The organism is Okeania sp. SIO2B3, from assembly GCF_010672525.1.
In the GTDB taxonomy this organism is placed as follows: domain Bacteria; phylum Cyanobacteriota; class Cyanobacteriia; order Cyanobacteriales; family Microcoleaceae; genus Okeania.
In genome coordinates this window covers 442445-500115 of the sequence record NZ_JAAHGH010000008.1, presented here as the reverse complement: position 1 = coordinate 500115, position 57671 = coordinate 442445, and the positions used below count along the sequence as shown (strand labels likewise).

The window sequence follows — 57671 nt, the reverse complement described above, 5'->3', positions numbered from 1 at the left end:
ACTCCGTTCCGCTGTCGCGTTTCGCGTCAGCGTTGCGAAGCAAACGACCGCTTTTTTCTCCTTTAAAGGAGAGGCTTTCAACCTTAATTATTCGGTAAATGAGGAATAAGATCTCTTGACTTCATACAAATAATTGCTAAAAAAATTAATGATCATTGTTCATTACTTAATAACTGAAGTGTTCAATAAAAATAGCATTATTTTTAGGAATTGGTATTAAACCCGTAAAGAAAAAGATAAATTTAGATACCAATCAGCCAATTTTTAAAATTACTGAATAACTAGGATTTTTTAGTAGTGCTAAACAAGTAATAATTTTTATTGTCTACCTTCTTATAATTAATAGGGATGTAGCAAATAATACCCTTAAATCTTTAGGACTACCAATTTTTTAGCCTTTGATTTGACTGTAACTATATTTCAACCAACTTCACCAGGCTCAATAATACGTTGAAATAAATAACCAGTACCCCGCGCAGTTAAAATCAATTCTGGATTACTTGGATCTTCTTCTAACTTAGCCCTCAGCCTAGAAATATGAACATCCACTACCCGCGTATCTACATGGCGCTCTGGAGTATAACCCCAAACTTCCTGCAAAATCTCAGACCGAGAAAAAGGTTCTCCAGAACGACTTACCAACAACTCCAACAAACTAAACTCCATACCAGTTAGTCTAATTCTTTCATCACCCTTGTAAACCTGACGTTTATTAGTATCAATTCTAATAGTGCTAACTTGGATAACACCAGAACTAGGAATACCATTAGCCTCATTTTTCTCTACTCGACGTAATACAGAACGAATTCTTGCTTCTAATTCTTTTGGAGAAAAAGGCTTCACTACATAATCATCAGCACCTAACTCTAAACCTGTAATTCTATCTGCAACATCTCCCAAAGCAGTTAACATAATTATAGGAATATCTGACTCTTTCCGTAACTCTTGACATACACCATAACCATCTAATTTTGGCATCATCACATCTAATACCACCAAATCTGGGTCTGCATTGCGAAAAGTATCCAAAGCTTCTTCCCCGTCAGCAGCAGTAACAACATCATAGCCAATCATTGACAGTCGAGTTTCTAAAATACGACGGATACTTGCCTCATCATCAACAACCAATATTTTTTCTTTATGATTTTCCACTTTTCCTAACACTCCTTCATTTAGATTTTTGACACTCTCACCGTTAAATCTGGTGATTATAAAGGGAGATTCTTGTCTGGCAGATTCGTAAGCTTGGCAACAAATCAAATAAACTGAGTTGCACCCCTGTCAGACCATCTCCACAAGCTTTCTCTTTAACGGTATGTATACCGCTATTAATCCTCACCCACCCCTCTTGCTCCCCTCCCGGGAGGGGATGGGGGTGGGTGCAGCAGCTATATCACGATTTATTTCATAACCGCAGTTGCTACAATTATGCTTTCTATCAGAGAGTTTTTTCTTTTCAATCTGCCCACATTTAGGGCATTCTTGAGAAGAATAATCCTTGTCAACTTTTCCATAATACTTGCCTCTTTTCCAGCATATATAAGGAAGTATTTCATTGATCAATTGACCGATGCCACTGTCATTAGATTGTTTTCTAACAATACCTCTAGACCAAGACTTAAAGTTAATATCTTCAACGAAAATATTGTCTGTATTATCACAAAGTTCATGAGCTAATTTGAAATTCCAGTCCCGTCTAGTATTGGTTATTTTCTCATGTAGTTTAGCTATCTTGTTCTGAAGTTTTAACCAATTATTTGACCCCTTCTTTTTTTTCTTAAGTCTTCTTTGCAGTAAGCTCGCACGTTCCCTCTCTTGGTCAGCATTCCCTTGGGCCTGGAGGCGACGCGGGGTCTGACCGCTTGCGCCTGGAGGCGGCGCGGGGTAGCTCGCCAATTTAAGCTCGCGTAGTTGGCTGAATAAAAACTTAGGAGATTTGATTAACTTTCCAGTTGAAGTCGCTACAAAACTTTCTATACCTGCATCTATTCCTAATGACTTTTTACCTACTGGATTATCTGGCACTAACTCAGATGAAGTAAAAGTAATCATCAAATAATAACCAGTTGCTTTTTTGACTATCCTAGCTTGTTTAGCTTGAAAACCATCTGGATATGGCCTACTTTGTTTAATCTTAATCCAACCTAGCTGAGGCAGTTTAACTCTATTATTGCCTAAGGAATTTTTCAGCATGGCAGGAAAAACAAAACTTCTCAGCTTTTTCTTAAATCTTGGAAAACCTTTACCCTGAGATTTCAGACCACAAAAAGCTCTATCTAGAGTCTTTAAAGTTTGTTGTAAAACTTGAGCATTAACTGACTTTAATCTAGGATGAGTTTTTTTAGCTATTGTGAGGTTTTTGGCTTGATGATTGTAACTAGGATAAGGTGTCTCAGTAGGAATAATATATTCAGAAACAATTGAACAGCTATTAATTGGTGATTGTCTCGCACTTGACCAGTCTTTTCGCTCTCTCAAAGCATAATTGTACACGCTCTTACAAACATCAAGAATATGATTAATCTCTATTTCTTGTTGCTGAGTTGGGTTGAGCTTGTACTGGTAAGCTAAAGTAATCAAAGGTTGAAAAATCAAATGTTAATAACTATATTATAACTGATACTGGATTGATTCGCGCTCCGCTCAATTATTATATAGATATGTTGAAATTCATTAGGGGCTGTCTGCGTGGGTTTCCCGCGCAGTTTATACGCCCCATCTCACTGCTAAATTAGAAATTATAGTGGCTCGAGCTCTTTCAAGATTCTTTGATATTAATTTTCTTAACTCTATCATCAAACAGGACAAAAGAAATTACCATTATGGATTACTCCTTAGCTTAGGATGAGTCAAACTTGAGGCTTTTTTATATTTACGAGTGAATATTAAATTATTTTAAGAAATGCCAAAACAGAAAATAAAGTATGTTTGTGGAGTATGTGCCAAGGAGTACCCTAAATTCCAAGGCAAATGTACAAACTGTAACAGTTGGGATTCAATACAGGAAGTAATAGAAGAACCAACGACAAACCCTCTACAAAGATTGGGACTGACTGATATTGGCATTGGCACTCAAGCATCTGAATCGGATCAGTCTTCTGGTCAACCAAGGGCATCTTTTCTATTATCCCAGATTTCTGACCAAAGTTTGTCCAGAATGCCTTCTGGGTTTGAAGAGTTAGACCGAGTGCTTGGTGGTGGAATTGTTCCTGGTTCCTTGGTTTTGATTGGTGGAGAACCTGGTATTGGTAAATCTACTCTTTTATTACAGGTGGCTAATCAGTTGTCTAGTAGATGTCGGGTTTTATATGTATCGGCAGAAGAGTCTGGACAACAGGTTAAATTACGTTCGCAACGTTTAATTGTTAATCTCAATGAAGTAGAAGTAGAGAAAGAGGATAAGGATAATGTTTCAAATGTTGAGATGGATGAAGATTTATCCTCCAACGAAAGTCAAGAAAACAATGACAATGCTGAAAATATAAAAGATTCCACTACAGATTCTCAGGAAAATTTATTTTTATTGCCAGAAACAGATTTAGAAGTAATTTTAAGAGAGTTGGAATCTCTCAAACCATATCTTGCTGTGATTGACAGTATTCAAACAATTTATTTTGCTTCCCTGACTTCTGCTCCTGGTTCGGTTGCTCAGGTGAGGGAATGTACTTCGGCCTTGATGCAGGTAGCAAAGCGGGAAAATATTACTTTATTAATAGTCGGTCATGTAACTAAAGATGGTGCTTTGGCAGGTCCCCGTGTTTTGGAACATTTGGTAGATACAGTTTTGTATTTTGAGGGCGATCGCTTTGCCTCCCATCGTCTGTTGCGCTCTATGAAAAATCGTTTCGGCGCTACTCACGAAATTGGAGTCTTTGAAATGGTGGCGAATGGTTTAAAAGAGATATTAAATCCCTCAGAGTTATTTTTAGGAAGTAGGGATGAGTATTCGTCGGGAACTTCTACAGTTGTTTCTATGGAGGGTACTCGCCCAATAGTTGTAGAGATTCAGGCATTGGTTAGCCCAGCGAGTCATGGTGCACCTCGACGTTCTACTACTGGAATTGATAGTGGTAGGTTGCAACAGATTTTGGCAGTGTTGGAAAAACGGGTCGGCATTCCTTTATCTAAATTAGATACTTATGTGGCGACAGTGGGTGGGTTGACTGTAGAAGAACCCGCAGCAGACTTGGGAGTTGCTATTGCAGTAGTGGCTAGTTTTCGCGACCGGGTAGTTGACCCCAGAATTATTTTGCTGGGAGAGGTTGGTTTAGGAGGCCAGGTGCGACCTGTATCTCAGTTGGAATTAAGGTTGAGAGAGGCTGCGAAGTTAGGTTTTAAGAGGGCAATTATTCCGAAAGGTCAACAAACGCCGGATTTAGGTATGCATATTTTGCCTATTGCTAAGGTGATTGATGCGATTATTGCTGCGATTCCAGCGCAACCTCCAACTATGGAGAGTTGATATTTTTTTCTTAAACTTCCAATCAAGAAAGTTTGTAAATTCCACTGCAAATCTGAAAAAAATGAGTATTTAGAACTTGCTGATTAACTAGATTTGCTGAAAAAGTATGAGTGGTAAGGATAGGAGTCAGAATCCTGCAATCCTGCAATTCAGAAGGAATGGGAATTATAGAGGAGTTAGTCAGAATAATCGTCCCTTGATTTTCTGCCCAACTATGAGCCCAAAATGCGCTCCTTTTTGATGATGAAGAGCTGAAAACCAGGTACTTTTTCCAGACATAAAAAGATAGACTAGGAAAATTTTTTATCCGAAGCACCTGAGATGTATGATTTTGTAACTTTTGTATTATTTAGTATTATTCCGCTATACGCAATAGTTAAATATTATGTTTGTTGGAACTACTGAAGCAGCTTCTCTATTAAGTATTTCTGCTCAACGAGTCAGAGTTTTAATCAAGGAAGGTCGGATTCAAGGGGCTCGGAAAATTAATGGTCGAATTTGGGTGATACCTCTGTATAAAGGTATGCCCAGAGTCTCTGGGAGAAAACGTGGCCCCAAACCCAATTGGTCTCCTCATCGCCACTGCGGTAAAAATACAATTCATTTCAATCGACCTAATATAGAGAAAAATCGAAAGCTCAAAAAGGTCGATCCTCAAGCAAAATGTGAATATGTACTTTCTGCTCAACGTGGCTCTGAGATTTTAAGCAAGGGTCACGAAGTTGAGATTCACGGTCCTTGTCGGATTGTTTATCGACCAGATAAGCCTCATACTTGTGGAGCTACTGTTTGGATTGAGACTTTGGCAACGGCGACAGTGTTTAATCTTGATGGTACAGTGGAGCGGGTAGATAGTAGATGGATTTGGGAAGAAGAGGAAATGTGGAAAATTAACAAGAAAAATATTGAGGAATTAATTAGGGCTTGCTGATTAACACTCAAACTATTTACAGATAAATGCTCAAATTCAGTTCCTCAAATTCTGGCCGACTTAGGCGATAGAACTCCGTTCCGCTGTCGCGATCGCCATTTTCCAAAGTAGGTTTTAGTTGTTCAGGAATAGACTTTGCTTGACTCATAATAATGACTTTCCTATAGCAATTTTTTATTTTGTAAATTTAGAGCAATACAGTATTTCTTTGATTAGCTGAATAATACGATACTCAGTTAAATTGCTTTTATTTAATCCTGTAATTCCAAGTTTTGATAGCCAAATCAATATACCAACGTGACTTACCTACACAGACACATCCGCTTTCTGTGTTGGCTTCTGATGTCTTTTAAAGACGGTCAGAACTTCCGAGCGAAACAGAAGCAGTTTTTGACAAGCGCAATAACTACTTTGTTTTTACGGCGGTTTATCGTCGGGAACAAGTCCAGCCCGACTCGTTTCAAATTGATAGCAGCGTTAATATCTCTATCAATTTTCAACTGTAATTCCTCATCAAAATATTCCCTGAGACTGCAATTTGTAAACACAATTTCATCTCTATAAGAAAGTAATTGAGATGTATAATTTGGTTTACACTCTATAACTCTAGCGTTTGCTTTTTCGGCTACCTGACCTAGTATATTAAAGAATTGACTAAATGCAGCATAAGCACCAAGATTTATTTAACCCAGACTTTGAGGATTGACCATTAGGTAAATATTTCCCATCTTCATCTTGTTTAGCTTTTATTCTGCGAGTTAAACCTGTGAGATTTAATTTTTCATGGAAAAATACTTTTTTGCCTGTCCGAGTTAGCTTATAAGCTGTTTTATAATGAAAATCTTTACGGCTTCTAGCTATTTTTTGATGAATTTTACCTTCGCGTTTTGCGTGCTTTACGCCTAGCTTTACTACCGTGTCTACGTTTGTTCTTGCGTTGGGAGACTTTCGCTAGCTTGTCTTGGTTTGTTCTTAAAGGTTTGATAGAAGGTAATTTATTTCCTTCTGATGTAGCTAGATAAACATCTTTGTCTAGGACAGCATCTAAACCTATGGAGTTTTCCCAAGTAGGTTGAATATTATCCACTTTAAACTCAGGAATTGACGTATCGTCTAAGCTTAAATTTATCGACCAACCATCGGCTTTTTTTATGATTGAAACTTGTTTTATTTTGCCTCCATTAGGTATTGGTCTATGGGTTCTGATTTGAAGTAATCCTATTTTAGGAATTGAAATATACAACCATTTGCTATTAATTGATGAAAATTTTAACCAGGAATCATCAGCACTCTTGAAAATTTAATGAACGATATCTAGATTGACTTTTAAATCTCGGTTTACCGCTACGATTGCCTTTACTATCACCTGTGACAAACCTAGAAAATGTTGTTTCTACTCTTCGACAAACATCCTGTAATACTGTTGAGTAAACCTGAGAAAAATCAAGATATTCACCTGAATGTTTGACTTCTACTAAATCCCTTTTCAGCTCTGGTAATTGCTTTTTCTGGTTATAGTAATTTGGCCTGTCTTTTAATTCAGGCAAATAACAAACCAGAGGACAAGCATTTACAGGACATCTGTTTTGCTCCCACCAGTTAAAACGTTCACCTAGCATTCTGTTGTACCAATACCGACACATCCTAAGCCAGTTGTTTAGTATCAACTTCTGGCTAGCTTCTGGATATATACGATATTGGTAGGTATATTTCATTTGCGATAAATATTTAAAATATGCTGAATTATAGCAAAATATTTTATAATGTCCACTTTATTATTAATTCCTAAAATTAAAATGCAATTCCAAATTGGTGATATTTAGTCAGTTCAGCTTTTTGCGCATACTCGCCATTTTTTCGTTTACTTTGGTAATAAAGAAACTATTGAATGGAGGCCTTGGGATGGAACATCTTGGATGGGTGGGAAAGGGCATATTTTCAGAAAAAAACTTTTTCAAGTAGGTTCCGAGTATAAGTGGCTAGGGAATAGTGGTGAGTTGAAAGAGATAACTTTAGAAAAGCGTACTGGAGTAACTAAGGAATTAATAGAAAAACGAATTAAGCTAGTTACAACTGGAATTGATTACCATTTAGGTCATCGTAATTGTGAACATTTTGCATATTTTGTTACAGGAAATATGCCACGTTCTGACCAAAGTATTTGGCATATGTTTACAGATCACGATCCATTTAATATCCAACCTATGATTAATAATTTTGACCAACTGCGTGAGGCATTACTCAGAAGTAAACACTGTGGTCCTGTGGGTCTATCCAGAGGAGATTTCGAGAATGCAGTTTTTGTTAGTCAATTAGACGATGGTTATTACACCTACCACCTAAGTCATCCTTTAGGAGGTCAACATTTATATATTACTACTGTTGAAAAAGCTAAAAATTTTGAATCAAGCTACAACTCAATTGTTTTGGCATATTTTGGCGCATTCTTTGGTAGAGGTGAAATTTTCAGCATTGTTCGCCAGTTGCGGGGGTGTTAATTTCTTTTATTTATTTGTGGGTACTGGTGATAAGGTAATTAATCTTGATTATTATGAAACTTATAACTATAGTTTTTTCTTAGATATTATAGACATTTCAAATCACAGAATTACCAATTCACCAACACCCAAAAATTCCAATTAAACAACTTTCCCAGAACTAATTTCTTGTTCTAAATTAAACAAAAGTTGTAAAGTCTGCATCGCATGACGCCTCGCCTCAATATCCTGTTGTGCCCGTAACTGAACCATTGGGTCATGCAAAATCTTATTCACAATACCCCTAGTCAAAGCCTCAATTACCTCTTGATGTTTTTCCGCAAATTCTGAGCCTAAACGAGATAAAGCCTTTTCTAATTCCTGCTCCCGAATAGTCTCTATTTTTTGTCGTAAAGAATTAATAGTCGGAACCGTCTCTAAACTTCTCCACCAAACATCAAAAGCTTCTACCTCTTCCTCCAATAAAACCTCAGCCTCCATCGCCATCTGCCGACGACTTTCTTGATTTTGAGCAACAACCGCCTTTAAATCATCCACATTAAAGCAACGAACATTTGGCAATTCATTCACATCAGTAGCAATATTACGAGGTACAGAAATATCCACCAACATCAAAGGTTGATTAAGGTCTAAAATTGCTTCTAATTTAGCTTTATCTAAAATTGGTTGAGTTGCGCCAGTGCTAGTAAATACTAAGTCAGAATTAGCAATAATCCGATCCATTTCTGACATAGAATCAACATTTATATCTGCATCTTTAAAACTATTTGCTAAATCCTGAGCGCGTCCGATAGAACGATTAATAATTGATATATTAGTTGCACCTTTAGCTAATAAATGTTGCACCAATAATTTTGACATTTTACCAGCACCAACAATAGCCACTCGGTAATTAGATAAATCCTCTAATTTCATCTGAGCTAACTCTACTGCTGCAGAACTAATAGAAACAGCACCAGTACCAATACTTGTTTCTGTCCGAACCCTTTTTCCAGCAGTTACAGCTTGCTTAAATAAACGATTAAGAATACGCCCAATACCTTTATATTGTTGTCCGAGTTTATGAGTTTGTTTAACCTGAGCTAAAATCTGTCCTTCACCTAATACCAGACTATCTAATCCAGCAGCAACTCGCATTAAGTGCATAATAGAATCTTCATGGAGCAACATAAATAGGTGAGGACGGAGTAAATTTAAAGGTATTTTACTAGAGTCAGAAAGAAACTGAATTACTTCCCGAATACCAGGCTGCATTTCATTAGTAACTACATAAATTTCTAAACGATTACAGGTACTAAGAATGCCAACTTCTTGGGTATAAGTTCCACCACATAATTGAGTAATGGCATTTTCTATTTGTGTTTCTGGAATACTTAATTTTTCTCGAACTTCAACCGGTGCTGTTTTGTGACTAAGTCCTACAACTGCGATATTCATATAATTTTTTTTGTTATTTTGTCGTTATTTGTAAACAGAATTTAGTATTGATAATTTTTCCATAATTATAGGAAAATAACTATCAATAATTGATGATTTGAAAAGAGACTTTAATCCCTCCAAAATTATACATTTTGACATAATATAGGGATTTTTTATCTAATGGTTAAATACTCAGAAAAGTAATACTTTTAAGCTCAGAGATGATAGCTGGTTAATGACAATGGATAATTGACAATTGATAATTAATCCATTCGGTTTAAACCCTCTCCTTTTAAGGAGAAAAAGCGGTCAAGGAATGGTGTTAGCGGAACGGGTCTCCTCGCCATATCCAATTGACCAAGAGAAGAAATCTGATTTCCTTATATTTAATCAAGAGCGGTTTTAACCAGAGGTAATTATCCATTATTCATTATCCATTGATAAAAGCAGATTCCATGTAAATGTGCCACTCTAGTTTAGATTCCAAATAACGAAAGCCTCAAAATACTAAGGATTGAAAAAACTATATTTTTTCTTACTCCCTGCTGTACTTCATAAACCACCGAATACGCTGTAAATTAAAAAGATGAGGTAGAGAGGAGAAATTTATCTTATTTCCACATCTAATCAAAAATTATTCAAAAAAAGGAGGCAGGTTTAATAAATGACTAAAATTTTTCCATCTAAAAATATTTAATTAAAAACCTACCCCAAAAAATTGAAATAGCACATTAGTAGTCAGGAAGCAATTCTCAAGGCGTATAGTATTTAGATAGCAACTAACTAATGTTGATAGCCGAAAACTCAAACCTAGTTAATTCTAAACTCCCACACTACAAATCTTTTTTGATCAGGGTGGAGTAGTTTGACCCTTTTAGCCGATAAACGTTTTCAGAGTATGACCTAGGAAATGCTAATAGCTCATAATAATAGCTAGTTAATCATTCCCAAGCCATTCCTATTGAGAGCAGGAAATTAATTATGACCACTGGATATTAATTTTTTGCAGGTCATTTTTTAACTTGAATATTTCCTAAATTTCCCATTTACCCAATACTATTTCTATTTAAGTTGTAGTGATTTAGATTCTCCGAACATATGCACAGTATCTACGAACCGAGCAGTTTTTGACTGAGAAGAAATAACTAAACTTTGGGTACGAGCACCATGAGGGAAGAAGCGGACTCCCTCCATTAGAGTACCAGGAGTAATACCACAAGCTGCAAATAGCACTGTTTCCCCAGAAGCTAACTCTTCAGCATTATAAACTTTGTCTGGATCTTCGACACCCATATCTTTGAGTCGAGCCATGTTATCTTCTTTGCTTTCTCCAATTAAACCAGTTTTGACAATAGCTGGGTCATAAATCAGTTGTCCTTGGAAATGGCCTCCTAAAGCACGCATAGCTGCTGCTGAAATTACTCCTTCTGGCGCTGCACCAATACCCATCAAAGCATGGATATTTGTACCTGCAAATGCACAAGAAATAGCTGCTGAGACATCACCATCGCTAATCAGACGGACTCTGGCACCAGCTTGACGAATTTCATTGATTAGCTCTTTGTGACGGGGGCGATCCATCACTACCACTACTAACTCTTCAACACTACGTTCCATGCAGTCTGAAATAATCTTGAGATTGTCAGTGGCAGATTTATTAATATCTACATGATTTTTCGCTACTGCTGGTGCAGCTAGTTTTTTCATATAGACATCTGGTGCTGCCAATAGACCTCCTTTCTCAGAAATGGCTAATACTGCCATGGAACCATTTTGACCATAGGCCACTAGATTTGTACCTTCGCAAGGGTCAACTGCTATATCAATCTCGACTAGCTGTTCTATGTCACAGACATCTTTAGCATTGGGCTGAGTACAAATTCCTACTTCTTCGCCAATGTAGAGCATAGGAGCTTCATCTCGCTCTCCTTCTCCAATAACGATGCGACCCCGCATATGAATTTTGTTCATCCGCTCCCGCATAGCTTCTACAGCTACTTCGTCTGCGGTATTTTTCTCACCTTTTCCCATCCAACGAGCAGAGGCGATCGCTGCTTGCTCTACTACTTCGATAATTTCTAAACCAATTACGTTATCCACGATTTTTTTATCCTCCCAACTGCTGAGGAAAACTTTTTTATTTAGTTCTCCCAGTGTTAAAGTCTATCAGAGCCAGGGATCAGCTTAGGACTTTGTGCGGAATGTAGGGTGTAAAGTTTTATTACAGACATTTAATTGTCATAAGTCTAAAATATAAAGCCATAAGTTTAATAAAAAGATTAATATAAGGAAAACGACGGTTTGGGAAATTTACTTGCTTCAGTTATCTTATGTATTTAGGGTTTGCGCTTCACTAGTCTTATGGGTAAGGGTAGGAGACAGCTATACTGGAGACAACCCACCCGCGGGTTCCGACCGTGGAGGGGAAGATAGGAGGAACGGGGAATTATAGAGGAGGTAGGAGGAAGAGTAATCAAGGGATTATTCTGCGCAACTATGAGCCTAAAATGCGCTCTTTTTTGAACCATTACGACCATTAAGCTTGGACTTTTTTCACTAAAAAATGCTAAAACCTTTATATGTCAATGCTTTTATATTTAATCAGCAAACCCTATTTAGATATTTAGTTTGAGCTACTTAAATTCTGATAAAATGAATACCCACAATATTTGTGAAAAAATGTCAGCAAATTATGGAACGGAAAAAACGTGAGTAGTAACGTTATTGTCATTAATGATTCTCAGTTTGAAACTGAAATCCTCAAGTCAGAAAAACTTGTATTAGCTTATTTTTGGGCTACTTGGTGTGGCCCATGCAGGTTGATGTCCCCTTTAGTGGAAAAAGTGGCCACTGAATATAGCGATCGCCTCAAAGTAGTGAAAATGGAGGTCGATCCTAAGTCTGAAATTGTGAAGCAATATCAAGTTGAAGGAGTCCCTGCTTTTAGACTATTTCAGAATCAAAAATTATTACTCTCCGATGAAGGAGCTATGACAAAACAACAGTTAATCGATAAGTTAGAACCTTATTTTATCTGAATCAAGTCTTTGTTATATTTAAAGAGCGGTCAGCTTTGCGCGGAAAGCGTAGCATTCGGGAACGGAAAGAGGATGAGCAACCCCTTCTAAAATTAAATGACTTGCTCGCGTTTTGGGGAATTAAACCCAAGCTTTAAGATACCATTATCTATGCACTACCTTTGTAGGCTGAAGCGCTGAAGCGCTGAAGCGCTAGTTAGGAGTTCACTGAAAAACAGGGTCTGAAGCCTCGTCCTTTTAGGGCGACTTTTTATTTGATTTGATACCCATAAATATGCTATCTCAATGTTAGTTGAAAACGATAATAATGAAAGCTAGGTACAAATATCGAATTTATCCAACAGCTGGACAAAAACACCGAAAGGTATAGTGATAATTTGTGAAACTACTCATAAAGCGATGACACAATCCTCTTTATTTGAGAAACTAAAACACCCTAATCCTCACTTGCGCGACCGAGCAATGTGGGAAATAGCCGAAACTCGTGATGAAACTACCATTCCTAACTTGATGGAAGTTTTGGCAGAAGAAGATACCGTCTATCGACGGGCAGCAGTTAAGGTACTAGGAGCTATCGGGATAGATACAGTACCATCTCTAGTAGATTCATTGCTCAACAGTGATAATTCAACTATTAGAGGCAGTTGTGCTAAGGCTTTAGCTCAGGTAGCTACCAACCACAAGAATGTTCCCTTCCCCTCTGATGGAATTGAGGGTTTAAAAAAAGGACTCAATGACGCAAATCCTGTTGTTTACATTGCTTCTGCAATGGCGTTAGGGGTTATTGGTAAGCCTGCTTTAGATAGCTTGCTAGAGGTTCTTGATGGGACTGATAATCCAGCTTTGGCAGTAGCGATTCTTAATGCTGTTAGTTCTATTGATGACGACCGCTCTAGAGAAATATTAAGCAAATTCAAAAATGATAAATCTGCTGATACCTATGTACAGGAAACTGCTAACAGTGCTGAATCTCGGGTGGATATGTTGAAGTTTAAATCTAATCCTAGTTAAGTTAACTTTCTTATGGCTAAAGCTCTCTGCTTCAGCCAGATTAAGGTTATCTAATAGCTTATTTATTCCTAATCGTTTTCTGGAGGTTGTCTCTCTAATTGAGTAATTGCCAATTTGATAATTTTCTTAATATCTTCGTCTGACTCTTGTTCCCATGCTGCTCGCAAGGGTTCTAAAGCATTATGGGAACGGATTTTCATTAAGGACAAAGCTGCTGCCTTGCGAGTCTCACCGCTAGTAGGATGATTCAGTAATTCAATTAGACTGGGAACTGCTGGTTTGTAAGCTAAATTTCCCAAAACTGCTGCTGCTTCAGTGCGTACCTCTTCAGACGCATCTCCCAGGGCAGTTATCAAAATATTGATGGCCTCCTCTTCTCCCGAATCTTGGGCAATTTTGGCGATCGCTCCTACCACAGCGGACCTAACTGCCACCTTTTCAGAATTAATCTCCCGATACAAATGCTCTTTGGCTTCAGGCCCAATAAATGCCAATGCCCAAGCAGCATGACCTTTGGTGCTTTCTGGATATTCTGTAGACCCTAAAATTTCTAATAAAACAGGGGCAGCAGCTTCTCCTATCCGAGCCAGAGCGCCAACTGACGATCCTTTAACTACTGTATCTTCATCATTGAGGAGAGCATGGACTAAGGGAGAAACTGTTTCTGGGTCGGCAATCAGGGTGAGGGTTTTGGCGCTAGCTCGTCGCACAACAGGATCGGAGTGATTGAGGAGAGCCTCTATCAAGAAAGGAGTAGCTGGTTTGCCAATTTGTCCAAGAGTCTCGGCAAAACCTAAGCGCACCATTCCCCGCTTATCGCCCAAGCATTCTACCATGAGTTGTAACCTTTGGCGGTCGTTGATGTCAAAAGTTTTTTGGATTGCTTCTTGTCTAGTTTCTGCTAGAAAAGCATCTATTTCTTCTGGAGACAAAGTATTTTGGACTGCTTCTTGTCTAGATTCTGCTAAAAAAGTATCTGTTTGTTCTGGAGACATGGAAAAACTATAAATAATTATGACAACTAATAATAAAAATACGCTAAAAAACCCCCGCTGTACTGCTTGGGCAATACAGCATCGGGAGTATATTATAAGATCAAGAAAAATACTATGCTACCTTAGTAATACTGGTACTTTTTCTACTGCAATGGCATATCTTGAACATGACCGCACCTACTGCAAGTCTTAGAAGATGGGAAAAATCTGTCAACTACTACCAGATCAGAACCGTACCACTGAGTTTTATATTCTAGCTGTCTACGAAACTCATAAAATTACTATAGGCTAATTGATTTAGCTAGCTTGTGGTTGGCTACCCATACGCTAACGTTCAAATCTTCAACGACGACAGTGCCGTGGTTCAAGGCTTGCGTATGTTGTCAATTTATGAAGTGCATCTTTGCGGATATTAGCTACTCGTCTGTGCTGCGATCGCTAGCTTAATTACAGCTTTGTACCAATTATTTGAATGTTTTACTTTCCTGCTTAGTTGGCGTTGCAATTTTGCTAGTTGATCTTGAGCTGTACGGTAAGGTTTAATGCTTGGGAAAACTTGACCAGTACTTAGTGTTGCTAGCATTTTAACGCCTAAATCAACACCTACAACATCAGTAGTTTTTGGTGTGTTCTTCAATTTAAGATAATGAAGGAATCTGAGTCGATTACTTAACTGTTCTAACCAAGTAACAAGTAACAGGCTACAGAATCCTTCACCCATAAAGACTCGTTATTTTATTGTCATTTGAGACCAACCTATTACTAGGACATGGCATTAATAACGTAATCTAGGTATGCTGTTAATTCGGTTGCCGCTTGACCAGACATATCACGGTCAGGACAAATCCGATCGCGAATTTTGCTTAAACCAGTCACATAAGTATCAGTGCTAATTCCTAATGCTTTATAAACTTCACGAGCACCAGCAATACCCCATTCATCAACAGGACCTGTACCACCAACAACTAAACAATAGTTGATTAAACGTAAGTAGTGAACGATATCACGCTTACACTTAGATTTTTGCACATCTTCACCAATGTCTTTACCACTTCCATTGGGGTACTTAGCATAAATTGCGTCAACAGCTTCTTGAGCAACCGCATCATAGTTAGCAGCTAATTTTTCTGCTGCCTCCAAACGAGCGGCTCCACGTTGTAAACTACCTTGAACGGATTCTAAGTCAGAACTACTGGGATAACGACCACCTAAATCAGCAGATGCAATTGCTGTGGTTAAAACTGATTTCATTATTGAGATTCTCCTAAATCTGAAAGAAAATTGATAAAGTACAAAAAATGTATGAACGAAAAATTATTTGGTTCTAGCTAATAGCTGCAACAACAGCATCAAAGTAACCAGACACTTCAGAAACTAAAGAAGCACAAGCTCCATCTTGTTCAGTTACATTCATTTTGCGTTGAGAAGCTGTATTGCTAACAAAAGCTACTGCTGCTGCTTTCATAATTCCGACTGCACGAGCTGCACTTCCTGCTGGTACACCTAAAGCAGCATAGGTTTCTTTTAGGCCATTTAAACAACGGTCATTGAGTACGGAAGCATCACCTGCTAAAAGAGCATAACAGATATAGCGAAGAATGATGTCACCGTCACGCAAGCAAGCTGCCATTTTGCGGGTAGTATAAACACCGCCACCTGGTTCAGTTAAACCAGGACTTTCACAACAGATACCTGAAACAGCATCACTCACGATACAGCTTGCATTACTAGCAATAAAGTTTACTGCATCAAGACGTTTGTTTCCATCTGCGATAAAAGATTTTAGTGCTTCTAAGTCAGAACCACCAATGAAACCATCTTTCTTGCTGTTTGCGTCAACTACAGCTTTGGAAAATGCATCAAGCATCTTTAAAATCTCCTGATTTTGAATATTTTTTTCTTAGTCCCTTATTTTTAAGGAATTAATTAGGTTGGATTAATTTAACCGTTCCGAAGCAATAATAAAGGATAAAGTTCCATTTTGTCTTTGATTATGATAAACTAATTAATATTTTGTAACAAAATTAACTATTGTGACAATTTGTTTCTCATAAACCATCCATCATAGTATGATGCGATGCAAACCTAAAACTAGCTAGAAAGCGTAGAGTTAGCCATTGGTTTTAATCAATGGTTGTCAAGGGCGACGGGTTTTAAGCCGTCATTATTCTTGACAAGAAAAGTCCAATTTTATGTTAATCTAAAATTGAAAAAGTGAGGTGATGCAAATTGTTAAGAACTTATGACTGCCCTGAATGTGGCTTGTCAATAGATAGAGATTTAAACGCCAGTATTAATTTGAGAGATGCGGTCGGCTCGACCGTGAATGCCTGTGGATGAGTAACCGCCGACGGCCTCAGTGGAAGCAGGAAGTAAACATTAAAATGTCACTTTTTATGACGTTTTATATCGGTTTTATAGAGCAGTTACACTTCTCAAGCTAGTTTTTTAGATAATGATTTTCTACCAAAATATAAAGCTATTCAAAAAAAGGTAAGCTCACAGCTAGATTTCGGTCTATGCCGAGGAGTGTAGGAGTCTGTTGATAGGCTTGAAGCAAATGTGGATTTATCCCATTTGCGGTGGACTAACCACAGAATCCAGGGTGTTTCAACCCCTGGAGATGTCAACATAATCATAATTAAGGAGAAAAATATGGGCAATTTAGCCTTATCAGCAACTCTAGGATTAGATGCTTTTGAAGTTGATCCATTAGAGTTGCGTTCTAATTATACAGAAGACGATTTGCAAACTGTCATTCGGGCAGTTTATAAACAGGTATTAGGGAACGAATATATAATGGAAAGCCAACGTCTCGATAGCCCAGAAGCTCTATTGAGAGATGGATCTATTAATGTACGTGAGTTTGTCAGAATTGTGGCCAAATCACCTTTATACCAGTCTCTATTCTTTCATAGTTCTTCCCAGTATCGGTTTATCGAACTCAACTTTAAACACCTTTTAGGTCGTCCACCTCTAGATCAGTCGGAAATTGATGAACACGTTTTAATATATTCTGAGCAGGGATACGATGCAGAGATAGATTCTTACCTTGATAGTAATGAGTATATTGAAAGTTTTGGGGAAGATATTGTTCCTTATCCTCGTAGCATTGCCTCTCAAACTGGGATGAAGACAGAAAGCTTCAATCGGATGTTTTCTTTATTACGAGGACCTGCTACAAGCGATCGCGATAACACTGCTAAATTAATTTCCTCTTTAGCAGCTAATTTAGCAACTCCAATTAAAGCACCAGCAGTTGGTAACGGAGCAGCTTCTGATAGTACAAGCAAGCGTTATCGGGTTCAATTTTCTACGGCAACAACTAATGCTCAGTTAAATCATTTAAGTAAGCGGGAATGGATTGTTGATTTTAGTCAGTTGTCTGCAACATTTAAGCGAATTCACGAACAAGGTGGTAAGATTCTCAGTATTACCGAATTAGTGTAGCGTTTTTTCTTTACTATTCAGGACTTACCCATGAGATGCTAAAAATTAGGATTTGAGATTGCTTCCCTATCGGTCGCAATGACGAAAATACTTTGTAATGTGTAAGTCCTACCATTATTAAACCAATCATATCAGGAGGAATTTATGGGCAATTTAGATATGTCAGCAACTCTAGGATTGGATTACTTTGAAGTTAGTCCCCTAGAATTACGTCCCAATTATACTGAGGAAGATTTACAAACGGTCATTCGTGCAGTATACAAGCAGGTACTAGGAAACCAATATATAATGGACAGCCAACGTCTTGATAGTGCAGAATCAATGTTGAGAAATGGCTCAATTACTGTTCGTCGCTTTGTCAGGATGGTGGCACAATCTGAACTATATCAGTCTTTATTCTTTCATAGCTCTTCCCAGTATCGGTTTATCGAACTGAATTTCAAACACTTATTAGGTCGTGCTCCTCAAGATCAATCGGAAATTGATGAACACGTCAGAATTTATAACGAAGAGGGATACGAAGCAGAGATTGATAGTTACCTTGATAGTAATGAATATCTGGATAGTTTTGGGGAAAATATGGTTCCTTATCCTCGTAGCATTGCCTCTCAACCCGGAATAAAAATAGAAGGCTTTAATAGGATGTTTTCTTTATTACGAGGCTCTGCTACAAGCGATAGCGATAACAGTGCTAAGTTAATTAGTTCTGTAGCTGGGAATTTAGCAACTCCCATTAAAGCACCTAGTATGGGTAATGGTGCAGCTTATGATAATACATCTAAATCTTTCCTAATTGAGTTTTCCTCCCGTACTAATGATGCAAGACTAAATCGTCGTGGGAGAAGACAAACAATTGTTACCTATTCTCAAATGAACCAACAAGTTCGCAATATTCACAAAAGTGGTGGCCAAATTACTAAGATCACTGAGTTAGTTTAAAATCAAAGATAGTAGTCAGTAACAAGCAAAATAATTGCTGTTCTGACTATTATAGTTATTTGATATTTAACGCAAGTATAAAGAGCGAAAAATGCGGTCGGTTTGATCGTCAATGCCTGTGGATGAGTAGCCGCCGACGGTCTCAGTGGAAGCAGGAAGTAAACAGCCTCCTAGGTCGGAGCTACGCTATCAGATTGTCACGTTATGTGATGCTTTGTATCAGTTTTATATCGCAGGAATTTGATAATGACACAAATGACAACCATTGGAACTCCCCAAATGAGTGAGTATGACGATCGTATTGTTGAAATTGAAGTTACAGGAGTCTGTCGTCAAGATGTTAAACGAGTGAGTTCTTACAAAAAGAAAGTTGCTCATAGCCGTATGAATGAAGCCATGCGAGAGATTTATTCTTTAGGAGGAAAAGTTGTAGGCGTTAGATTGTTAGGGGAATCACAAGCAAATAACCAACCAGTTGAGACTGACGCTTGAAGCAAGACGGAAGAAAAAAAGGCTAAAAAATAGCCTTAAATAATTCGTCAATTATTTGTGTGTTTATCCTTAAATTTACTTAAGTTTCAGCTATCTTTGACACAAGCACGGCAGTAGGGGCGCAAGGCTTGCGCCCCCTAGCTTGGGGAGTAGAGGAGAGTTTTTTAGAAAAGTCCTTAACATTATTTAATTTGAGAAATAGCAATTTTAGCAACTTGTGAAATTCCAGGTCGATTATCCTCTAATTTAACTTCTAAATAAGGTAAAGCCTCTTTTTCTCCTAATTTTCCTAATGCTAGAAAGGCTGCTTTTGATAATTCTAAATTAGACTCATCTAACAGAGGAATAAGTTTGGCTAATGCCAACGCTGGTGGTATTCTACTTAAAGCCGCGATCGCTTCCAGACGGACTTCAACATCTCGATCCTCAAGAGCAGAAAAGATAACTTGCTCTAAACTGTTATCCCATCTACTTTCTGCTATCCTCCCTAAAGCTCCTACTACACAAATGCGAACATCTCTGTTATCTGATTGGTATGCTAACAATAATTCTTCAATCCCTTCTACCCCAATAAACCCTAATGCCCAACTAGCTTGCCCCTTAGATGTACCGGGATAATCTCCTTCTATGATTTCTAATAAAGGTTTAACGGCCAGAGCACCCATTTTGGCTAATGCTCCGGCGGATGAACTTTTGACTACTGTATCCTCATCATTTAATAGTGCATTAATTAAAGTGGGAATAGAATCTGGTTCTTGGATTTTAGCTAATCCTTTTCCTGCCGAGCGCCTCACAACGGGGTTGGGATGGTTAGCTAGTGCTTCTAACAAAAAAGGAGTTATTGGTTTGCCAATTTGACCAAAAGCCTCCACAAAACCTAATCGAATCATACCTCGCTTATCTGCCAATGCTTCTACCATTTTTTGCAATAGTTCAGAGTCTTGTGAGTCAAATGTTTTTTGAGCGAGTTGTTCGTTAATTTGTTCTAATAATTGTTCAATTTCTATAGGGTCTGGTAATTTTTCAAAAATATTGACCATGGAAAATTAATAATAAATAAATCAAGAATCTAATAATTTTACCATATCAGAGTAATTGTGTTTTTGAGCCATGATCAATGCCGTCAAACCATTTTTTTCCTGAATATCTTTTCGAGCTTTATTTTCTAGCAACACTTGCACTGTGTCAGGATGATTATGAGCTACAGCCATCATTAAAGCAGTCCATCCTTGACCATCTTGGGCATTAATATTTACTCCATATTCAAGAATAGTTTTAACTGTTGCAGTATGACCACAAGAGGCAGATGCTTGTAAAGCTGTAACACCATATTTATCGGCAGCATTAATATCTGCTCCTTGCTCAAGCAGAATTTTAACGGTTGCAGTTTCCCCTTGTCGAGCGACCCACATCAAAGCTGTCCTACCAAAGAGGTTGTCTCTGGTATTGATATCATCAACTTGGACAAGCAAAGTTTGTACTAGATCAACTTGACCGTTTTTAGCTGCTTCTATCAATTTATCACCAGAAGTGAGTAGGAAGCCGCTGACTTTAGTCGCCGTGAAAAGTATATTGGTATTCATCTTTCCCCTGTATAAGTTGGCAGTATTTGTAGCTAATCCCTTGTGCATTTTATTACAAAACATTAATTAGTTTATCATAATCAAAGACAAGGTGGTACTTTATCCTTTATTTTTTTTCTACACGGTTAAATTAATCAAACCTTTGGAGAATTGGCATTCGCGATAGCGATAAATTCAATAATTGATAGTTTATAATTGATAATTACCTCTCCCTAAAAGGAAGAGGATTGAATAAAAGGAAAATATTTTCTTGTTTCTCCTCTAAAGGAGAGGTATTTTACCTTAATTATTCAGTGATAAATAGGTCTTTTTATACAAAATTCAAAAAAGGTAGTTACATCTTAATTTGTGATTTATTCCTACAATAAAAAAATCTATATTCCATAAAATCTAAAAATTCAACCTTTTTTATGATGTTTTTCTTTCCCTGTTCCCAGCTCCGGTGTTCCCTATTCCCTGTATCGTGACTGTAGCAATATTTTATGAAATTGGTATTAGACAAGTTCTTTTTAACCTAAGTAGTTGTAGTGGATAAATTCTATTCCTCGTCAAATATTTTTTATAATTGGAGGTAGAAGTACATTCGGGATATGCTCCTATACAGAATTAGAATGGCTCAGAATGCAATCTATCAATATCAATATTTATGAAGCAGTGCCAAAATTGCTATTTCTCAAATCAAAATTAATTGCCTCTTGTTTACTACCCCTGCTTTGCAAGATAGACTCGACTTCAGTCAATGTCCTTGAAGAGTAGTCAGTAAAAAACAACGAGAAAAATTATTCATGAAATCATTTATTTCAACTGTGATTAATGCTGCTGACATAGCAGGGCGTTTTCCTAATGATTCTGACTTAGAGTCTATTCGAGGAAATCTACAACGTACTCGTCCTCGCATGGAAGCTGCAGAAAAACTAGCAGAGCGTCTGGATGCTGTAGCAAAAGAAGCTGGTGACTGGGTATTGAAAAAGTACCCCGAACTGACAAAACCTGATGGAATTTGTGATTCCCAAGTTAAGATCGAAAAATGTTATCGCGATCTAAGTCATTATCTGAGACTAATTAATTATTGTCTAGTAGTTGGCGATACTGCTCCTCTCGATGATTGGGCTATTGCGGGTCAGCGCGAAGTTTACCGCGCCCTCAACTTACCTACTGCGCCTTATGTTAGCGCACTTCAATACACGCGCGATCGCGCCTGTTCTCCTAGAGATATGTCTCCCCAAGCTTTAGTTGAATTTTGGGCTTATCTAGATTATTTGATTAATTCCTTTTCATAAGTTATATCATGTCCGGATAATTAGTGATCAAAAAAACTTTCTCCTTGTTCTTCTTTCTACCCTCCTGTCTCCTGTCTCCTGTCTCCTGACTCCTTCGTCGTTTATTTATAACTGTTCAAACAGACATGATATTATAAAGTCATTTCAGTTATCAGTTATAGCAATTCCCAAGAAGCGTGAGGTACGCACATTCGTTGGTTTTAGGGAACAGGGAACAGAAAACAAATTAAAGATAAGTGTACCTTATTAGGCTGAGAAACGCTTATATCAGTACCTCAAATCTGAAGTAGGAGGCTTGAAATACTGAAGTTGATTTTTTTCATCCCCCTCAGGACTTACACAAGGAAACTATATATCTATATATAGTATATAATTTGGTCATTATTACTGATATAACCACTATAAATTAGTGCTGTTGCGTAAGTCCTGAATGATTTTAGGCGATCGTTCCACATAATGGACTGAAGTTTAAAGCTTTCAGTCTATGCTTCTGTCGTAAACTGCTGTACGATCTATTCAAGAAACTAATTGTTGATTGTAATTAACACTAGAGAAAATGGATAAGCGTTTTTTCAATTTATTTCCTGGATTAAGTGAAGAAAAAGCAATTGCTTTATTAGAAGCACCACTTGAAGAATTAGAAGATAAATCCGATCGCTATATTGCAGCAAGTCATTTAGTTAACTTTCCAAGCGTTCGTTCAATCAATGTCCTAATCAAAACTCTACAAGATACAAATCCAATTCTAGAACATAAAATTGCTAGACGTAAAGCGATCGAAACATTGGGACGTTTAAATGCTGTATCAGCACTACCTGCAATTAGAGCTTGCTTAAGTGACGAAGATTGTTACACTGTAGAAAATGCTGTCTGGGCAATTGGTGAAATAGGAACTGAAGATCGAGAAATTCTTGTAGAAATTGCTCAGTTGTTGGAAAAACCAGGTCAAAGTTATCGTTTGATTATTCAGGTGTTAGGAAAATTTGACTATAAACCTGCAATAACTAAGATCCAGAAATTTACAGCATCTGATGACGAACCTATTGCTAGTGCGGCGATCGCTACTGTTTCTCGTTTAACAGGGGATTATTCCCAGATGACAAAAGTGGTAGAATTTTTAGAACACTCAAATGTTAATGCTAGAAGGGGTTGTATTCAAGACCTAATCGATACTAAATATTATCCATCTATTCCTAATATTGCTAAATGCCCAGTTTCTATTGTTTTTCGTCTCCGGGGAATTAGACTCCTAGCACAAGCAGGTATTCCTACAGGTGATATTAACTTTGCTCAAATCGAACCCTTTTTAGATTCAGTCATTCGTGACCATCCCAATGATTTAGAATTAGTCCATGAATATGACCAAGCTCCAGCTTTAGAGTTTGTGATTAAAGAGTTATATAGTACAGATTTTGGTAGGTGTTATTTAGCTGGCAAAACTCTTTTGCAACAAGTCGATCCAGAAGTTGCAGGTGCAGCATTAATGGCAACCTTTGCCGAAAGCGCTCATAATGATTATGGTGCTCACTATCATGTAGTTAAACTTTTAGGTTGGCTGAAATATGTTGATGCTTATGATTTGTTGGTAGAAGCATTGCACAACACAGCGCCTCAGTTTCAGAAATCTCGTGGTGCTGCTGCACTTGCTTTGGCAAATTTAGGAGATGAGCAGGGGATACCTTTAGTTAGAGAAACTATCAGTAATACAAGGATTTTTGACTTGAAATATGCTTGTTTATTGGCTTTAAAACAGTTAGGAGATAATAAAGTGGCTGAGTTGTTTGTTAATGATTCAGATTTATTGATTCAAGCTAAAGCAAAAAATATGATTTAAGTTGTAATATTTTAGTAGGGATGAGGAGTAGATATATTAATTTATATCTACTTTTCCCACTTTAAATTATTACTATAGGAAACATTTTTGATGCTAAAATTATTTTGGTTGAAGGAACTAATTTATGTTTTTATTTACTTCGATTTTCAATCCTGTTAGGAGTTTTAGGGTAAGCATTCAGCCGTCAGCTATCAGCTAGCCTCCTATCGGAGGAACTACGTTAACAGCTATTGCTTTTAGTTTACGATCAAAGCAATATTTAATTGTCTTACTAGAAAAGTTTGCTTCTTTGCCCTTAAAGTCTATATTAATTTAAACACTGTCTTTAAGGAGAGAGTATTGTTGCTGATAGCTGACAGCTAATAGCTGTTTGCGCAGCATTCCGTAGGAAATGCTTACGTTTTAGGTTCATCACGAATAATTACTGATAAAATATTTTCCATTAAAGGCATTCTTAATAAAGAAAACAATAGAATAATCATAATTATTATTGTGAAAGTTTGATCGACTATATTACTTTTATATTACTTTGAATATTTTTTTTAGTGACCATAGTTAAGGATATTGCTGTTGTTTTTTATCTATTTGTTCATATACTTTGCGGTACTCTTTGTATTCGTTTTCATCTAAAACTACTCTTTTTTTACACTTTTTACGTTGATGAAATTTTTAAACAGCGAATTTCATCATACCATTTTTATTTTTTTGAAACTATAAAAGCCTGGCTTCTTAAAGAATAAATAATATCATGTCCGTTGGGGCGCGTTTGTGTATAAAGTTGGGGAAATATCTAGCACAATATAAGGTTTTTCCTTGCATTGTAGGGGCGAACGGCCGTTCGCCCCTACTTCTTCCTTCTTCCAACTTCGGTCTTCCTTACCTTCTCTATACAATACCGATGCTACCGGACATGATATAAATCAAAAAAACCTTTTCACAAACCCTATTAACTTTCAACAGAGGTAATGATTAATTATTAATTCTTGAATTAATAATCTCTAGTAAAACTATATTTTTCCCGAACATCCTCTAAGGTTAAAGACGGTCTATTTTTTACCTCTGGGTCAGCTCCTACTCGAATCAATAAATCAGAGAATTCTACTTTTTTATTAAAAGGCCGAATAGCTTTAATATTCACACCTGAACTAATTAATTTTTCTGCTACTAACTTAACTTCTTTTATACTGACTGCTGAACCAAACCAAATTGAATTACTAGGCATATCCGCTACTACAGTTGGTCGAAGTATTAACTGATAATCTAATGTTCTTAAAGCTTTTTCAACCACTCCATTGTCAACATCTTTAGGAAAATATTCAACTATCAAAGATTGTTCATTTTTTTGATAAAAATTATCCCTTGAAAGACTTAATTCATTCTCCAAAACTTCCCGATATACTCTTGGTAAATTCTTACTCATAGAATTAGTTTCAATTCCATATCCTAAACTCGTCCATGTTCCAGATAATAACCGCAAAACTCGGTCTAATTTTCCCTTTCTTAATAACCCAGGAATATCTGCTTTCCAATATTTGCGATCGCTTAACCAACCATGTACAACAGCATCTTGATATTTTGGCTCAAAACTGTAAGATTCCCAAAACATAAACCTGCCACGTTGTGGATGATAACGTTTTGCCATGAGATACCAAGTATTTGTTAACATTTGATATCGTCCAGCTGCAGTGGTACAATTTCCTTTATTCGGACCAGAAACTATAGTAATACACCAGTCTGGATGTTTACTCAGATTAGATACATTTTTACCTGTATAAACAACATGATAAGGTCGAGGATAATTAGATTCGCTAGCTGAAATAGTTCGCATTAATGCACGAATATAAGGATCTCCACCTTTCATTGCTAGCTGAGGCCATTTTTTGCCATTATTGTAATTATATTTATTAGGGGAAATTAATTTAGTTATTTCCTGTTTAGTTATGTTTAAACCTCCCTTAAAAATTCGAAAAAAAGAAACAAAAGAGATGATAACTATAAATATAAAAATTAAGCGTTTGAACAACATAAAACGAGCATAAAAATGTCTTGACTTCTTTGTTCTGATAATCTGAGGTTTAACCGTATGCATCTAAATAATCAAGGAGGAATTTTCTAAACATTTTTTTGGCAGCTTTCTACAATAAATTTAGTAAAGTTTCCTAATAAATGTATAGTTTAACCTAATTATTAAAAAGTCGCGTTACCCCCTTTTTTTTAATTACAATAGCTGATTTTTTTACAACAATTACTATATTGAAATAATTCTCAAATGTGCTATGCCATAACTTTAAAATTATCTTGACTTATTACCGTAAGCATTTCCTGCGGAATGATGCACAAACAGCTCTTAGCAGTCAGCACTTCCCTGCGGGATGCTACGCAAACAGAAAATAATGAATAATTCCTTCTAAGGTTGAAGGAGTGTACCGAATAATTAATAATTAATAATTAAATAATTCTGGTTTAAAGCCTCCCCCTTTTAAGGGGAAAAAAGCGGTCGTTAGCGTTTGCGATAGCATTCCGTAAGGAAAGCTTCCCGTAGGGTGGGATGGCGAGGTCTCGGAGCCATATCCATGAGACCAAGAGAAGAAATAATATTTCCTTATATCCAATCAAGAACGGTTTTAACCAGAGGTAACTATCCATTATCCATTAATGAACTTGCTAGTAACTTTGAATTCTCTCTCAATTTTTCAATTGCTTTTAGCAAATAATTGAGGTTTAAAGCCTCTCATTTAAAGGAGAAAAAAGCGGTCGTTTGCTTCGCAACGCTGTCGCGTTTCGCGTCAGCGGAACGGAGTTCTCTCTTCGCAGCTTCCCGTAGGGTGGGATGGCGAGGAAACCTGCGCCATATCCATGAGACCAAGAGAAGAAAAAATTTCCTTTCAGTCAATCCTGTCCGTTTTCAAGAAGAGGTAATAATAATTAATAATTAATTATTAATAATTAATTATTAATTGTTGAATAGCTCTTCCCAAGATTTTTCTGGTGCTTCTGCCTCAGTAACAATTTCCACAATTTTATTACAAGCTGCTGATTGAAATATCGCCTCAACAGAAACTTGTGCTACTTTAGTTCGAGGAATACTACCTTCAAATAAGCGATCGGCAGATTCCATAACAATAGGAAATTGATTATCATCATTTTTCAGACCGCCAGGGCGAACAATAGTATAATTAAGACCACTTTTCTGAATATATCCTTCAGCTTGCTTCTTCCAGAATAAAATTAGCCAGAATAAATTTAGGGGATGAAAAAATCGAGACACACATAGGGATGAAACTAAAATAAAACGTTCAATACCCTTCTGTTTAGCAATATCCACTAAATTTTTAGTTCCCACATAATCCACTTTATATGGGCCAGTAAAGTCAAAACTAGGTTTAGCACCCGTAGCACATAAAAGTACTGTGCTATCTTCAATAGCAGCATGGAGACTTTGAGAATTCAGGACATCCCCTATTACCAACTCTGCTTCTGGAGGCAAAATTTCTTTAGCTATTTCTAAGTCACGAACCAGAGCTTTTACAGGAATATCTCGTCTTACTAACTCTTGTACAATCCGACGACCTGTTTGGCCAGTTGCTCCAGCAACAAATACTTTCATTTTTCAATCTATATTAAAGTTATAAATTTTAACAGTTTTTGACTGCAAGTCAGTAGTCAGTGGTCAGAAGAGAATTATATATAGGGTATTGGGATATCTCTGTGTCTCTAGTTAAGAGGAAATTTGGGTTTTCAAATCCCGATCATCTTGATTTAATTTTAATAGTGTCTAAAATTACAGACGCGCAAGAGTATCTCCAACAAACTTAACTTTGTCTCCTGACTCCTTCTTCAATTACTAATTCTCTGCTTTGACATACTCCCGACGCTCCCCTACGGGAGAGCGCAGGATTCTTCAGTCAGAGACGCCCTGACCGCAGTTTTAACAGAAGTGATGTCCTCCTCCTGTGTTGATAACAATCCAACCCACCCCCATCCCCTCCCGGGAGGGGAGCTAGAGGGGTGGGTGAGTTATAGTCTCTGTCTAGTTCTTGTCCACATTTAGGACATGAATACCAGCGCTCTGATCAGCTTTTAGAGACTTGATTCAAGCATTCCCAACAATGTTGAGACGTACCTTTTGGGTCTACTTTTACAACTCGCTTACCCAGTTTCCAAGCTATATACTCTAAAACATCAAGAAATTGATACTAGCAGCATCTTGCAAAGACTTATTTAATCCTGATTTTGCTGATTGACCATTGGGCCAAAACTGACCGTTACCACCTAATTTAGCTTTGCAACGCCGGAGTAAATTTGCTAATGGACTTATGCTGATGATGATCCGAATCAGGGGAAATGTTTTTCCCACTGTTCCTTCTGTTCCTTGTTCCCTGTTGCCTGCTATAAATATAAATTCTTTGTATAAACTAGATAGCAATTTGGGAATCCTCAAAATATTGGATATAGTGTATATATGTATACATAGGAGAATGAATCATGGATCACAACTTTGCAGGACATCAAACTTTAGAGATGGACAAAAACTTGGTTAGTGATTTCTATGTAAGTACAACAAAAATAGAAGTATCGGAAACTAACCCAACTACCTGGTTTAAGACAAAATACAATGACTGCATGAAATTATATGCAGATGTAGATACTGTAGCAAGGCACTTTGCATCTCATCGTAGTTGGTTTTGTCAATGTGCTCATCCGATGAAAGTTGAGCCTCTTGGAGAAAATGGCTATGATTTGTCGCTCGGAAAATTTGGTTCTTTTGGATACCAGGTTGAAGCTAGAGTAGGTTTGGAATTAGTACCACCAGACTCCGCAGGAATATATAAAATTATATCTATCCCAGTGCCTAATTATACACCTCCCGGATATCAAATAAACTTTCAATCAGAAATGAAGTTGCTAGAGTTACCCACAGAGAAGTTTTTTAGTCACAAGGAAATTCAAAAGTTAGGACTGCCTCCTGTTATGACTGGTGCAAAATGGGATTTAGATTTGACCGTAGGTGTAAAATTTCCCCAGTTTATTCGGAAAATGTCCCCTAGTTTGATTCAAAAAACTGGCGATAGTTTATTACTTAAAGTAGTACAACAAGTATCTAAATGCTTGAGTCACAAAACTCAAATAGATTTTCATACCACTCATAACTTGCCATTTCCCAAACCAAGAAAACGCAAGTAAAGATATGGAACCTGAAAATCAGGGAAAAATTTAATCCCCTGATTAATTCCCATCTTTTACATCTTGCTAATAATCCTTAACAGAATTTCCACTCCCGTTACCGCTTGCCAGCTAAAAAGACCAAGAATTGACACATTAAGAACAATATGACTATAGCGAGCCCAATCTTGGCCTTTCTGCATAAAAGGAGTTAAAGACGCAGAGATAGCGATCGCTCCTGTCATGCCTAACCCGGCTAAGAGATGAGGGCCAAAAAATAATTTTCCATTATTGATATAAGTGACTGCCATTCCACCAAGAGACCCTAAAACCAAAAAAGCTAAGAGAAAGGAGCCAACTTGGTGATGTTTGATTTTAAATTTAGCAAATTCTTTTTTCTTTTCTGTATCTGTAGCAGTTCTACTATTACGAACTTTGATGCCGAGATATAAGGCGTAAATTGTCAAGGCCAATAGTATCCACATAATGGCGGGATGAAAAAAATTGAGCCATGGTTTAATAGATTCTGGAATTGGCAGATCCATAATTTATCTTCTCTCTAGGATTAGTAAAAAAACTTCATAAAAGTTAGCATAACAGCAAGTTAATCTTATGTGATCTTAAAGACGTAGATTATGGTTTTCGGTATGGCTTCGCAAAAAGAAGAAATTTTCTTAGTCCAGGCTGTTAAAAATGCTAATTTTGCCCAAGTATGTACTTTGCTGGCTCAAAATATTGATGCTAATGCTCAAGCTCTAGATGGTACAACGGCTTTAATGATTGCTGCAGAAAAGGGGTACACTCAAATAGCCTCTGCTTTACTAGATAAAGGCGCTGATGTCAACTATATAAGAAAAAAGTTTGGGGCAACAGCTTTAATGTTAGCTGCAGCTCATGGACGGACGGAAATAGTAGAACTTTTGCTAAGTAGGGGTGCTGATGTCGATGCTAAAAATGATGATGCTAGTTCCCCACTAATGGTTGCTGCCATGAATGGTTATATCGCAGTGGCCAATCAATTAATTGCTGCTGGAGCTGATGTTAATGTAGTGGATAAAGACCATGATACAGCCTTGGGTTTAGCAACGAGTCAAGGTTATCAAGATGTAGTTAAGGTCTTGCTAGATGCTGGAGCGAGGGTAGATGAGTCTACTTTATCCGTAGTTACTGATAGTAATTATGCAGAAATAAGAGAAATTTTGATTAATCATGGTGTGAATATAAATACTAGAAATTTACAAGGTAAAACATGGTTAATGCAAGCAGCAGAAACAGGTGATTTACCTGCTGTAAATACTCTATTAAAAGCTGGTGCTGATATTAATTTTAAAGACAAAGATGGAGAGACTCCACTCATTTTAGCTGCCGATCTAGGTCATTTAGAAGTAGTCAAAGTTTTGTTAGAAGCAGGGGCAGATGTAAATATTAAAAGTAGAAATGGTGGTACAGCTTTGATGGCTGCTGCTGCGGAAGGAAATGTAGCGATCGCTTCTACTTTATTGGATGCTCATGCTGATGTTAATTCTCAAGATTTAGAAGGAGAAACAGCTTTAAGTTTTGCTGTAGTAGAAAATCATACGGAAATGGTAAAACTACTGTTAAATTATGGGGCTGAAATTGTTACTAAGAATCAAGCAGGTGATACACCTTTATTTGGGGCAATTTTTCATGGTTATACAGATATTGTGTCAATTTTATTGAACAAAATAGAAAAGCAAAATTTGACATCTTTATTGAATAGTAAACATCTTGGAGAAACAGCTTTAACTTTAGCAATATGGCAAAAAAATCAAGAAATTATTAATGTTTTGTTAGATGTAGGGGCAGATGTTAATATTCCTGCTCAAGGTGGCTCTACTCCAATGATGAAGGCAGCATATCAAGGCGATATTGAAACATTAAAAATACTCTTAGAAAAAGGAGCTGATATTAATCTTAGAGATGATAATGAAGCGACAGCTTTAATGTGGGCAGCATACCAAGGTCATGCTGAAGCTGTAAAACTATTAATTGATTATGGTGCTAATTTAAATGATAAAAATCAAGGCGGTTGTACGGCTTTAATGCTCGCAGAATTTAATGGTTATCAAGATATTATCAGGTTACTTAATAACGCTGGGTCGTAATACTAAATTCATTAGACCTCTCCCGAAAAGAGGGAGTAGGTAGGGACTTTGCATGCAAAGTCCCTACCTACAGAGTAGGGGGAAAGAATTGATAATTCTTGCGCGATAATTGATTTGATTTTTGATTATCACGCCTATGTCTATTAGAAGTTGCATAGAATAATATTCTAATCAGAGTTGACTTTTCATGTCACGAAGTGAAACATAGCAAATACTTCCAAAATTCTTCCCTCTTTCTGGTCTTGCAGTCGCTCAATACATCACCAAATTTATCAGTTCCGTTATACTAAACTTACCCAAACTTACCCATGCCGGAATTGCATGAGCTTTGGAGCTAGCTTCCTGTTTCACAGAAGACCACTGACCGCAGTCTGTAACTTATCTTCTCCACAGGCTTAAATTCGCTTGAAACTCAAGCTACTGACGTGCATAATTTTCTAAGTTGACAGCTGCATTAAAATCTCTGTCAGCAGTGAAACCACAGTGTCCGCATTTGTAAGTTCTCATACTTAAAGACATTTTCTGTTGATGCCCACAGTGAGAACATATTTGAGAACTTGGATAAAATCTATCAGCTATGACTAATTCACTACCATACCATTCACATTTGTATGTAAGTTGACGCTTAAACTCATAAAAGCCACAGTCTGCTATGGCACTTGCTAGTTTATGATTTTTGAGCATTCCACTTACATTCAAGTCTTCTATCACTATGGTGCTGTGGTTTTTAGCTAACCATGTTGTGATTTTATGGAGCGTATCGGCTCTGATATCAGCTACTTTTTTGTGAGCCTTGGCTAATCTTTTTACTGCTTTAATTCTGTTTTTGGAACCAATAACTTTTTTACTGACTGCACGTTGATGACGAACTAATCGTTTTTTAGCTTGCTTGTAGGCTTTGACGTTAGCGTAGGTTGTTCCATCACTACAGGTAGCTAGGGTGTTTATACCTACATCTACACCAATAACAGCTCGTTTTTTTACAGGTGAATTAGGTGCTGGTTCTAAATCATATTTAAAGCTGATATACCAACTATCTGCACGTTTTGAGATGGTAACATTTTTGATGAGCACAGATGGCAAGATTTCATAAGTTTTTACTATTCCTATTCTGGGTAGTTTTATATAGTTCCCTTTTAAGATTTTAATGCTTCCTTCTAGATAGAAACTGTCTTTTTTCCCTTTTTTCTTAAAGACCGGGAATCCACGTTTTGGAATGGTTAAAAAGTTCTTAAATGCTCTCTCTAAATCTCTCAATGCTTGTTGTGGGGCACATTTAGACACCTCATAATACCAGGGATTAATTGATTTGACTTCAGCGACTAAACGTTTATGCAAGGTAATTGCACTAGGGCGTTTTTTAGTTTCTTCGTACTCTTTTATGCAAGTTGCTAACCCCCAATTATAAGCATGACGAGCTACTCCTGCGTGCTTGGCAAGTATTGTTTTTTGTTGTAGTTTAAGTTTTAGCTTAGTTTTAAAAGATTTCATTTCAATTGATCGGCCACCTCTTTTAATTGTTTGACAATTTGTTTGTTTTTATGACTTCTTGAACCATAAAGTCTGGCAGAAAAAACTGTAATTATTTCTATTACATCTTGAGCTAAGACTTCCTCAAAAGTAGAGTCTTCAGAACGATTAATCATAACTACTTCTGTGCCAAATATTTCACACAAAGTAAATATCAAGTCACTACCAAATCTCAGCAATCTGTCTTTATGAGTTAAAACTAATCGCTCTACTTGGTCTGAACAAATCAGTTTTATCAGTTTAATTAAACCTTTTTTACGATAGTTCAAACCACTGCCCAAGTCTGATATCACTTCAAATGACCAACCTTGTTGAGCGCAGTATGCCTCTAAGACTATTTTTTGGCGATCCAAATCATCTTTTTGGTCATGGCTACTAACTCTAGCATAGGCCACGGTTAAAGAATTATCTTGTTTGTTACCTATTAAATCAGATACTGTAAACCTCCGGTGACCTCCTGCGGTACGGATTGAGTTTAACCGTCCTTGAGCCTCCCATCGTCTGATTGTTTTTGTTGACACTCCTAGCAGTTCTGCTGCTTCAGATATGGTTAATAAGTTAGACATAAATCTAGTATATCACAATAAGTGTCTAATTATGTCTAACTTTGTCTAATTATTTTAATACTGTTGATAGCCCCTACAGATGATGGTTTAACAGTCAATTTGCGTAAGTCCTGATTTATAGCAGTCGAAGGAAAGGGTGCGGACAGATCAAAAGCTTAAAACTCAGACAACGCAATATTTTTCCTTCTTCCTTCTTCTTTCTTCCTTCTGCCTATATATAAATATTTGGTTTTGATCGTAGCTTCTGGACACTACATTAGCTAATTGGCTGGAAAATCGTAACAAATATTTACTTGTTTACGAATTATTACTTTCTTCCTCAGAAAGCGAGACAAAAGAGACCTTCTTATTAGAAACTTCAAATCAAGGTTACAAAAAATCAATTTTTAAGGAGAGCTCAATGTTAGATATTTTTTCGAGAGCTGTAGTTTCAGCAGATGCCTCAACTTCTGTTATTGGTAGTAAAGAATTAGATAGCCTCAAAGAATTTATTGCTCAAGGCAACAGACGTCTTGATGCAGTAAACGCCATTGCTAGTAACGCAAGCTGCATGGTATCTGATGCTATTGCTGGAATGATCTGCGAAAACCAGGGATTAATCCAAGCTGGTGGAAACTGCTATCCTAACCGTCGTATGGCTGCTTGCTTGCGTGATGGTGAAATCATCCTACGCTATGTTACCTACGCACTACTTGCTGGTGATGCTTCTGTTCTCAACGATCGTTGCTTAAATGGTTTAAAAGAAACCTACACTGCATTAGGTGTTCCTGCTACATCTACAGTTCGCGCTGTTCAGATCATGAAAGCTCAAGCTGCAGCTCACATCAAAGATCAGCCTAGTGACGAATTAGCAGGTGGTAAAAAACGCATCATGGGATCTCCTGTAGTAGAAGATCGTTGCGAGAGCTTAGTTTCTGAAGCAGGTGGCTATTTTGATGCAGTAATTTCTGCTCTAAGCTAATTACTCTCAAACATAAAAAATGACGGGAGAGAGTTAGCCAGGCGGATTTATCTCCTAGTTGAATAACGATACGCGGATTTTAACCCGAAGTAAAAATCTGCTCTGAAAGTAAGCTCACAGGTAGATTGTTGTTTACCCCGAGGAGTCTAGAAGTCTGTTGACAGACTGGAAGTAAAAGTGGATATATCCCTTTTGCGGTGTTTTTTTACACAGAATCCAGGGTGTTTCAACCCCTGGAGATGTCAAAGTCTTGCTACAGCATACCTCTAAAGGTATCTAGTTATTGGCTTTTCAGTTGTTACGATTAGCCAAGGTCAAGTAAGTTTCAATACCAAAATCTAACAAAGTCAAACAGAAAGAGAGAATAAAGACATGAAATCAGTTATTACTACAGTAGTTGCCGCTGCTGATGCAGCCGGTCGTTTTCCTAGCAGCTCCGATCTAGAATCAGTACAAGGTTCTATCCAGCGCTCTGCAGCTCGTATGGAAGCAGCTGAAAAGCTAGCTGGTAATCTTGATGCAGTTGCTCAAGAAGCTTATAATGCTTGCATCAAGAAGTATCCTTACTTGAATGATGCTGGTCAAGCTAACTCCACAGAAACTTTTAAGGCTAAGTGTCTTCGCGATGTCAAGCACTATCTGCGCTTAGTCAGCTACTGCTTAGTAGTTGGTGGAACTGGCCCTCTTGATGAGTGGGGAATTGCTGGTCAGCGTGAAGTTTATCGTGCTCTGAGCTTGCCTACTGCACCTTACGTTGAAGCTTTAAGCTTCGCTCGTAATCGTGGTTGCTCCGATCGCGATATGTCTAAGCAAGCTTTGACAGAGTATAATGCTCTCCTAGACTATGCAATCAACTCCTTATCCTAGTAAATAGGGATTTAGGCAAGATTATAGAACTCTTGCTTTAAAACTTATTGAATTTTAGAACTGTGGGACTCTCAGTTTGTTACTTACCTAATATTGGGTGAGCAATTAACTAAGAGTCCCTTAGTTTTTTTTACTTAGGTGGTATAGCATAAGGAAGCACTGAGGAAGCGAAAAATCTGGCTTTGTCTGAGTTTTAACTCAGATTTTTCACCTCAATTTGTCCGATAAATAAAAAGTACTATAAATATTAGTAGGTTGCTCAGTATTTTCAGATAACCACAAACCTGTATCGCCCAAAATTTGAATTCTTGGAGATACTAAAGGAATAATTCTGATGCTGCATAAATGCTCCCTTTGAAGCAAATTATGTCAGGATTTACGCATAACTACTACTTATGGTATGGGTTAACGGCCGTTAACCCCTACAAATGTTGTATAACTTCTTCTTTTGCGTAAGTCCTGTATTTATCTGAGTGCTTCTGTTGTTTCCTTGTATTTTTTGACTTCTTACTTTTTGCCCGCTGCTCAACTACTTCCGGTGGCGGACCATAATCTCCATTACTGAAGTATACTCGCTCTACTATATGTTGTGGTTCTACTTCTATCCACAGACGTGCTCCCCCGGCTTGACTTCTATTGGGTTGATGAGGTTGATAAACGATTTGGCAAGGTCCGTTAATTTTCAGAGCGTGGCAATAATTTTTTTTATCTCCTACTTTTACGGCAACTGCTGGATGAGTAGTTCCATGGTCTCGGTTATAGTCAATGGTCTTTCGCAGAACATGAATAAAGGTATTGCCTGTACGTTGATTTTTGTTCCAAGTACCTTCAGGACCACGGCGACCTGGTGCAATTTCTGGCATTCCCCGTTTATTTAATGGAATCATCCAAAGTCTTTTGATTTTTTGAGCACCTCTAACACGGTTTTGATTCAGTAGAGTTCTTAATCTACCTGTGGAAATATTCAATAGAAATGCTGCTTCTGTTGTAGTTGCATACTGTACACTCATAACTATAACGTCTTAGTTTTTATACTTTAAAATCAAATTTATTATCTAAATAATTTTCAAAAAATTAGCTTTTTTTTAAGAAAAAAGTCAATAAGCAAAAATAACTAAGCAGTTATCTCTAATGTAATGGCCTATTTCTCAAAAAGGCGATCGCTGATATAGCAATTTCCAAAAAGCGTGAGTTAAAAAATTCTAGGTTTGTGAAGTCTCTCCCGTTACATCAAAGATTATAACGGGAGCTTCTAAAAAAGAGATAATTCAATCCTCGTTTGCTGAAGTTTCTTGTTTCACAGGCTGACCACCGTCTAAGCCTCCACAAGCAGACAAGATGATACCCACCTCGTTTAACGCTTTATTTAAAATGTTAATTGCTACATTTTCGTCCCTGTCTAAAACTACTTGACATTTAGGACAAGAATGAATTCTAACTGATAAAGTCTTAGGCACTTTTTGACCACAATTACTACAATTTTGTGACGTATTGTGAGGATTAATTTTGATTAGATGAACACCGCGAACTGCCGCCACTGCATTCAACTTTTCAATAAAAGCACCCCAAGCTACATCATAAATTGATTTTGATAGTTTAGTATTTTTTGCTAAACCTCTAATATTTAAGTTTTCCACTGCAATCATGTCATATTCTTTCACTAATTTATGAGCAGTTTTATAGTGAAAATCTTCTCTTTGTCTAGCTATATGTTGATGTAATCTAGCTATTCTATTTTGTGCTGCCCTCCAGTTGTTTGATCCAATTTCTTTTCTAGATGCTTTTTTTTGCTTTCTTGCTAAATTAGATTGGGATTTTCTATAAAATTTAGGAACAGAAACAGTTTCACCAGTATTAGTAGTTAAAAACTCTTTTAAGCCTACATCAATACCTACAGCAGTTTTGATATTTTCTGTAGAAATTAAACTAGGTACTGACTTATCTTCTAAACTAAAACTCACATAATAACCGTCAGCTTTTTTGGTTATAGTTGCAGTTTTGATTGTCATACCATCTGGTATTGGTCTATGAACTATGACTGGAATAGCACCAAACCTTGTAGTAATTATTTGTTTTCCATCAAATTTAATTACTCCTTTGGAATGATTAACTCTACTAAAACACAATGACCTTAACTTCCCTGATTTTTTAAATCTTGGTCTTCCTCCACGTTTACCAGTTTTATCGGGTATTAGCCTTTCATGTCGGCTCTTAGCCGAAACGTTTCCAAGCTTTATCTAGTCTTTGTAAGTTAATTTGTTGAACTTCCGAATAGATTTCTTTGTAGTCAGGAAATAACTGTTTTGTCTGTTTAAGTGCTGATTGCTGAAAATAATAATCTGGTCTACTAGAAATTTCACCAATAGAACATGAAATTAATGAACAACGGTCAACTTGACATCTAGTTCTATTTAACCAGTCTAGTCTTTGACTATCACGCATAATTCCAATGTCTTCGCAACAGTTCTAGCCAATTATCAATTTTGACTGACTGTTCAGGAGTGGGCTTAATTTTGTAGCAATGAGTAATTATCATAATTTTATGCTACTCTTTAGTGCTGCATTTGAACAGCAATCGATACCCTTTTAATTTACTCTTGGCAATTCTCCTCCCTTTAAATTACAGATTATAACGGGTAAGGTGCGTTTAATGTCGCACAGCAAAAACTCACTTACTTTCTACTTTCCCACTCCCCCACCACCAGGAGTTTCAATCACAAACACATCACCCACATTCATCTCCACAGTGGCGGTACTCCCCAATTCTTCAATTTTCCCATCACTGCGTTGGACATAATTTCTTCCCACTAAACCATCACTTCCACCATTCAAACCAGGGGGAGAAATAACCCGATGACCTGATAATATCCCGGCAGTCATCTGTTCCAAAAAACGTATCTTCCGAATTACTCCATTGCCACCTTTATATAAACCTTCCCCTCCACTCCCGGAACGAATGGCAAAATTTTCTAATAATACTGGAAACCGCCATTCCAAAACTTCGGGGTCGGTTAACCGGGAGTTGGTCATGTGAGTATGTACTGCGTCGGTGCCATGAAAGTTAATACCTGCACCGGAACCTCCACAAATAGTTTCATAATATTGATATTTACTATTGCCAAAGGTGAAGTTATTCATTGTTCCTTGGGAGGATGCCATTATTCCTAGAGCATTGTATAAAGTATCGGCGATGGTTTGAGAAGTTTCGACATTTCCAGCGACAATAGCTGCTGGATATTTGGGGTCTAACATACTACCTTTGGGGATAATAATTTCTAATGGTTTGAGGCAACCTGCATTGAGGGGAATATCATCATCAACTAGGGTACGAAATACATATAAAACTGCTGCTTTACATACTGCGGTTGGTGCGTTGAAGTTTGTGGGAAGTTGGGGAGATGTTCCTGTAAAGTCTATTTTTGCACTGAGATTTTTTTGGTTGAGACTGACAGAGACTTGAATTTTATTGCCGTCATCGAAGGTGGATGTGGAATTTTGTTTGTTGAGTGATGAAGAGAGTTTTTTGATGGCTCGACGTACTGATGCTTCGGCGTTATTTTGAACGAATTTCATGTATGCTTGTACGGTTTCTAAGCCATATTTTTCTGTCATTTTCTGAAGTTCTTGTGTACCTTTTTCATTTGCTGCTATTTGTGCTTGGAGGTCGGCAATATTTTGACTGGTGTTTCTGGCAGGATATTTGCCGGAGGTGAGGATGTTTAATATTTCTGTTTCTTGCAATTTTCCGTTTTTGACGAGTTGGAAGTTATCGATTAATATTCCTTCTTCTTCTACTGTTTTACTATGGGGTGGCATGGAACCGGGGGTAATTCCTCCAATATCTGCATGATGACCGCGGGAGGCTACATAAAATATGGGAGTTTCTATTTTTTCTGTCTTTTCAGGGGGGGTTACGGAAATAGTTGTTTCATTTTCAGAAATAATATTTTCATTGGGAGAAAGGCTTACGGATTTTAATTTTTGAGTAATAGATTTATTCTCTTCCTGTTTTGCCATGACAGGGGAGTTTTTTATTTGGGAATGTGGAACTTCTTTGTTTTTTTGGGGAGGTGGAAATACGGGGGTAATAACTGTTATGTCTGGTAAATGAGTACCGCCGTTATAGGGATTATTTAAAACATAAACGTCTCCTGGTTTAAGGATATCTTTTTTGTCAGAAATTACGGCATTAACACTTTCGCTCATGGAGCCTAAATGTATGGGAATGTGAGGTGCATTAGCAACTAATTGACCGTCTTTGTCGAAGATGGCACAGGAAAAATCTAGTCTTTCTTTGATGTTTACTGAGGAGCCAGTTTTTTGTAATGTAATTCCCATTTGTTCGGCGATCGCTCGGAATAGGTTATTAAATATTTCTAGCATTACTGGGTCTGCTGATGTTGGGATTTTTGTTTGAGATTTTGTGGTTGGATCTATTTGATTTTCTTTGGTTTTGATTTTGGTTAATACGAGGTTATTTTTGAGGGTTAATTCTGCTTGCCATCCAGGTTCAATAATATTTGTTCCGGTTTTTTCTATGATTAAGGCGGGGCTATTAATTTTTGTTCCTGGTTGTAAGTTTTCTCGTAGATAAATAGGTGTATTTTGCCATTTTCCTGCAGTGTAAATTTTTGTTGTTGTAATTGGAGTTATGGCAGTTTTTTGAGTGGGAGATTTTTCTATTTCTTCTGGGGTTTCCATTTGTTGAATAAGTTCTAGGGAAACTGCTTCAACTATTAGGGATTTTTCTGCCATGATAAATCCATATCTTTGTTGATGAGCTGTTTCAAATTCGGATTTCATTATGGAGATATTTTCGGCAAAGTCTACGATTAATGTTGAGTCGCTGCCTTGATATTTAATGTGAATTTTCGATAAGGATATTTGATTTTGATTGGAGTTTATTTCTTGTTTAGCTTCAGTTTCTAGTGTGGATAAAATTTGTTTAATTTCTGGCAATAATTCTGGAATTAGTATTTTTTCAACTGCCTTTTTTTTCATAACTCGAATATCTGCCAATCCCATGCCATAAGCTGATAAAACTCCAGCATAAGGATGAATAAATATTTGTTTCATCCCCAAAGCATCAGCAATTAAACAAGCGTGTTGACCGCCAGCTCCGCCAAAACAACAAAGAGTATATTCTGAAACATCATAACCTTTTTCCAAAGAGATTTTTTTAATCGCATTTGCCATTTTTTCCACAGCTATAGCTAAATATCCACTAGCTACTTCTTCTGGTTTTTTACTATTACCTATTTCTGCTGTTAACTGAGTAAACTTTTCTCTAACAATCTCCAAATTTAAAGGTAAATTTCCATCTTTCCCAAAGACTTTCGGAAAAAATTCCGGCTGTATTTTTCCGACCATAACATTACAATCTGTGACTGTTAAAGGTCCGCCTTTTCCATAAGCAGCCGGACCAGGATTTGCTCCAGCAGATTCAGGTCCGACACGATAACGAGAACCATCAAAAAATAAAATTGATCCTCCACCAGCAGCCACAGTATGTATCGACATCATCGGAGTTTGTAGCCGTACCCCAGCAATTTCTGTTTCAAATTCTCGCTCGTATTCTATTGTTTTATTTTCTGCTCCAGCGTAATGAGCAACATCAGTAGAAGTACCGCCCATATCGAAACTAATTATCTTATGAAAACCAGCCATTTTACTTGTTTTAACTGCTCCAACAATTCCACCAGCAGGTCCAGATAAAATACTATCTTTACCTTGAAATTTTTGAGCATCTGTTAAACCGCCATTTGACTGCATAAACATTAATTTAACTGGCTGTCTTTCTGAAATATTGCGACTATTTAAAACACCTTTTCCAAAAGTTAAAGTTAAATCTTTTTTCTTCTCTTCTCCTCCTCCTGCTTCACCACCTATTTCCTTTCTTTCAAAACTAGGTTCTGAGGAATTTTGGAGAGAAGATATATTCTCTGTTTCTAAATTTTCAAAGCAGTTCAAAGAATTACTGACTTGATTGACATATCTTAGTAAAATTGGTGATAAATAAGCATCAACTACAGTAGTATCTCCCCGACTAACTAATTTCATTAAAGGGCTAACTTCGTGAGATACAGATATTTGAGTAAATCCTATTTCTTGAGCAATTTCTTTAATTTTTTGTTCGTGCTTCGGGTAGCGATAACCGTGCATTAAAACAATGGCACAACTTCTAATTCCTGCTGCATAAACTTCTTGAAGTTGAATACTTAACTCCGTTGTTTGAAGTGGAATAATTTCTTCACCCTTCGCTGTATAACGTTCCTTAACTTCAATAACTTTCTCATACAACATTTCCGGCAAAATAATTTCTCTAGCAAAAATATTTGGTCGGTTTTGATAACCAACTTTTAAAGCATCTTTAAAACCCTTCGTAATAACTAAAACTGTGCGGTCGCCCTTCCTTTCTAATAAAGCATTTGTAGCCACAGTAGTACCCATTTTAATCACTTCTATTTCTTCAGAAGAAATAGGTTGATGTTGAGGAATTCCTAATATTTCACGAATTCCTTGTACTGGAGCATCTTGGTAGCGATCGGGATTTTCTGATAATAATTTATGAATAATAATTTGACCGTCTGGAGCTTTAGCAACTATGTCAGTAAATGTACCTCCACGGTCTATCCAAAATTGCCAAGAGTTGTTAGTCATAGATGTGTTAGTCATATTAATTTAGAATTTAATAAATTTGAGTGGTTTATAACAGGATATTCAGAGTTATACCTATACTTATATAAGTGAGGTAGACTTGATTTTCTTTTCTGTTCGTTAAAACTGCAAATCTTATATCTAATTCAAGAGATAAAAGCTATAATTGCAAAATTTTAACAGTTTGATCGTGTTTTCCACTCACCAAAAAAATTTATCTGAGCTAAACATATCAAGAAGGCAGTCTACATTTTCTCATAGTAGTTTATGAATCATCATTTTACCGAAAAATTGTAGTATAAAGCCTCCTCTTTTAAGGGGATAAAAGCAGTCGTAGCGGAGCTTCCCGTAGGGTGGGATGGCGCAATTCGGAGCGACTCTGATAAGAGCGGGTTTCCTCGCCATATCCAATCGACCAAGAGAAGAAAAAATTTCATGATTAGTCAATCCTATCCGTTTTAAAGGAGAGGTAATTCTAAATTCTAAATTCTAAATTCTAAATTCTAAATTCTAAATTCTTGAACATCTGACTTCTGACTTCATTAAGTGTCACCTAACCCCCAATACCTACCACCTAAAACCTAGTAATCAATAGTAGTAATAGTTATGGCTTTACTGATTATCATAAATAATCTCATTCAAATATTTATACTTACTAATTCATACCAAATATGATTCATATAAAGATATCTATAATTTTCCCTATTCGGTCATAAATACAGCGCGCGTAAAATTTTTCCATCCCATCGCTATAACATTACTTCTATCAATTTATTATTATTCTTCTTCATGTACCTTCCCTTCAGAAATTACCGTTGTTTCTATCTCCATTTTCAAATTTCTATGATTACCTATTTCTCGTATCCATCTCAAAAGCGTATTTGCTAACCTCGCTGCTACTACAGTTCCTTCAAAATTAAAATCAGGATTTTGTAAACCCTTTCCCAACATTTCCTTACCTATATCTGTAATAAAAACTAATACTGCTCTATTTTTTACCTCAATTCTAATTGCTCCTGATTTTTCTAACTCCTCATATACTCCTTGATATTTACCTATTTTTTTACCGTATTTTTTCCTTTTAACTCTGGTAGTTAATTCACTTTTTTTTACCCCTATTGCCGTTTCTCCTTCTCCCCCTAAATCCCATAAAGTAAGTAGCAAACGAGTTTTATTTACATCCTCAACACTTTCTTTTCCAAAACTTTCTTGAGCAGACTCTAAATTAATATTTGTTTCTGCTTCTAAATTCTGATTTTCTGTTGACATTTCCAGATTTCCTTATATTTATGAAATCACCAATAAACGCCATTGGGTAGACTCCTATTCTAGTTTCTTAAACCCACCCACGACCAATTAAATGATTGAGCAATTTTAAGTTAATATTGAGCTATCAGAAAATACTCTAATAGCTTCTTTTTTATGAACAATCAGAAATGCTTTTAGATAGACAAAGCTAAATATTCAGCATTTTTTTGTCATCTCTATACTTTGACGCATTTTCTGTTCACAATTAATCAATGCAGAATGTTCTGCATCTGTCAAGTTTACCTCTAATACTTTTATTACTACCTGATATTATGTCCGGTTGAATACTTATAAATAGCGACTAAGTAGTCAGAAGTCAAAATCAAATAGTCATGAGTCAGAAATGAATGAGGAGAAGAAAGTTTTTTATCACTAATTAAACAAACATGACATTACTTCCTAACAAACAGGGAACTGCTGGTGGAAAAAGTATAGTAAAAGTTATACATAAATATAGTCATATATAGTCAAACAATGTCAAATGTCTTCGTGAACTTGTACTAACCAGCTACTAAATATTTGACAAAATTTAATAACTCTCGATCTTATGTTTAATGGCCTAATCAAGTAGGCTGAAAATTTAAGGCTAAATCACCATCAAAGAATCTTACGTAGGTTTGTATCGTACTGCTAGCAAAGGATTCATCAATGAGGTGCGTGAATACCTCTGTGAATATAATCAAAAAAGTAGTCCCAAATGTCTTTGACCATGGGATAGATAAGCCAGTGCGTTGGGCGGGTTCCCCGACAGTCACGCAACTGGCGTGGTGTTGTAGTGCCTCCTCCGGAGGATCTGCGCTAACACCCAGCCAGGGTAACACCTGCAAAATAAGGATATGTCATATTTGACTATTATATTTTTATGAACTATAGGTATTCAAATTCCACTCAAATTAAAGACCATCAAAACTTTTTCGCTATTTGACATCCTCTCCCGTTAAATCAAAGATCATAACGGGAGATTCCCAAACCTCACGATTTAGGTTTACTGCTTGAGTGGTATATCTAGGTTGTCTCCAATCCCCGACAGTACGGCAACGAGCGTCAATTTGTTGAACCACGGTCTGCAAGGGCCGCAGTGAAACCTCATTATAACATAATTCTATCTGAGAGTGGTGTTAAGTTAGACTCTTGCACTCTTAAGGTAAGTATCTATTTTTATTTTGCTCGTGATTCATCTCCCGGTAAATCGGAGATTATACCGGGAGTCCTCAAAGCTGCATTTTTGATAGACTTGTTGGGATTATTCCTACTTGAATTCTTCTAACTGATCTAATCGTAACCAAATATTTGGAGTCGGTACTTTGCCGAATTTGACAAAAGCGTAATCTCCTTTTGTATCAACAACTTCTCCCTTACTATCAAATATATAGGGAGGAAACCTTGTGTCACTAGCTTTGGCCTCTAAGCTATTTTCAAGTTTTTCTCGCACAACACGAACTACACTACCTTTTTTAATGTTTGCCATATATGATTTCCATCTTTTGCATTTTCTGTTGAAATTCTAATACGGAATGAGATTGAATGACTCGACTTTGAGCCTAACACTGTAGAATACAAGCTCCTAAATTTATAGGGGACTGCCAAAATTTGGTTTTATCGCAAGAAGATTAAGTAGGAGCAGACAAATCTAAGCTTCTATGAGAGTTGTTGGCATTGAGGACAAAAATGAGTAGACCGACCCGCTAGTTTAATTTTCTCTAAGGAAGTATCACAAATTCTACATGGTTGACCAGCACGATTATAAACCCAAGCTACACCACCATAATTCCCATTAACTCCCTTAACATTTAGAAAGTTGCTGAATGTTGTACCACCTGCATCTATAGAGTTTTGTAATACTTTGAGTATAGCTAGATGAAGTTGTTCTATTTGAGTTTCCGTCAAATCTTTGCACAGAGTTGTTGGTCTAATACCACTGAGAAATAGCGCTTCATCAGCATAAATATTACCTAACCCTGCAATAGTTGTCTGGTCTAAAAGAGCTGTTTTAATTGCTCTATGTCTTTTGTCAAGTTTGTGGGTAAGATATTCTAGGCAAAATTCAGGGGAAAATGGTTCAGGACCCAGTTTTTTCAGACCAGTAATAATTTGAGATATTTCTGTTGCGGGAGGTACTATCCACATCTGGCCAAAAGTGCGTTGGTCTACAAATCTTAATTCATGGGTAGGATAACCTTCACTTCCTGAAGAGCGAGCGCCAAAAAATATTCTCACTCGCGTGTGTTTATGTAGACTTTCTTCTGGTTTTACCCATAACAGTTGGCCTGTCATTCGTAGATGCACTCCTAGCCAACCATCTTGGTTTTCTTTGATTTGCGTAAGCTTTGGAGTTTTTCTATCCCACTTGTAGAGCTGGGCAAGTAAATATTTACCTCGTCTATGCCACCCCGCGATCGCTTTTTCCTGCAAACCACCCAAAAAATCACCTACAGAAATTGGGTGGGCAACTGTGCGTTCTAACAACACTTCCCCACCCACTATTTTTTTGTTGAGAGTCAGTTGATTGAGACCTCGTTTTACTATTTCTACTTCTGGCAGTTCTGGCACAGTGCTAACTATAATTTTCACAGTATTAATTATTATATAGAAACTGTAGAAATTTTTTCTAGTTAACCATCGATCCGAGCCAGTTTTGGCCTATTTTTGTTTATTTAATTAGAATTGTTCAACTGAGTTGACATCTCCAGGGGTTGAAACACCCTGGATTCTGCGGTTAACCCACCGCAAATGGGACGGGGCGTTTAAAGTGCGGAAGTAAATTCCGCACGCAGCCCCTCATAAATCCACATTTGCTTTCCAGCCTGAAGGGCAGACTTCTAGGCTTCTCGGCATAGACTATTGTCTAGCTGTTAGCTTACTTTTTTTAATAGCTTTCACGAGTGGTTTTACTCAATATGTTGGAGCAATCTTCTCGCTGCTCTAGCTGCCTGCTTGCTTTTCGGTGCCGAATGCGGAGCTAACAGCCGTCGTAGGAAATCAATTCCCCGTCTCCTGTCCACCGGAATTTCACCGCACTAGCTAGAGATCATGGCGACAAACCTTGTTCCTTATTCCTCTATTATAGCAGAACTTCACTCCGCTTTATTACCCGCGTGTCGTTATTCAACCAGCCCTGAAAACGGGCGCTGCGTACTTCCTCCCGAAGCTTTTTAGGTTTTGCTATAGCTCTGGGTGAAAAGAATAGTTTGAGGCTAATTCTTTTTACCTTTAGGAGCTTCTACCTCTACTACTTCTGAGGTACCAAAGTTATTAGTGTTAACGCCAGCTGCACTACCACTAAAACCTGCATAATTTACTTTGTCAAAGCGAACAATAACAGGATACTTGATGCCACTTTTGTCAACGGAAGCAACTGTACCAATTTCGTTATACCAGTAGGATTCTTTGCGTAAAATCCGAACTTTAGAACCACGTTGAACCATGAATTTTTTTTTCCTTAAAATTTAATAATGGTAAAATCGTCCTCTCATACTATATCTTTTCAGTCTGAGATTTTTTTAAGTTTTGTTGCAATTAATTGAGCCAGGATACTTGAACAAAATGAGCTGGACGACCCCATAAATCTTGAGTTACAGAAATATTTACCACTCTTAAATTGAAAGGAATAGCGGTTGTTAAATATTTTTGGGCTAAATTACCTAGCTCTGGTGCTACTTGGAACGCTGCTGTAGCTGCAATACCAAAACCTAAGAGTTGCTCGATTGGTTTTCTAGGCATAAGTGCATTTATACCTAGAGTCAATCCTAGAGTGAGGGTCATTGCCACTGATAAATTTGTGCCACATCTAGGATGTACTGCCAAGTTCCATTCTCCAGAAGTAATTCGCTGTAATGCTACTTCTACTGCCTGCTCTAATTGAGATGGATTTACTGAACCATAAAGGTAAAATCCTTGTGGTGTGGACATTCCTCCAATTGATTCGTCATAAGATGTTGAATTTCCTGAGTTTGCTAATTCACTCAGCACCCAAACTGTAGCGTGTTCCATAGCATGAACTTGTCTAATTGTCAAGATTTCTTTTAGCCCAGGAATAAATTCTAGTTGTTGGAGAACATCACTATCTTGTGTAGGTTGGGGGGCAAAATTAAAGGGAAACTGTTGGTTTCCAGAGGAAGTAGAGGTGCTTGCTGTCATGTTTTTTTAATTTGTTTGCTTTGGGCAATTAAATATTTCGAGATTTTATTCTTTTTAAGATTTATATACCAATTTTGACTACTCCCCGGAGGTCAGTCACGGGGATTCTAAGTTGATACTACGCAACACCGATAAATCCATGTTGCTTCGTTTTTTCTTAGCTGAAATACACTCTCTGGGGACAATTTCCGCGGTGCCCCTACACAGTCGGCTTAAGTCTAAACTTAGCTTTCTGCTTACTTTTGTGATGATATTTGCAGCGACCTTACAGTCTGCATTAACACACCAATTATTACCTGTTCTATACAAACCACGCTTGATTCTTTTTCCTAATGGTTTCCAATCATCGGCCCGTAGGGTCGGTGCTTCCTTGCTCGGAACCTGGGTCCGAGCACCAGCACCGAGTTTCTCATCATAATTAGGTAGATTGTCACCATCTAAAAACGTAGGGGCGAATGGCCATTCGCCCCTACAAGTATAACTTTCCTCAGTTTCTATGAATATAATCCCATACTCTTCACATAATTGAGCTATTCTTTCTTTCAGTCTAGCTGTAGGAATTGGTACAAACTCAGAATTACTTTTTTTCCTAATTTGATTTCATTTTTCTGACCTTTATTCCAACCAAATACAATATAATCTATGTAGTCATATCTACTACTGTGTTTCTTCTTGCCTTTGACCATTACGAAATACTCCAGGAAATTGTTTTCCTTCAGCATCTATAATAATCCCAACACCATGAGGTATTCCTCCTCTTAACTCTCCTTCATAACGAATTCCATTAGGATATGCACAACTTCCTTTGCCATCTAGTTCTGAATTATAAAAATCTCCTTGACACCGTATGCCATCAGCACGAGTAAACACTCCTGGGCCAAAAGGAACACCAGCAAAGAAATCTCCCTCATAGCGATCGCCACTAGCGTAAATAAATTGACCTTGACCAGTAGGCTGACTACTAATCACACTACTAGAGAGATTCTCCACCAAGTTAAAATCTCCCACAAAGCGATCGCCATTGGCGAAAATAATTGTACCTGACCTAATCTGTCCATTTTGGAATACTCCTGTAACTCTAGAATCATCAGAGAATATAAAAGTACCCTGTCCATTAGGCAGACCATTCCGAAACTGTCCTTCGTAGCGATTACGATTAGCATAGACATATACACCACTTCCTTCTGGTCTTCCATTGACAAAATCTCCAGCAAAATTATCTCCATTGGGATAATTGCATTTCACTCTACCAGTAGGAGGATTTCCTTCACAAAAAGGTGCTTCTGTTTGTTCTTGTGCCATTAAGGACTGAGGATGCCACATCAAAATTGTGTATCCCAGGCAAGAAGCTGTTAATATTGCTATTTTTAGTTGTTTTATTGATAGCATCATGGCCGATATCAAGCCTATTTATTAATTTAAAGAGTTTCTATTGTTTCTTGATTCCATTATTATATAGAGTTCCACAGAACTGTGGAATATAGATCATTACTAATCAGCAACGCCATATATTCAGTCACGAAATGCTGTTTTTTTAGTTGAATAAAAAATCATTCCTATGGGCAAGTACCACCCATTAATTACATACTATCATAATTTTTGTGGCGATGCAACGGGAAATCCCTTGCTGTTTTTTGGAGCTTTACAAGATGATAATTTTTCTTTGGTTTGTGAATAATAGCGTTGGCGGAGCAAGTGCGATAGCTACATCGCTTCTGCATGAGTATATATGGATGTGTTGATGGGGTGAAACATTTTTCGGTGTCGCCACTTCTTTATCAGAGTGCTACACAGCATGATAACTTTTCTCTACTTTTATATATTCAGTGGCGAAATGCTGTTCTTTGGTTGAATAAAAAGTCATACTTAGGGGCGAGTACCGAACAATAATTACATACTATCATAATTTTTGTGGCAATGCAACGGGAAATTCCTTGCCGTTTTTTTGGAGCTTCACATAATGCAGATTAATCATCTGTGTATCCGTGGCCAAATCCTTGTCTAGCAACAACTGCATTGGAAATTATGAAGTCTGTTGGTAGGGAAAGAGCCAAATAAGTAGATCGAGTATAAAAATTAGGATAATTTATTTTTTCTTACTCCTCAGTTGTTGGCTGACTTCCTACCTCTTTTTGAATTTCGACACCACTTTGCTCAAACACAACAACTGGGTCAGCTCCTGTCTTAAAGTCCACTCGCTTTACCAATACCTTACCATTAGCTAGTCGTTGTCCAATTTTTACATATCTACTTGTAGGTTCTGTAGGAACCTTGACAATGATTTGCTTTTGATGGCCAACTTGTACAACTCCACTAACTTCTATACCGTCGGCGATAGTAGTGTCTGGTGGCGGTGGTGGTGGTGGCGGTGGCGGTGGTGGTGGTGGTGGTGGTGGTGGAAAACCTGGCCCTCGCCACTGAGGTGGTGGGGTTGAGCCTATTGGTAATTCTGGTAAACCTGGTACTTGTTGAGTAGATGAACTGGGCAACTCTGGGGGTTTTGGTGGAGGTGGTGGCTCTTGAGATTGTGATTGTTGTGTAGTACCTGGAGGATGAGCGGCAACTGTGGTGTTACTATTTTTCCCTGACTGAGTATTGTTTCCTGATGCTGCTTGTTTGTTTGTATTTTGTGGTGGCCTACTGTTGGCCGTTTGCCTTGATGGAGTTATTGTTTCTCTTGATGGAGAGGGAGATTGAGCTGAACTTGAATTTTGTCTGTTTGTAGCAGATGGCTGTTGTGAATTTTTTTGTTGAGCAACTTGCTTTGAGTCTGTCCCTTGGTTTGTTCTGGTTACAGTTAACTCTGGTTCCCTCCAAGAGGAAGGGGATTTAGTTTCTGGTAGAGTAGGAATATTTGGTACTTGTTGACTATCTAATTCAGGAAGTTGGGTAGATACAGAATCTCCTGTTTGATTCGATCTGCGAGTTGGTACTGGAATAGTTGGTAAATTTGAGAAGGGGTCTCTGGTCTCTGGAATGCTGGAAATAGAAGTAGGTGTTTGAGTTTTAACTTCTTGTTGGAGGGATTTTGTTCTTTCATTCGGATCTGTAGACCTAATTAAGTCTTTTGCCGTATCTGACTTTTGGGGAACATCTGGAGATGGGAAAGGTTCGTCAACAGCAAGTGGAGAAGGAGCTTCAGGAGGGTCTATGGGAGTAGGAGAAGATTCTGGGGTATTGGCAGTAGAACTGTTTCCTCTATTCAAAAATGGTAGAGATTCACATCCACTTATCCACAAAGATAATAACCCAGCTCCTAATATTAGTAAAAATTTACGCATTGCTTGTTCCGAAAAGCCTAATATTGTCAAGGGTAGCAAAAATTTAGCAAAATCATACTACGTTTGGGATAAAGTTAACAACCATGTTCTACAAATGAATTTGTATTTTGTTCAAATGGTGAAGTATTAGGTAATGGTCTTCTTCGTCTTTGTTGAGCAACAATTAGATTATCATCACTAGGCACTATCCTTCTAGCGTTTTGTCGCCAAGTAGTGGGGGCTGTAGTTTCAGGAAGGGTAGGTAGACCAGGTAGTTGTTGGCCTTGTATTTCTGGCAATTGGGCTACGGAAGATTCTTCAGGTGCTAATTCTGGTACTGGTATTTCAGGAACAACAGAAAATGGGTCTCTACCTCTGGGAACAGATATTGTTTCAGAAGGTTGAATTGTAGTATCATCTAGCTCATTTCCTAAGTTTTGCTGTAAAACTTTTTCTCTTTCCTCTGGGTCGGTAGATTGGATCAAGTTAGCAACTGTATTGGACTTTTCTGGAATTTCTGCTGATGGAATAGTCGATTCTGATTGTGAATCAGGAGATGGAGAATCTGGAACTTGAGCTAGAATTTGGTTAGAAAAACTGGCAGAATCTGATAATGCCATTAGTTGCATATCTTCATCATTAAATGCTACAGATTCACCTCTAAGTATCCAGGTAGCTAATATTCCTATGCTGACGAAATATAAGAATTTTTTGTTCATTTGAAATTTTGTTTATGTTGATAAATTTTACAATAGTTTAAGATTAACAATACCATAACTGGTACTCCAAATACCACATTTTTATGTTTTTAGATAGAATTTCAATAACTATAGCAATCTTATTTAGATTGTAATATTCTGGTGGCAGTTAGGAGAGCCATAGGATTGGCGAGGTACATAATTTTAAAGGTTTTCAGTTAAAATTAACTATTATAAAAATTTTCACAACCAATTTAGGATTGCTATATAACGTAATACTAAATTGAAATTAAGCTGCATAGAATAATATTTCAAGCAGAATTGACCGTAGGTAAGCGTAGATAAAGATAGATCGATTTAATGAATTTCATCATTCTATGCAACCTCATATAAAACTGGTATAAAGCTAATATTAATTGTGAACTAGAAAATAAAAAATAAGCTAGAAATATCAAAACCATTTATGTCTGGGATCACCAAAATGAATCCAACTTTAGAATATATTTATAATCATCTAAAAGAAACAAAAAGAATGATTGGTATTTAAGTATTTAGCCATCAGCTAGCCTCCTATGGTCGGAACTGCGGACTTCAGCTATTTATGAGAGTAGGAGGTCAAAGCAATTGAAAAATTGAGAGAGAATTAAAAGTTACTGCCAAGGTACGCTCCTTCAACCTGAGAAGGAATTATTCATTATTTGCACTCAGTGCTGACTGCTAAGAGCTGAATGCGAGCGCATTCCGCAGGAAATGCTTACATTGGTATTACTTACGAACAGATCATAAAATTCATATAAAATCCCCAAAGAATAGAATCATAAAAAATAAAGAGGCGAATGTGAAAACAGAAATAAAGATTAATTCAAAGAGGTGGAGGAAGGAAAAAGACTTTAACCAAGGAAGAATAAATCATTTTAACGTGATTTTATGTACATCATATATAGCAATCTTATTTGAGTTGTGGGATCTTGTAGATTTTAGGTAAAAGGGAACAGGGAAAGAGAAAAACCAAAACAATAAAATTATCACAAATGATTTAGGATTGCTATACCAATTTTTCAAACATTAGGAATTAACTTGGGTATAAGTTAATAAGCGTGCTAATAAGATTTTTCATTCTGAAGATTAATTAAAATATTTTGAATTGCTAGAGAAAGATTCAGATTAAAAGATAATAATTATCACAAAGTAATCCTAAGAATATGTGGTTTAGTCAGACTAATAATTGGCTCATTTATAGTAAGCATTACGCAGAAAATGCTTACCATTTATATGGATATAAGTTCTGAAAAATTGAGATAAAAAATAAGAAGGAAAAGTACAATAAACATTTATATTAGTAACACGAAGTATCTCTGATACTCATAAAACCGTACAAGTTAACTATCTTAATAAGTGGCGTTGGCGGAGCAAGTGTGGCAGCTACATCGCTCCACTAAAGATAGTTATGATAGGCTTTGAATATTTTTGGAGATGTCTAATGGTTTGTAGTGAGTTATATTTTTCTCTTTTTTCTCTATTGCCTTCTGAAGTTATACCATTTCTCAAAAGTAATGCTACCCTTGGAAGGAGTTTATTAATTGATAATTACCTCGGGTTTTAACCGTTACGGAATTGAATATAAGGAAATATTATTTCTTTTCTCTTGGTCCATGGTCGGCCAGCGAGGAGACCCGCTCTGATCAGAGCCGTTCCGAAGATCGCCATCCCTCGACCGCTTTTTTCCCTTAAAAGGGGAGGCTTCAAGGCGCGAATTATTTAATTATTAATTATTAATTATTTGGTAAAAATAACTGGAAAAATTACAGAGGTTAGTTAACAATAAAATTACGTCAATAAATAGTATATAGAAAATCCAAGTATTGCCAAGTTTTTGATAATTGGTATTATTTCCTTTTATTCCGCCTTTCTTATCAAATTTATGCTGATATAAAGCTAATTAAATTTTGTATATTTATACCATTAATGAAGTTAAATTAAGAAATGATTTGAATGATGTAGTATCTTTAGCTAAAGCTTTCATTGAATCCTTACAATTTATCAGTTATCGGGTAAAAGCTATTAGTAAATGGTTCGTAAATGATTCAAGGTTTAAATTGTGGTTCCCAATTTAGACAAAGAAAATAATATCTGGGGAAACAAGAAACAGAGACTCTAAAATCTCAAATCTCAATAGGCATTATTTGATATCCGGTTCAATTTTTCCTATCAATTGGAGTTGGAAATAGTTAACTGATGAGCGATCGCTCAATAGTGGGGGTCAATTACGAATCTGTTAAAAATATTAACTGTTAACTTGATAACTGGTAATACTGGTCTACTCACATAGTTTAAGTAGATATTAATTTAGATAAAAATCTACTTAATTATAGTATGTTGAATTTAGTCATTATAGAACCGAGATTAGGTATAAAAGGTAAAAAATCATGGGAACAGTTTCTATATCTCCGGTTGTACTAATTATTCTAGATGGTTGGGGTTATCGAGAAGAAAAAGAAGGAAATGCCATTGCTATTGGTGAAACACCTCTAATTGATAGCCTTTGGCAAGCATATCCTAGAACTTTGATGCAAGCTTCTGGCAAAGCAGTAGGTTTGCCAGAAGGTCAAATGGGTAACTCGGAGGTCGGTCACTTAAATATTGGTGCGGGGAGAATTGTACCCCAGGAGTTGGTAAGAATATCTGATGCCGTAGAAGATGGCTCAATTGGTCAAAATCAAGATATTGAAAAATGTTGTCAAGATGTTAGTGAGCGTAATTCCAAACTACATTTAGTGGGTTTATGTTCCCCAGGAGGAGTTCATTCTCATGTAAACCACTTGTTAGGTTTACTGGATATGGCCAAAGCAAAAGGAATTTCAGATGTTTGTATTCATGCTATTACTGATGGACGTGATACAAACCCAAAATCAGGAGTTCAGGTACTCAAACAAATAGAATATCACATTAATCAAAGTGGTGTAGGACGAATTGCAACTATTAGCGGTCGCTACTATGCAATGGACCGGGATAAACGATGGGATAGAATTCAAAAAGCTTATGAAGTGATGACCAAAGACGGTTATGGAGTTGGTTGCTCTGCTTCTGATTTACTACAACAGTCTTATACTGAGGGTATAACAGATGAATTTGTTATCCCAGTTAGAGTATCCCCTGGAGCGATAGAACCTGGAGATGGAGTAATATTCTTTAATTTTCGTCCTGATCGTGCTCGTCAATTGACTCAAGCTTTTGTAGATCCAGATTTTAATGGGTTTGAGCGCCAGCAAATTCAACCATTGACATTTTTAACTTTTACTCAATATGATCCTAGTTTACCCGTCTTAGTGGCTTTTAAGCCTCAAAACTTAAATAATATTCTCGGACAAGTAATTTCTCAGCATGGTCTCCGTCAACTCCGCACTGCTGAAACTGAAAAATATGCTCATGTAACTTACTTTTTCAATGGAGGTTTAGAACAACCATTTGAGGGAGAAGACCGAGAATTGATTCAAAGTCCAATGGTAGCTCATTATGATGAAGCGCCAGAAATGTCAGCAGCAGAAGTTACAGAAGTAGCGATCGCTGCTGTGGAAAAACAAATCTATTCTCTAATTGTGATGAATTATGCTAACCCTGACATGGTAGGTCATACTGGGGTTATGGATGCAGCGGTGAATGCAGTTAAAACAGTTGACCATTGTTTAGGAAAACTTTTAGATAGTATTAGTAAGGCAGGCGGCACAGCAATAATCATTGCTGACCATGGTAATGCTGAATATATGTGGGACGAAGAAGGAAGTCCTTGGACAGCTCACACGACAAACCCAGTGCCATTTATACTAATAGAAGGAGAAGGACGAAAAATTCCCGGTCATGGCACTGAAGTTCCTTTGCGACAAGATGGGTGTTTAGCAGATGTAGCACCAACTATTTTGGAAATTTTACAGTTGCCCCAACCTCCTGAGATGACTGGAAGGTCAATTATTGAAAATGCCGGATATGATATTCAACAAAATCGTACTCCTGTACGAGTAGGTTTGTAGTAAGTCAGTAAGGCAGGAGGCAGTTCAACAATTAATAATTAATAATTAATAATTACCTCTCCTTCCCAATATCAGTGAAATTCTTGGATTTTTTAACGAATTAAAAACTATGAATGTTGTTCAACTTGCGGAAATTATCTGGATTATATCGGCTATAGGTATTGTTGTATTTGTATTGTTACACAGCCCCAAAGGTGATGGAATTGGTGGTATTGGTGGACAAGCTCAATTGTTTACTAGCACCAAAAGTGCAGAGATAACTTTGAATAGGATTACTTGGACTTTTTCTGTGCTTTTTATGGGTTTAACCATACTTCTTAGTGCAGGGTGGTTACCACAGTAATAATTTAGAATTCTGAAGTTAAATTCTGAAGTTAAATTCTGAAGTTAAATTCTGGATGTAACGAAATTTTAAGGTTTGAGAATGTCCTAACTACCCTGGCGACTACTATACGTTCCCAGACATTTGTCTGGGAAATTAGTGATCCTCCTACACTATTGCCTATTTTCTATGGCCTACATAATATTGCCAGATAATTAAGTTTTGACATCCTCCCGACGCTGACCTGTACCTGCAGCGCGGGATTCCCATCTATTCAAACAGACACTCGCTGAAAGAACTCAGGGCGGGTAGACGACTCATTACCATCAACTACCTTTTTACGGGTAGATTTACGTTGGCTCCTCGTCTTGTTTAATGTCTCGGAGTGCTCCCCGCGACTATAGCCTCCTGCGGAGGAGCTACGCTAACAAAAAGTGATAGCTGAATTGGATTCTCAAGTTCAACAGTTTCTTCAACCTTGTTTTTGGGTTGAGGTGCTGTTTCTACAACTGTTTCTACAGAAGTATTGAGAATATTGATAGCAGCATTAATATCTCTATCATGTTTGGCACCACAATTTAAGCAAGTCCATTGACGGACATTTAACTCTTTCTTACCTCCTTTAAATCCACAACAACTACATTTTTGCGATGTAGGCTCCCATCTATCAATGACCCTAAATTCTCTGCCGTATTTTTCACATTGTGCTAATGATTGATTCCACACATACCGACAACAACCAAAAAGTTGATTTAATTTAGTGATTTGGATCTGCTGCCGGGTAGATGCGATATTTATATCTAGCTTTCAAGAACTTTGACCTTTTTTTTGACACTAAAGCTTAACAGCGGAGTGTCTTTTATGTTATTATTATACCACAAAAGTGCGTTAGCATTAATCCCGACACCAAATCAAAGATTATGGTGCGGGTATAAAAGCTAACGTTCTGATCAAAAAGTTTTTATTTGTAGTAGGACTTTAGCACAGGAAATATCTATCTTTATTGCTCAAGCCCTACTACGATATCTAATTATAATTATTCTATTTTGATAAATTTCTCCAAACTATTAACTAATGTAGGAGGCCAACGACGAACGTTAGCTACCCAATCAAGGTCTTGATAACGGGGATCTAATCCTACAGCAGCTACCCAGTTACTTTCTGCTTCTCCTTTTTTGCCTTGTTCCCAAAGACAAGCAGTTAATGCTGCCCGCATATCAGCAAAGTTAGGATATTTACGAACCAGACTTTTTATAGTTTTTACTGCTTCTTGAGTTTGTCCAATTTGGTAAAGAGCTAGAGAATAATTGGCACGAGCAAAGGCATATTCAGGAGCTAATTCAGAGGCTTTTTTGTAATCTTCAGTCGCTTTTTCCCATTCTCCTAGTCCCGCTTCAGCATTGCCGCGGTTATTGTAGGCTATTGGATCTTCGGGGTCTAATTCTATAACTTGATTATAATCAGCGATCGCTTCTGACCATTTGTTGAGTCTTTCATAAGCAATACCACGATTTAGATAAGGGTCGGGAGCATTAGGAAAAATTTCTATTGCTTTTTGATAATCAGATATTGCCTCTTCTATTTTATTTTGGCTAAGTCTGATATTACCCCTATTGCTCCAAATTGCTGGATTATCAGGATATTGTTCTAAGATTTGAGTCCATAATTGTTCGGCGTTGGCAAAATCACCATTATTACTGGCACTTAAGGCTCGATCAAATAGATTGTTTAATTCTTCTAATTGAGTAGGAGTTATATTTTGTGGTTGAGTGGCTGCCATTAAATTTGATGGGTTACTCAAGGAAAATACAGATAATAAAAGAATTGTTATGAAAAGTTTCGGAATTAAGTGCAGCATATTAATTTTATTTTTACCATGTTTGATCATACTGTATATCTTTTAGGTAAGATCATGTCTGATGGAGTTGAGGAGAATATTAGATTTAGAGAGAGTGTATATTCAAGGTGGAATTAACTCATCAATTATCTCAACTTGAAAGAATTTTATTTATTAGTAGTTAAAGTATTAATCATAAAATAACTCATAGTAACTTTTGACTGAATATTCTATGTAACTAATTGTAACTAGAGGAAGTTATCTCTTAAAAATTTGCTATTG

57 protein-coding genes are annotated in these 57671 nt (G+C 37.1%); 20 read left to right on the top strand and 37 right to left on the bottom strand.

Annotated elements, in window-relative coordinates; genetic code table 11:
• Positions 1-420: 420 nt before the first annotated feature.
• Entirely contained in the window at positions 421-1152 is a 732-nt protein-coding gene (gene rpaB, locus F6K15_RS11320; RefSeq protein WP_293060850.1) for a response regulator transcription factor RpaB, read from the bottom strand.
• Positions 1153-1335: 183 nt separating this feature from the next.
• Entirely contained in the window at positions 1336-2595 is a 1260-nt protein-coding gene (locus F6K15_RS11315) for a transposase (RefSeq protein ID WP_293060773.1), read from the bottom strand.
• Between the two features lie 307 nt (positions 2596-2902).
• Between F6K15_RS11315 and radA the strand changes: the two genes are divergently transcribed.
• Both radA and F6K15_RS11305 read left to right on the top strand, forming a co-directional pair.
• Positions 2903-4462 carry a DNA repair protein RadA gene (gene radA, locus F6K15_RS11310; protein WP_293060771.1) on the top strand — a complete coding sequence of 520 codons (1560 nt, stop codon included), beginning with the start codon at positions 2903-2905 and terminating at the stop codon, positions 4460-4462.
• A gap of 385 nt (positions 4463-4847) precedes the next feature.
• The gene (locus F6K15_RS11305) at positions 4848-5393 is read left to right on the top strand and encodes a helix-turn-helix domain-containing protein (RefSeq protein WP_363267735.1); all 546 of its coding nucleotides are present in this window, start codon (positions 4848-4850) and stop codon (positions 5391-5393) included.
• Positions 5394-5409: 16 nt separating this feature from the next.
• Here the strand turns inward: F6K15_RS11305 and F6K15_RS11300 are convergent, their stop codons facing one another.
• The 4 genes from F6K15_RS11300 to F6K15_RS38295 all read right to left on the bottom strand — a co-directional run bounded on the left by F6K15_RS11300 (position 5410) and on the right by F6K15_RS38295 (position 7108).
• The gene (locus F6K15_RS11300) at positions 5410-5541 is read right to left on the bottom strand and encodes a hypothetical protein (protein WP_293060770.1); all 132 of its coding nucleotides are present in this window, start codon (positions 5539-5541) and stop codon (positions 5410-5412) included.
• Between the two features lie 211 nt (positions 5542-5752).
• Positions 5753-5995 (bottom strand): hypothetical protein, encoded by a 243-nt coding sequence (locus tag F6K15_RS38305; RefSeq protein WP_363267764.1) that lies wholly within the window; start codon positions 5993-5995, stop codon positions 5753-5755.
• 272 nt (positions 5996-6267) lie between these two features.
• Positions 6268-6636, bottom strand: a complete 369-nt coding sequence (locus F6K15_RS38300) for a hypothetical protein (RefSeq protein ID WP_363267733.1) — start codon at positions 6634-6636, stop codon at positions 6268-6270.
• Positions 6637-6676: 40 nt separating this feature from the next.
• Positions 6677-7108: a helix-turn-helix domain-containing protein gene (locus F6K15_RS38295; RefSeq protein ID WP_363267731.1), complete on the bottom strand. Its 432-nt coding sequence runs from the start codon at positions 7106-7108 to the stop codon at positions 6677-6679.
• A gap of 201 nt (positions 7109-7309) precedes the next feature.
• Here F6K15_RS38295 and F6K15_RS11290 point away from each other — a divergent pair, with 201 nt between their 5' ends.
• Positions 7310-7891, top strand: coding sequence for a hypothetical protein (locus F6K15_RS11290; RefSeq protein ID WP_293060768.1), 582 nt, complete (start codon positions 7310-7312; stop codon positions 7889-7891).
• Positions 7892-8032: 141 nt separating this feature from the next.
• Here the strand turns inward: F6K15_RS11290 and F6K15_RS11285 are convergent, their stop codons facing one another.
• Positions 8033-9328: a glutamyl-tRNA reductase gene (locus F6K15_RS11285; protein ID WP_293060767.1), complete on the bottom strand. Its 1296-nt coding sequence runs from the start codon at positions 9326-9328 to the stop codon at positions 8033-8035.
• A 1044-nt stretch (positions 9329-10372) separates the two neighbouring features.
• Positions 10373-11410 carry a class II fructose-bisphosphatase gene (gene glpX, locus F6K15_RS11280; protein WP_293060765.1) on the bottom strand — a complete coding sequence of 346 codons (1038 nt, stop codon included), beginning with the start codon at positions 11408-11410 and terminating at the stop codon, positions 10373-10375.
• A 608-nt stretch (positions 11411-12018) separates the two neighbouring features.
• On the opposite strand from glpX, the gene F6K15_RS11275 reads away from it, so the two are divergent.
• The 3 genes from F6K15_RS11275 to F6K15_RS11270 all read left to right on the top strand — a co-directional run bounded on the left by F6K15_RS11275 (position 12019) and on the right by F6K15_RS11270 (position 13359).
• Positions 12019-12348, top strand: coding sequence for a co-chaperone YbbN (locus F6K15_RS11275; protein WP_293060763.1), 330 nt, complete (start codon positions 12019-12021; stop codon positions 12346-12348).
• A 307-nt stretch (positions 12349-12655) separates the two neighbouring features.
• Positions 12656-12718, top strand: coding sequence for a helix-turn-helix domain-containing protein (locus F6K15_RS38290; RefSeq protein ID WP_363267762.1), 63 nt, complete (start codon positions 12656-12658; stop codon positions 12716-12718).
• A 29-nt stretch (positions 12719-12747) separates the two neighbouring features.
• The gene (locus F6K15_RS11270; RefSeq protein WP_293060761.1) at positions 12748-13359 is read left to right on the top strand and encodes a HEAT repeat domain-containing protein; all 612 of its coding nucleotides are present in this window, start codon (positions 12748-12750) and stop codon (positions 13357-13359) included.
• A gap of 68 nt (positions 13360-13427) precedes the next feature.
• Here the strand turns inward: F6K15_RS11270 and F6K15_RS11265 are convergent, their stop codons facing one another.
• From F6K15_RS11265 to F6K15_RS11245, 5 genes are all read right to left on the bottom strand, one after another.
• Positions 13428-14354: a HEAT repeat domain-containing protein gene (locus F6K15_RS11265; RefSeq protein WP_293060760.1), complete on the bottom strand. Its 927-nt coding sequence runs from the start codon at positions 14352-14354 to the stop codon at positions 13428-13430.
• Between the two features lie 143 nt (positions 14355-14497).
• Positions 14498-14578, bottom strand: a complete 81-nt coding sequence (locus tag F6K15_RS11260; RefSeq protein WP_293060849.1) for a hypothetical protein — start codon at positions 14576-14578, stop codon at positions 14498-14500.
• Between the two features lie 188 nt (positions 14579-14766).
• Positions 14767-15075, bottom strand: coding sequence for a transposase (locus F6K15_RS11255; protein WP_293060758.1), 309 nt, complete (start codon positions 15073-15075; stop codon positions 14767-14769).
• 41 nt (positions 15076-15116) lie between these two features.
• Entirely contained in the window at positions 15117-15605 is a 489-nt protein-coding gene (locus tag F6K15_RS11250; RefSeq protein ID WP_293060757.1) for a bleomycin hydrolase, read from the bottom strand.
• A 73-nt stretch (positions 15606-15678) separates the two neighbouring features.
• Positions 15679-16221, bottom strand: coding sequence for a phycocyanin subunit beta (locus tag F6K15_RS11245; RefSeq protein WP_293060755.1), 543 nt, complete (start codon positions 16219-16221; stop codon positions 15679-15681).
• 362 nt (positions 16222-16583) lie between these two features.
• Between F6K15_RS11245 and F6K15_RS38285 the strand changes: the two genes are divergently transcribed.
• The 4 genes from F6K15_RS38285 (at position 16584) to F6K15_RS11230 (ending at position 19235) form a co-directional block, all read left to right on the top strand.
• Positions 16584-16694: a zinc ribbon domain-containing protein gene (locus tag F6K15_RS38285; RefSeq protein ID WP_363267727.1), complete on the top strand. Its 111-nt coding sequence runs from the start codon at positions 16584-16586 to the stop codon at positions 16692-16694.
• 315 nt (positions 16695-17009) lie between these two features.
• Positions 17010-17804 carry a phycobilisome rod-core linker polypeptide gene (locus F6K15_RS11240; RefSeq protein ID WP_293060754.1) on the top strand — a complete coding sequence of 265 codons (795 nt, stop codon included), beginning with the start codon at positions 17010-17012 and terminating at the stop codon, positions 17802-17804.
• 144 nt (positions 17805-17948) lie between these two features.
• A complete protein-coding gene (locus F6K15_RS11235; RefSeq protein WP_293060752.1) occupies positions 17949-18743 on the top strand; it encodes a phycobilisome rod-core linker polypeptide in 795 nt (264 codons plus the stop codon).
• Positions 18744-18989: 246 nt separating this feature from the next.
• Positions 18990-19235: a phycobilisome linker polypeptide gene (locus F6K15_RS11230; protein ID WP_293060750.1), complete on the top strand. Its 246-nt coding sequence runs from the start codon at positions 18990-18992 to the stop codon at positions 19233-19235.
• Positions 19236-19417: 182 nt separating this feature from the next.
• Here the strand turns inward: F6K15_RS11230 and F6K15_RS11225 are convergent, their stop codons facing one another.
• Both F6K15_RS11225 and F6K15_RS11220 read right to left on the bottom strand, forming a co-directional pair.
• Positions 19418-20275, bottom strand: coding sequence for a HEAT repeat domain-containing protein (locus F6K15_RS11225; RefSeq protein WP_293060748.1), 858 nt, complete (start codon positions 20273-20275; stop codon positions 19418-19420).
• Positions 20276-20296: 21 nt separating this feature from the next.
• Positions 20297-20818: an ankyrin repeat domain-containing protein gene (locus F6K15_RS11220; protein ID WP_293060746.1), complete on the bottom strand. Its 522-nt coding sequence runs from the start codon at positions 20816-20818 to the stop codon at positions 20297-20299.
• Positions 20819-21603: 785 nt separating this feature from the next.
• Here F6K15_RS11220 and F6K15_RS11215 point away from each other — a divergent pair.
• Positions 21604-22098: a bleomycin hydrolase gene (locus F6K15_RS11215; protein ID WP_293060744.1), complete on the top strand. Its 495-nt coding sequence runs from the start codon at positions 21604-21606 to the stop codon at positions 22096-22098.
• A gap of 556 nt (positions 22099-22654) precedes the next feature.
• Complete coding sequence (locus F6K15_RS11210; RefSeq protein ID WP_293060742.1) at positions 22655-23932, top strand: HEAT repeat domain-containing protein; 1278 nt, start codon at positions 22655-22657, stop codon at positions 23930-23932.
• 988 nt (positions 23933-24920) lie between these two features.
• Here F6K15_RS11210 and F6K15_RS39060 read toward each other — a convergent pair.
• The 4 genes from F6K15_RS39060 to F6K15_RS11195 form a co-directional block, all read right to left on the bottom strand.
• On the bottom strand, positions 24921-25793 hold the full coding sequence (locus F6K15_RS39060; protein WP_375341057.1) for a hypothetical protein: 873 nt from the start codon (positions 25791-25793) through the stop codon (positions 24921-24923).
• A 1092-nt stretch (positions 25794-26885) separates the two neighbouring features.
• The gene (locus F6K15_RS11200) at positions 26886-27539 is read right to left on the bottom strand and encodes an NAD(P)H-binding protein (protein WP_293060740.1); all 654 of its coding nucleotides are present in this window, start codon (positions 27537-27539) and stop codon (positions 26886-26888) included.
• A 466-nt stretch (positions 27540-28005) separates the two neighbouring features.
• The gene (locus F6K15_RS38280) at positions 28006-28089 is read right to left on the bottom strand and encodes a hypothetical protein (RefSeq protein ID WP_363267760.1); all 84 of its coding nucleotides are present in this window, start codon (positions 28087-28089) and stop codon (positions 28006-28008) included.
• Positions 28090-28106: 17 nt separating this feature from the next.
• Positions 28107-28358, bottom strand: coding sequence for a hypothetical protein (locus F6K15_RS11195; protein WP_293060738.1), 252 nt, complete (start codon positions 28356-28358; stop codon positions 28107-28109).
• Between the two features lie 59 nt (positions 28359-28417).
• On the opposite strand from F6K15_RS11195, the gene F6K15_RS11190 reads away from it, so the two are divergent.
• Complete coding sequence (locus tag F6K15_RS11190) at positions 28418-29116, top strand: DUF1997 domain-containing protein (RefSeq protein WP_293060736.1); 699 nt, start codon at positions 28418-28420, stop codon at positions 29114-29116.
• A 56-nt stretch (positions 29117-29172) separates the two neighbouring features.
• Here F6K15_RS11190 and F6K15_RS11185 read toward each other — a convergent pair whose 3' ends face one another.
• Entirely contained in the window at positions 29173-29640 is a 468-nt protein-coding gene (locus F6K15_RS11185; protein WP_293060734.1) for a DUF4079 domain-containing protein, read from the bottom strand.
• 102 nt (positions 29641-29742) lie between these two features.
• On the opposite strand from F6K15_RS11185, the gene F6K15_RS11180 reads away from it, so the two are divergent.
• A complete protein-coding gene (locus F6K15_RS11180; RefSeq protein ID WP_293060732.1) occupies positions 29743-31221 on the top strand; it encodes an ankyrin repeat domain-containing protein in 1479 nt (492 codons plus the stop codon).
• A gap of 417 nt (positions 31222-31638) precedes the next feature.
• Here F6K15_RS11180 and F6K15_RS11175 read toward each other — a convergent pair whose 3' ends face one another.
• Both F6K15_RS11175 and F6K15_RS11170 read right to left on the bottom strand, forming a co-directional pair.
• Entirely contained in the window at positions 31639-32712 is a 1074-nt protein-coding gene (locus tag F6K15_RS11175) for an RNA-guided endonuclease TnpB family protein (RefSeq protein ID WP_293060730.1), read from the bottom strand.
• The gene (locus F6K15_RS11170) at positions 32709-33317 is read right to left on the bottom strand and encodes an IS607 family transposase (RefSeq protein WP_293060728.1); all 609 of its coding nucleotides are present in this window, start codon (positions 33315-33317) and stop codon (positions 32709-32711) included. The genes F6K15_RS11175 and F6K15_RS11170 overlap by 4 nt, the downstream gene beginning before the upstream one ends.
• Positions 33318-33717: 400 nt before the next feature.
• On the opposite strand from F6K15_RS11170, the gene cpeB reads away from it, so the two are divergent.
• Both cpeB and F6K15_RS11160 read left to right on the top strand, forming a co-directional pair.
• Complete coding sequence (gene cpeB, locus F6K15_RS11165; protein WP_293060726.1) at positions 33718-34278, top strand: C-phycoerythrin subunit beta; 561 nt, start codon at positions 33718-33720, stop codon at positions 34276-34278.
• 372 nt (positions 34279-34650) lie between these two features.
• Complete coding sequence (locus tag F6K15_RS11160; RefSeq protein WP_293060724.1) at positions 34651-35145, top strand: bleomycin hydrolase; 495 nt, start codon at positions 34651-34653, stop codon at positions 35143-35145.
• A gap of 422 nt (positions 35146-35567) precedes the next feature.
• On the opposite strand, the gene F6K15_RS11155 is transcribed toward F6K15_RS11160, so the two are convergent.
• The 11 genes from F6K15_RS11155 to F6K15_RS11105 all read right to left on the bottom strand — a co-directional run bounded on the left by F6K15_RS11155 (position 35568) and on the right by F6K15_RS11105 (position 48639).
• Complete coding sequence (locus F6K15_RS11155) at positions 35568-36155, bottom strand: DNA-binding protein (RefSeq protein WP_293060722.1); 588 nt, start codon at positions 36153-36155, stop codon at positions 35568-35570.
• Positions 36156-36413: 258 nt separating this feature from the next.
• On the bottom strand, positions 36414-37271 hold the full coding sequence (locus F6K15_RS11150) for a transposase (protein WP_293060720.1): 858 nt from the start codon (positions 37269-37271) through the stop codon (positions 36414-36416).
• Between the two features lie 85 nt (positions 37272-37356).
• Positions 37357-37587: a hypothetical protein gene (locus F6K15_RS11145; protein ID WP_293060718.1), complete on the bottom strand. Its 231-nt coding sequence runs from the start codon at positions 37585-37587 to the stop codon at positions 37357-37359.
• Positions 37580-37681 (bottom strand): helix-turn-helix domain-containing protein, encoded by a 102-nt coding sequence (locus F6K15_RS11140; RefSeq protein WP_293060716.1) that lies wholly within the window; start codon positions 37679-37681, stop codon positions 37580-37582. Before F6K15_RS11140 ends, F6K15_RS11145 begins: the two co-directional genes overlap by 8 nt.
• 143 nt (positions 37682-37824) lie before the next feature.
• Positions 37825-41820 carry a hydantoinase B/oxoprolinase family protein gene (locus F6K15_RS11135; RefSeq protein WP_293060714.1) on the bottom strand — a complete coding sequence of 1332 codons (3996 nt, stop codon included), beginning with the start codon at positions 41818-41820 and terminating at the stop codon, positions 37825-37827.
• A 759-nt stretch (positions 41821-42579) separates the two neighbouring features.
• Positions 42580-43071, bottom strand: a complete 492-nt coding sequence (locus F6K15_RS11130) for a hypothetical protein (RefSeq protein WP_293060712.1) — start codon at positions 43069-43071, stop codon at positions 42580-42582.
• A gap of 1288 nt (positions 43072-44359) precedes the next feature.
• Positions 44360-44578 (bottom strand): NAD(P)H-quinone oxidoreductase subunit O, encoded by a 219-nt coding sequence (locus F6K15_RS11125; protein ID WP_287280102.1) that lies wholly within the window; start codon positions 44576-44578, stop codon positions 44360-44362.
• Positions 44579-44748: 170 nt separating this feature from the next.
• Positions 44749-45660: a DNA-formamidopyrimidine glycosylase gene (locus F6K15_RS11120; protein WP_293060847.1), complete on the bottom strand. Its 912-nt coding sequence runs from the start codon at positions 45658-45660 to the stop codon at positions 44749-44751.
• 644 nt (positions 45661-46304) lie between these two features.
• Positions 46305-46535, bottom strand: coding sequence for a photosystem I reaction center subunit IV (locus tag F6K15_RS11115; protein ID WP_287520930.1), 231 nt, complete (start codon positions 46533-46535; stop codon positions 46305-46307).
• 91 nt (positions 46536-46626) lie between these two features.
• Complete coding sequence (locus F6K15_RS11110; RefSeq protein ID WP_293060705.1) at positions 46627-47247, bottom strand: DUF6391 domain-containing protein; 621 nt, start codon at positions 47245-47247, stop codon at positions 46627-46629.
• A 657-nt stretch (positions 47248-47904) separates the two neighbouring features.
• Positions 47905-48639, bottom strand: a complete 735-nt coding sequence (locus F6K15_RS11105) for an MORN repeat-containing protein (RefSeq protein ID WP_293060704.1) — start codon at positions 48637-48639, stop codon at positions 47905-47907.
• A 327-nt stretch (positions 48640-48966) separates the two neighbouring features.
• Here F6K15_RS11105 and F6K15_RS11100 point away from each other — a divergent pair, with 327 nt between their 5' ends.
• Positions 48967-49137 (top strand): hypothetical protein, encoded by a 171-nt coding sequence (locus F6K15_RS11100; protein WP_293060702.1) that lies wholly within the window; start codon positions 48967-48969, stop codon positions 49135-49137.
• Between the two features lie 206 nt (positions 49138-49343).
• Here the strand turns inward: F6K15_RS11100 and F6K15_RS11095 are convergent, their stop codons facing one another.
• Together F6K15_RS11095 and F6K15_RS11090 are read right to left on the bottom strand one after the other, a co-directional pair.
• Positions 49344-50528 carry a hypothetical protein gene (locus F6K15_RS11095; RefSeq protein ID WP_293060700.1) on the bottom strand — a complete coding sequence of 395 codons (1185 nt, stop codon included), beginning with the start codon at positions 50526-50528 and terminating at the stop codon, positions 49344-49346.
• A gap of 74 nt (positions 50529-50602) precedes the next feature.
• Positions 50603-51226, bottom strand: a complete 624-nt coding sequence (locus F6K15_RS11090; protein ID WP_293060698.1) for a hypothetical protein — start codon at positions 51224-51226, stop codon at positions 50603-50605.
• Between the two features lie 1925 nt (positions 51227-53151).
• On the opposite strand from F6K15_RS11090, the gene F6K15_RS11085 reads away from it, so the two are divergent.
• From F6K15_RS11085 to secG, 3 genes are all read left to right on the top strand, one after another.
• Positions 53152-53319: a hypothetical protein gene (locus tag F6K15_RS11085; protein ID WP_293060696.1), complete on the top strand. Its 168-nt coding sequence runs from the start codon at positions 53152-53154 to the stop codon at positions 53317-53319.
• 312 nt (positions 53320-53631) lie between these two features.
• Complete coding sequence (gene gpmI / locus F6K15_RS11080) at positions 53632-55230, top strand: 2,3-bisphosphoglycerate-independent phosphoglycerate mutase (RefSeq protein ID WP_293060694.1); 1599 nt, start codon at positions 53632-53634, stop codon at positions 55228-55230.
• Between the two features lie 109 nt (positions 55231-55339).
• Positions 55340-55573, top strand: a complete 234-nt coding sequence (secG, locus tag F6K15_RS11075) for a preprotein translocase subunit SecG (RefSeq protein ID WP_124147553.1) — start codon at positions 55340-55342, stop codon at positions 55571-55573.
• 351 nt (positions 55574-55924) lie between these two features.
• Here the strand turns inward: secG and F6K15_RS11070 are convergent, their stop codons facing one another.
• Together F6K15_RS11070 and F6K15_RS11065 are read right to left on the bottom strand one after the other, a co-directional pair.
• The gene (locus F6K15_RS11070) at positions 55925-56278 is read right to left on the bottom strand and encodes a zinc ribbon domain-containing protein (protein ID WP_375341056.1); all 354 of its coding nucleotides are present in this window, start codon (positions 56276-56278) and stop codon (positions 55925-55927) included.
• 310 nt (positions 56279-56588) lie between these two features.
• Positions 56589-57410, bottom strand: coding sequence for a tetratricopeptide repeat protein (locus F6K15_RS11065; RefSeq protein WP_293060692.1), 822 nt, complete (start codon positions 57408-57410; stop codon positions 56589-56591).
• Positions 57411-57671: the final 261 nt, after the last annotated feature.

What these genes read in the sequence shown, in the direction of transcription:
- radA (WP_293060771.1), top strand. Translation starts at nt 2,903, where the DNA reads ATGCCAAAACAGAAAATAAAGTATGTTTGTGGAGTATGTGCCAAGGAG.
- F6K15_RS11305 (WP_363267735.1), top strand. Translation starts at nt 4,848, where the DNA reads ATGTTTGTTGGAACTACTGAAGCAGCTTCTCTATTAAGTATTTCTGCT.
- F6K15_RS11300 (WP_293060770.1), bottom strand. Translation starts at nt 5,541, where the DNA reads ATGAGTCAAGCAAAGTCTATTCCTGAACAACTAAAACCTACTTTGGAA.
- F6K15_RS38295 (WP_363267731.1), bottom strand. Translation starts at nt 7,108, where the DNA reads ATGAAATATACCTACCAATATCGTATATATCCAGAAGCTAGCCAGAAG.
- F6K15_RS11290 (WP_293060768.1), top strand. Translation starts at nt 7,310, where the DNA reads ATGGGTGGGAAAGGGCATATTTTCAGAAAAAAACTTTTTCAAGTAGGT.
- F6K15_RS11285 (WP_293060767.1), bottom strand. Translation starts at nt 9,328, where the DNA reads ATGAATATCGCAGTTGTAGGACTTAGTCACAAAACAGCACCGGTTGAA.
- F6K15_RS11270 (WP_293060761.1), top strand. Translation starts at nt 12,748, where the DNA reads ATGACACAATCCTCTTTATTTGAGAAACTAAAACACCCTAATCCTCAC.
- F6K15_RS11265 (WP_293060760.1), bottom strand. Translation starts at nt 14,354, where the DNA reads ATGTCTCCAGAACAAACAGATACTTTTTTAGCAGAATCTAGACAAGAA.
- F6K15_RS11255 (WP_293060758.1), bottom strand. Translation starts at nt 15,075, where the DNA reads ATGGGTGAAGGATTCTGTAGCCTGTTACTTGTTACTTGGTTAGAACAG.
- F6K15_RS11250 (WP_293060757.1), bottom strand. Translation starts at nt 15,605, where the DNA reads ATGAAATCAGTTTTAACCACAGCAATTGCATCTGCTGATTTAGGTGGT.
- F6K15_RS11245 (WP_293060755.1), bottom strand. Translation starts at nt 16,221, where the DNA reads ATGCTTGATGCATTTTCCAAAGCTGTAGTTGACGCAAACAGCAAGAAA.
- F6K15_RS11240 (WP_293060754.1), top strand. Translation starts at nt 17,010, where the DNA reads ATGGGCAATTTAGCCTTATCAGCAACTCTAGGATTAGATGCTTTTGAA.
- F6K15_RS11235 (WP_293060752.1), top strand. Translation starts at nt 17,949, where the DNA reads ATGGGCAATTTAGATATGTCAGCAACTCTAGGATTGGATTACTTTGAA.
- F6K15_RS11230 (WP_293060750.1), top strand. Translation starts at nt 18,990, where the DNA reads ATGACACAAATGACAACCATTGGAACTCCCCAAATGAGTGAGTATGAC.
- F6K15_RS11225 (WP_293060748.1), bottom strand. Translation starts at nt 20,275, where the DNA reads ATGGTCAATATTTTTGAAAAATTACCAGACCCTATAGAAATTGAACAA.
- F6K15_RS11220 (WP_293060746.1), bottom strand. Translation starts at nt 20,818, where the DNA reads ATGAATACCAATATACTTTTCACGGCGACTAAAGTCAGCGGCTTCCTA.
- F6K15_RS11215 (WP_293060744.1), top strand. Translation starts at nt 21,604, where the DNA reads ATGAAATCATTTATTTCAACTGTGATTAATGCTGCTGACATAGCAGGG.
- F6K15_RS11210 (WP_293060742.1), top strand. Translation starts at nt 22,655, where the DNA reads ATGGATAAGCGTTTTTTCAATTTATTTCCTGGATTAAGTGAAGAAAAA.
- F6K15_RS39060 (WP_375341057.1), bottom strand. Translation starts at nt 25,793, where the DNA reads ATGAAAGGTGGAGATCCTTATATTCGTGCATTAATGCGAACTATTTCA.
- F6K15_RS11200 (WP_293060740.1), bottom strand. Translation starts at nt 27,539, where the DNA reads ATGAAAGTATTTGTTGCTGGAGCAACTGGCCAAACAGGTCGTCGGATT.
- F6K15_RS11190 (WP_293060736.1), top strand. Translation starts at nt 28,418, where the DNA reads ATGGATCACAACTTTGCAGGACATCAAACTTTAGAGATGGACAAAAAC.
- F6K15_RS11185 (WP_293060734.1), bottom strand. Translation starts at nt 29,640, where the DNA reads ATGGATCTGCCAATTCCAGAATCTATTAAACCATGGCTCAATTTTTTT.
- F6K15_RS11180 (WP_293060732.1), top strand. Translation starts at nt 29,743, where the DNA reads ATGGCTTCGCAAAAAGAAGAAATTTTCTTAGTCCAGGCTGTTAAAAAT.
- F6K15_RS11175 (WP_293060730.1), bottom strand. Translation starts at nt 32,712, where the DNA reads ATGAAATCTTTTAAAACTAAGCTAAAACTTAAACTACAACAAAAAACA.
- F6K15_RS11170 (WP_293060728.1), bottom strand. Translation starts at nt 33,317, where the DNA reads ATGTCTAACTTATTAACCATATCTGAAGCAGCAGAACTGCTAGGAGTG.
- cpeB (WP_293060726.1), top strand. Translation starts at nt 33,718, where the DNA reads ATGTTAGATATTTTTTCGAGAGCTGTAGTTTCAGCAGATGCCTCAACT.
- F6K15_RS11160 (WP_293060724.1), top strand. Translation starts at nt 34,651, where the DNA reads ATGAAATCAGTTATTACTACAGTAGTTGCCGCTGCTGATGCAGCCGGT.
- F6K15_RS11155 (WP_293060722.1), bottom strand. Translation starts at nt 36,155, where the DNA reads ATGAGTGTACAGTATGCAACTACAACAGAAGCAGCATTTCTATTGAAT.
- F6K15_RS11145 (WP_293060718.1), bottom strand. Translation starts at nt 37,587, where the DNA reads ATGCGTGATAGTCAAAGACTAGACTGGTTAAATAGAACTAGATGTCAA.
- F6K15_RS11140 (WP_293060716.1), bottom strand. Translation starts at nt 37,681, where the DNA reads ATGATAATTACTCATTGCTACAAAATTAAGCCCACTCCTGAACAGTCA.
- F6K15_RS11135 (WP_293060714.1), bottom strand. Translation starts at nt 41,820, where the DNA reads ATGACTAACACATCTATGACTAACAACTCTTGGCAATTTTGGATAGAC.
- F6K15_RS11130 (WP_293060712.1), bottom strand. Translation starts at nt 43,071, where the DNA reads ATGTCAACAGAAAATCAGAATTTAGAAGCAGAAACAAATATTAATTTA.
- F6K15_RS11125 (WP_287280102.1), bottom strand. Translation starts at nt 44,578, where the DNA reads ATGGCAAACATTAAAAAAGGTAGTGTAGTTCGTGTTGTGCGAGAAAAA.
- F6K15_RS11115 (WP_287520930.1), bottom strand. Translation starts at nt 46,535, where the DNA reads ATGGTTCAACGTGGTTCTAAAGTTCGGATTTTACGCAAAGAATCCTAC.
- F6K15_RS11110 (WP_293060705.1), bottom strand. Translation starts at nt 47,247, where the DNA reads ATGACAGCAAGCACCTCTACTTCCTCTGGAAACCAACAGTTTCCCTTT.
- F6K15_RS11105 (WP_293060704.1), bottom strand. Translation starts at nt 48,639, where the DNA reads ATGATGCTATCAATAAAACAACTAAAAATAGCAATATTAACAGCTTCT.
- F6K15_RS11100 (WP_293060702.1), top strand. Translation starts at nt 48,967, where the DNA reads ATGAGTATATATGGATGTGTTGATGGGGTGAAACATTTTTCGGTGTCG.
- F6K15_RS11095 (WP_293060700.1), bottom strand. Translation starts at nt 50,528, where the DNA reads ATGCGTAAATTTTTACTAATATTAGGAGCTGGGTTATTATCTTTGTGG.
- F6K15_RS11090 (WP_293060698.1), bottom strand. Translation starts at nt 51,226, where the DNA reads ATGAACAAAAAATTCTTATATTTCGTCAGCATAGGAATATTAGCTACC.
- gpmI (WP_293060694.1), top strand. Translation starts at nt 53,632, where the DNA reads ATGGGAACAGTTTCTATATCTCCGGTTGTACTAATTATTCTAGATGGT.
- secG (WP_124147553.1), top strand. Translation starts at nt 55,340, where the DNA reads ATGAATGTTGTTCAACTTGCGGAAATTATCTGGATTATATCGGCTATA.
- F6K15_RS11065 (WP_293060692.1), bottom strand. Translation starts at nt 57,410, where the DNA reads ATGCTGCACTTAATTCCGAAACTTTTCATAACAATTCTTTTATTATCT.